The organism is Streptococcus sp. 29892 (assembly GCF_032594935.1).
Taxonomy (GTDB): Bacteria; Bacillota; Bacilli; order Lactobacillales; family Streptococcaceae; genus Streptococcus; species Streptococcus hyiners.
Map to the genome: position 1 here is coordinate 1,068,733 of NZ_CP118734.1, position 57,671 is coordinate 1,126,403.

Sequence of the window (57,671 nt, forward strand, 5' to 3'; positions counted from 1 at the left end):
GTTTTAATCTCATCCAACTTATCGGCCAACAGCAACAAGTGTTTGGAGCCTTCAAAGAGCTCATTTCGGAAATCATTTTTTAGACCAAAGGCCATAACTGGAACATCCAATTCATCTACCACTCGTGCCAAGTCATAGACATGGTGGCGACGAAGGAATTGGGCTTCATCAATCAAAACACAATAAGGACGAGGTTCCATTTTCTGAATGTAACCAAAGATGTCCATCTCATCATCAATTGCTACTGCTTCACGTCGCATACCAATACGACTTGAAACAACACCAAAGGCATCGCGGGTATCCAAGGCAGAAGTCATAATGACGACAGGCTTACCCTGCTCTTCATAGTTATGGGCAACTTTAAGAATTTCAATGGTTTTACCAGAATTCATCGTCCCATATTTATAGTATAATTGAGCCACTTTTCACTTTCCAATCTTAAAATTTCACTCTTTCCATTTTATCATAATTTGACCATTTAGGAAATAGAAAAACAAGCCCGATTTGAGCTTGTTTGATATTAGGACCAAGGTAATGATAAGAAATTTCCGACACACTCAAAAATAATTTTAGCAACTTTTGGTTTCCACTTGTATAGCATGACACATCCATAGATTAAGCTGAAGAAGGAGAATGTGATCAATAATGGGCCTTGCCATACACTTTTGGCAAAAACAGTTGCCACTAGATACAAAAACAGACCGGCAAGCAGGAATGAAAACACCATACGATAAACATAGTTCATAAGCCAACACCTCCTATGTACGTGTAGAATAGCACAAATTGTAAGCGATGTCAATTGTTTACTTATAGAAAGCAGGTGAAATTTATGCTATACTGAAACTAGCAAAATAAAGGAGAAACCATATGCCATTTGTACGTATTGATTTGTTTGAAGGACGCACAGAGGAACAAAAAATCGCTCTTGCCCGTGAAGTAACTGAGGTGGTATCACGCAATACCAATGCACCAAAAGAAGCCATTCATGTCTTTATCAACGATATGAAAGAAGGAACTTACTTCCCACACGGCGAAATGAAACGAAAATAAGCAGAAACCCACTCTTGCACAGTGATATACTCTCCCTATAGTGGACATTGAAATAATAAAAGATTAAACAATGGCCTTGTCCCTCGTTCAAAGAGGGGCAAGGCCATTGTTGTGTTCTTGAAAATGTTCATTATTGTAAAAATAGATGTAGCCATCAATATCTGAAACCAACTCCTCAAAGGTCCCTTTATAGTTTCTAGTGAAAATTTTTGTTTTTTCACTGTCCACTATAAGGGGAGTATATCAGGATAGTCGAGAGGTTTTTTGCATAAAAATAATGTTCATTTTCGAAAACTTTTTATATAGAATAGACAAATAACAGAAGACTAAAAAGAGTGGAAAGATTTTGCAAATCAAAAAAGGAAGCTCGTCCAAAATCAGTCGGTTGGAAGTGAGCGCTCCCTTCTCAAAACAGTTTATCTTTTCTTTAGCCGTCCAAATGCCAATTCATAGCTCAAATTTGATTTAGCTTCTTGATAAAGAAAGAGAAAACACGCTTCCTCACTATCAAAAGAACGAGTATGAGGATAACTGCTACGTTCTATGGTCTCATCAACTTTCCATACGCCTTCGTCTTGGTAAACACCCTTCATAAAATATCCGCAATCTCCACCTAATGGAGTTTGATGAATACTAAATCCTGGGCCCTCATATCGACGAAAACACTTCTCATAAATCCACCAAAACTCGTCTGCTTTCATTAGTTTCTACCTCCTAAGTGCAAGCTCATGATAAAAAGGTACACTGGACCTTTTTATTTCTTCTCATCTTCATCCATGCTGAGTACGCTGAGGAAGGCTTCCTGAGGGACTTCTACCGATCCGATAGCTTTCATACGTTTTTTACCGGCTTTTTGTTTTTCCAGGAGTTTGCGTTTACGAGAAACGTCACCACCATAACACTTGGCCAAAACGTTCTTACGAAGGGCCTTGATGTCGCTACGAGCCACGATTTTTTGACCGATAGCTGCCTGGATTGGCACTTCAAACTGCTGACGAGGGATAATTTTCTTGAGCTTATCAACGATAAGCTTCCCACGTTCGTAGGCAAATTCCTTGTGGACGATAAAGCTGAGAGCATCGACCTTGTCACCATTAAGGAGAATGTCCATTTTCACCAACTTGGATGAACGGTATTCAGAAATCTCATAGTCAAAGCTGGCGTAGCCACGAGTTGAGGACTTGAGTTTGTCAAAGAAATCAAAGACAATCTCAGCCAAGGGAATTTGATAAATAACATTGACACGGTTATCATCAATGTAATCCATGGTTACAAAGTCACCACGTTTGCGTTGAGCCAATTCCATAACTGCACCGACATACTCCTGTGGTACCATGATTTGTGCTTTAACGTAAGGTTCTTCAATGTTGGCAATCTTGGTTGGGTCTGGGAACTCTGACGGATTGGCTACATCAATCATTTCTCCGTCTGTCATATTTACATGGTAAACTACCGACGGAGCTGTCATGATCAGGTCAATGTTAAACTCACGCTCAATTCGTTCTTGGATAACATCCATGTGCAAGAGCCCCAAGAATCCACATCGGAAACCAAATCCAAGTGCCTGCGATGTTTCTGGTTCAAACTGCAAGCTGGCATCGTTGAGCTGAAGCTTTTCCAAGGCTTCCCGAAGGTCATTGTATTTGTTGGAATCAATCGGATAGATACCTGCAAAGACCATTGGGTTCATCTGCTTGTAGCCCGCTAGTGGCTCGCTGGCAGGATTTTCAGCCAAGGTCACCGTATCACCGACACGGGTATCTGCAACTGTCTTGATAGAGGCTGCAATGTAACCAACATCACCAGTCGCCAAATAATCACGACCAATTGCTTTTGGTGTGAAAATCCCCACTTCCGTCACATCGAAAGTCTTGCCATTGCTCATCATCTGGATGGTATCGCCTGGTTTTACCACACCATTAACGATACGAACTTGCAAGATAACGCCACGGTAAGGATCATAAACCGAGTCAAAAATCAAGGCTTGCAACGGTGCTGCAACATCACCAGTCGGTGCAGGGACTTTCTCTACGATTTGCTCCAAGATTTCCTCGATACCAATACCTGCCTTAGCCGATGTTGGTACAGCTTCTGAGGCGTCCAAACCAATCACATCTTCAATTTCCTGACGGACACGTTCTGGGTCTGCTGCTGGTAGGTCAATCTTGTTAATGATTGGTAGGATTTCCAAATCATTATCCAAGGCCAGATAAACGTTAGCCAAGGTCTGTGCTTCAATACCTTGAGCCGCATCCACCACCAAGATTGCTCCTTCACAAGCTGCAAGAGAACGAGATACTTCATAGGTAAAGTCCACGTGTCCTGGCGTGTCAATCAAGTGGAAAATGTAGGTTTCCCCATCTTTAGCCTTGTAATTGAGCTGAACAGCGTTCAATTTGATGGTAATCCCTCGCTCACGCTCCAAGTCCATGCTGTCGAGCAACTGAGCCTGCATTTCCCGGCTAGATACCGTTTCTGTCTTCTCAAGAATGCGGTCAGCCAGAGTTGATTTCCCATGGTCAATATGGGCAATAATGGAGAAATTACGGATTTTCTCCTGTCGTTTTTTCAATTCTTCTAAATTCATGTTTCTTCCTCTACAAGAGTATTACTCTTTATTATATCAAAAATCCTAAGAACTTGCCATAAGAAAAACACCTAGAAACTAGGTGTCCGCTCTGCTATTTCCCCAACCATAAGGCGATTTCACGGTGAGCAGCTTCTATGCTGTCAGATCCGTGAACAACATTTGCCACAATACCATCAATTGGTGCAGTGGCGAAATCTCCTCGAATGGTTCCAGGCAAGGCATTGACTGGATTGGTAGCCCCCATCATATCTCGCCAAGATTTGACGACTTCAGGTCCTTCTAAAATCCCAGCAATGACTGGTCCGCTGGTCATGTAGTCAACCAAGAGCGGAAAGAAAGGTTTGTCTGTTAAATGCTCATAATGTTTAGCGACCAAGTCCTCCGTCGCTGTCATCATATTTAGGTCGCGAATGACAAATCCACGACGTTCCACTCTGCTGAGAATTTGCCCAACCAGTCCACGTTTAATAGCGTCAGGTTTGATAATGAAAAATGTTTGTTCCATAAAAACCTCCTAAATCTCACTTAGGATAGCATCCCAAGCCTGGTCATAACCATGGCGGGTTTCGGATGAAAAGACGACAAACTGATCATTTTTATCGAAATCCAATTTCTTTTTGATAATGGATTCATGCTTGTTCCATTTACCACGTGGAATTTTATCTGCCTTGGTCGCAACGATGATGACTGGAATTTCATAGTATTTTAAAAACTCATACATTTGGACATCGTCAGCCGATGGCTCATGGCGCATATCAACCAAGCTAACTACCACACGTAAATTATCGCGACTAGTCAAGTATTCCTCAATCATCTTGCCCCATTTTGCTCGCTCAGCCTTGGAAACCTTGGCATAGCCATAGCCTGGCACATCGACGAAACGAATTTTGTCATCGATATTGTAAAAGTTTAACTGTTGGGTCTTACCTGGTTTTCCTGAAGTGCGGGCCAGATTTTTTCTTCCGAGCAAGGTATTGATGAAAGAAGATTTTCCTACATTTGAACGACCAGCCAGGGCGATTTCTGGAATATCGTCATCTGGGTATTGGGCCTTTGAAACTGCACTCAGCAGAATTTCAGCATTGTGTGTATTGATTTCCATTCTTTACCTCTCATAAATAAGGGGGAGAAAGCTAGTCGCTTATCACCCCTAATGATACTTTTTAGGCAGTTTCTAGCAATGGTTTTTCCTTACCATCAACTGCTGCTTTTGTCACTCGCACACGTTTGACTTCATCTTGACCTGGAACTTCAAACATGACATCCAACATGGTTTCTTCAATAATGGAACGAAGTCCACGCGCTCCTGTTTTCCGCTCAATCGCTTTCTCAGCAATGGCCAACAAGGCATCCTCGTCAAAATCCAACTCTACATCATCATAAGATAAGAGGGTTTGGTATTGTTTAACCAATGCATTCTTAGGCTCCGTCAAGATACGAACCAAATCCTCAGTTGTTAACTGGTCTAAAGCTGCAAATACAGGCAAGCGACCAATCAATTCTGGAATGATACCAAATTTTTGAATATCATCAGCAATGATGTGTTGCATGTAAGAATCTTTTTCATCAATGGCACGATTGTTTTGACCGAAACCGATGATTTTTTCACCTAGACGTTGCTTGACAATTTCCTCAATCCCGTCAAAAGCACCACCTACGATGAATAAAATGTTTTTGGTATCCACATGGATCATTTCTTGGTTAGGATGCTTGCGTCCGCCTTGCGGTGGAACACTGGCAACCGTTCCCTCGATAATTTTCAAAAGAGCCTGTTGGACACCTTCACCAGATACATCGCGGGTAATGGACACATTTTCACCTTTCTTGGCAATCTTATCAATTTCGTCCACATAGATAATTCCTCTCTCAGCACGATCAATGTTAAAATCCGCTGCCTGCAAGAGTTTAAGAAGGATATTTTCCACGTCTTCACCAACATAACCCGCCTCAGTAAGAGCGGTCGCATCAGCAATAGCAAACGGGACATTCAAACTTTTAGCCAAGGTCTGAGCTAGGAAGGTTTTTCCTGAACCAGTCGGACCAATCATCAGGATGTTTGATTTTTGCAGATCAACATCATTCTCATCACGGCTATCCTGGAAATTGATACGCTTGTAGTGATTGTAAACAGCTACTGCCAAGGCACGTTTAGCACGGTCTTGTCCGATAACATAATTGTTTAAAATATTGAGTAATTCCTGTGGTTTAGGAGTGTCAGCCAGGTCAGTTAATACTTCTTCTGCCAATTCCTCACGAATGATTTCCTGAGCTAATTCCACACATTCATTACAGATGAACACATTGTTTCCAGCGATAATTTTTTTAACTTCTTCTTGATTTTTCCCGCAAAATGAGCAATAAATTAACTCATGGTTATGCTTAACAGCCATTTATCTCCTCTTTCATATCTCTTATCTAAACAAAAATCCATATACAGCATGGATGCTATTGACTAAATTGGTAAAAGCGTTCAATAGAAACAAAATCGCTAAACCAAATCTTTTCTTTTTAAAGGCTTGAATTGCACAAAGAACACAGATTCCACATAGAAATGCTGTAAACAAACCGAATAAACTTCTCTCCATGCCTATTTCTCTCTTCTTTTATAGTTTTTAATGATGAAATCAACTGGATTGGCTTCATCTTTTGGACGAAATTGTTCACTTTGTAACTGGAAATCTCCCATTGGAAAAACTTCTGGAAAGAAAATATCACCGTCAAATTGCCCGTGAATATGTGTTACAATCAATTCTTCGATGTAGGGCGCAAAAGCAGTGAAAATTTGACCACCACCAATAACAAACAAGGTTCTTTCTTGCTGATTATACCAGTCTAGGACATCTTCTACACTGTGTAGGACTGTAACCCTATCACTCTCCACTTGATAGCTTTTATCGGTAGTCAGTACCAAGGAATGACGATTTGGAAGAGCACGTTTTCCCATGCCATCAAAAGTCACACGCCCCATCACCATTGCATGACCAGTAGTCGTTTCTTTAAAATGAGCTAGGTCAGCAGGCAAAGACCAGGGCAATTTATCCCCTTTTCCAATCAAACCATTTTCATCTTGAGCCCAAATTGCCACAATCTTTTTTGTCATTTTCTCTCACTTTCCGTCCTATCATTCTATCAAAAATTCATAAAAAATGCACTTACCAAGTAGGCCAAGCGCAAATTTTATAACTAGAACCAATTCCTCAATTTTATATATTCTTGATAGACGAAACTCTACTTACTACTGTTTATTAACTTAAATCGCTAAATCGAACTTCAATTGCTCCAACACCTTACCAAAGTGTTGGAGGTTGGAAAGTGAAACAGTTCGGGGAACTGTTTCAGCCCGAGCTTATAATTAAAGAAGCGAGGTAATGGAACGAAGTTCTTACTGCTAATCCAGTTAAATCGCCAAGTCAAACTTAAGTTGCGGTTTAACTGGATTGTAATCCACCAACTCAAAATCTTCTGCCTTAATATCAAAGAAATTGGTACCATCTGGAACATTGAGGACCAAACGTGGCTCAACTTCCGATGGGCTACGACGAAGCAATTCCTCAGCCTGTTCAAACTGATTATCATAGATATGAAGGTTGTTGATGAAATAGAAAAACTTCCCAACCTTCCAGCCAAAATGCTTGGCAATCATCATTTGAAGAGCGACATACTGCATGGCGTTGATATGGTGAGCCACTAACATATCATTGGAGCGCTGAGTGAGGGTTGCATCAAGATAAATCTCTCCGTCCACTCGGCGAACATCAAACATGGTCTGGAAGGCGCATGGCAAAAGACCTGCGGATTGGTCGAAGGCCTCGTAATCCCACAAAGAAATCACATTGCGACGGTTCCAGGGATTTTCTTCCAGTTGCTTGAGGATTGTTGAAATGATGTCATGTTTTTTCACAATTGCACCATAGCGTTCACCGATGGTCCCTGTTCCATCTACTTCCCAGTCATTCCAATATTGAACGCCGTATTTTTCCTGCAAGACAGACAGGTCATTGGTCTGGTCTTGGTAAATCCAGAGAATTTCCTTAATGGCTGATTTAATCGGAATTGGTCTTAGTGTGGTAATAGGAAACTCGCCCTTAGACAAATCATACTCAGCAAAGGAACCAGTAATATACTTAGAATTAGCAACGTTTCCATCCTTGTAACGTGGACGAGCATTTTCTGAAAAAACGCCCTCTTCCACAATCTTACGAATATTTTCTTTAAAAATAATATCTGCTTTAGTCATGGTCTTAGTATAGCAAATTCTAGCAAAAAACTCCAGTTTTGCACCGGAGTTCTCATTCGAAAAAAATTGAAAAGAAATCAAGTTGGAATAAACCAGATAGGGATGTTACTAGGCTGAACAGTATAAGATGGAAAGCAACCAAGGTGACGCTCAACAATATCTGACGAACATTTTTCGTATAAATAGCCGTTGGTAGAGTAGCTAGTCCTAAAAATGCAATGATATAAAATATCAGCTTAAAATTCACATTTAAAATACCAAACCACTGGCCTATTGGTAAAAATAGCATAGCAATGAGAAAAGCAGCAATGCTATAGAGGACAATATTTAGCCGTCTTAATAGGGTCATATTCATAAATAACTCCTTCTAGGGACCGAAGAGAACATAGCCCAAGCCAAAGAACAAGGGGAAAGAAATGATCAATAGAATACTGATGATACCCGTCCAAAGTTTTTTGTAATAGATTGACAAGATGAGAATGAGCGCCCCAAATATTGGCAAAATCAGCATAGTCGCTACAGAGCCCCAACTAGACGGGAAAAACCAGTCACGAATCCAGTAATCAAGGAAAAAGGCAGACAGTAAAATCAAAAGCCCGACTATAGTTAGATAGTCAATTAGTTTAGGCATACTTACTTGTTTCATACACCAACACTCCTTTCTCTTTTCAATATTATTGTACTCTTTTATCAACCGATTTTCAATATATGTATATAAAGAAAGTGTGACAGCGGAATTGAAAAAAGCAGGGGGATGCCCTGCTTTTTTCAATTTAGTTATAACCTAAAGCAAGCTTATACTGCTTTTGTACTTCCGCATAGCTGAATTTGTTGGCATAGTCAAGAATTTTATTAGACAATTGCTGCCGGTCTTCAAAAGGTAAACTTGCTAGATTTTTCAAGGCTTTAACAAGATCATCAATACTATCAAAACCACATTGTTGGTAGATTCCCAACTCTTCCAAGACTTGATTATGTCCAAAATCAACCCTGGAAAGTATTGGTATCAAGCCAAATCCAAGGCATTCTACCATAGCGTTAGCAAACATTTCACTGAGGGAGCAAGATAGATAAGCACAATAATCTGACCGTGGAATTTGTCCACTAGGGACAAAGCCTTTGAAAATCACGTTGTCAGGGATCATGTGCTGATTTTTAAAATCTTGAATTACTTCATCCCGTCCTCCATAAATATGAAGTTCTAAGTCAGGAACTTCTCTCATAGCCTGGACTGCCATAGCCACTCGTTTGTGATCATATATATTACCAACCAGAAGCAGTTTATTGCTTTTCAATCCTCTAGGCGGCTGCTGAGCTACTTGAATGGCAATAGGAGGAAGGAACTCTGCTTGAATGCCATCTTTAGCCAGTGGCTCGATAATGTAGGGACTAGCAACAAAAATTTCTTTTCCAAGTTTAATATTGTAGCCTTCGACATTTTTTTGTGAAAAGTAATGGTTGTAATGAAGGATAAAGCGATAGGTAATGCCTTGATCTTGACAAAATGTTTCTAACGTCTGGCTAATAAACTGGTCGTTTAAGACAATATCTTGATCAGGAACAATTCTGTCTGACAAAAAGTTCACAAATAGATCGATCATGGTCCATTTCTGACCTTGGAAAAAATAGTAACACTCTTTATCTTCAATTCTTCCTTGTAGGACAATATTGCCATTTTTATCGTAATAACAGAAGCTGTCATCCGAAAAATTGGTAAAAAACGGCTTTTCAAAAACTGAGGTTACTGCTTTTAATTCTAAATTTTTACTCCGTTCGATGATGGATAAAATATTTCCTTCAGCAGTTAAGTTCAGGTCAAAGTAACCCTCGTCAGTTGTGTACATAGCTGTCGTTGGAGAGAAAATTTGCTTATCCTTCCAAAGGATTTGCTTTTTAGTTAAATCGGCTTCAAAGTCATCTAGTTGATAGGAACGCAGGCAAGTGTCAATATCCGAATAAAGGTGAGGTAAGATAATGACATGATCCAGTTTATAGCCTTGTGCTTGAAGCTGTTCCTTCCAAAATGGCGTTGAATAAGGAGTTCCGAGCAAAAGGTAGTTGGCAATACCCAAGTCATTTAATACGTTTTGTCGAAAAACTTGTGTGGTTTCATAGCCAAACGTTTTGTCCGACATCCAACTTCTCAAGGTATATAGTGTCACATGTGTTCTCCCTTTTGGATATTCTAAGCTTTCACGGTTGTATGTGAAAAGTAGATATTTATCGAATTTGACCGCGGAGCTACAGAGAGACTAACTCGTTTGTAATAGTAAGTTACTACAGTTACGCCTTCCGCAACTGTACCAGTTTCAGCTGTATCAACCCTGGTGAATTCATACGGCACAGGGTTTTCTTCAAGATCAACTGGTTTGGTATAAACATAGTGCTGGACATAATAGACTTGACCATTAGCAATCTCTAGCTCAGGAGTAACAACACCTTCTTGCGTCACTATGTTAGGGATAAGAAGGGCTTGTTGCGCAGTTGAGCTTAAATCCATTGTGACAGCTTCGGATTCAACTAGTTGAGCAGTTGATCTATCAAAGCCTCTCTCACTTGCATAGCGGTCGCTCAAGAATTTACCATCCAACTGAGGATCGGTCAGAGGAATATACACATCCAAGGTTTCTGCCGCAACTTCTGCTTTTCCGTTTTCAATCGGACTTGTTTGACCTGTCAGGGTATTAAGAGCTTCTAACGGCGCAACCCTCATAGTAGCAATCCGTGAGTTGTTTAAATCCCTATCTGCAGTCGTATCGTATTGAAGATCTGTTGGTTCTGTGGTCACCTTGGTATCTATTATGTTGCCTTTGTAGTCCTTTGTTGTGGTGGTTGTTTCGATTGCTACAACCCCTTCAGCAACAGTTGAACCTGTCAAAATTTCTTGACCAGTACTTTCATCTACATAGCGTGTAATGACTTTACCAGTAATATCTCGCTTGCTCTCTTCTACGGTATTGGCAGGTTTGACGGATTCCACTGGTAGTACTTCTGGTTCAATTTTTTGGTTAATTGGTTTAACTTCTACAACTTTTGGCCTGTAATAATAGGTGATGGTCTGTACTTTTTGATTACTGCTTCCGATTTCTTGCCCTTCTACACGACTGAATTCATATTCAGCTTCAGGTACGATAGCTCTAGATGGTCTTGTATAGGAATAACTATAATCTGTATAATCCCTCGTACCATATATGGTAGTATCATTACCTCTTCCAATTTCTTCAATATTTTGAGAAGATTCATCAAATCCTTCCTTGCGAACATGATCCAATGTTTCAGCAATATTGTCAGGATCCCCTGGGTTACTTGGAGAATAGATACGAACTCGGCTAGTCAAACTATCTAATAGACCTTGGGCTGCATTATTTACAACAAGCCCAGTCTGCTTGGTCTCAGGGTTAATCCAATTTGTTGCAACAGTCCGCTTCTTAGCAATCGCTACCTCTTTGACAATCTTATCTGCTTCAGTACTGTAGTCAAAGCTAGCAGGAGTACTCGAAATTTGGGTGTCTACAGTATTGCCCAAGGCATCCTTAGTTACCGTCGTCTTCTCAAGGGCAATAACCCCTTCTTTTACAATGGTTTCAGGAAGAATTTCTTGACCTGTCACTTCATCGATATAGCGAGTAATAACTTTACCCTTGATTTCTTGTGTTGACTCTTCAGTCGTATTCGGTACTTTGCGATAGATGTAAGTTACATGGTTCTCACCCGGTAAGACCTTACCAGATACCGCTCCATTGACAGAAATATATTCGTACAATGCACCTTCAAACTCGATACGATCTGGTCTTAGATTGGTTGCATCGTAGCTTGCATTGGTTTCACGCTTGGTTTCTTCAATATTTGAGATTCCATCAGTAATCGTTTCGGTCCGTTCAGTGAAGCTTACAATCGTGTTTACTAGAATTTTTGATGGTGCCAGAACCTTACCGTCCTCATCAGAAAAGTGTACATTTACTGTACCAGTTTCAAGAAGGGGTTCGAGTTCTTTACGGGTTACGACAGGTTGAGTTACTTTGCGATAAACATAGGTAACTTTACTTTCACCAGCTACAACTTTTCCAGTTTCACTACCTTGAACAGTCACAAACTCATAGGTTGCGCCATTGTATTCCAAGCTAGTCGCCTTAACAGAGGTTGCATTATAAGTAGCGTCGCTAACTACTTTGTTTTCTTTAATTTCTTCAACACCGTCAGTGGTTACCTTGGTACGGAAGGTTGTTGAAATGATGGCATTTACCAATTCTTTCGAATCTGCAAGTTTATTGCCAGCCTCATCGACATAATGAACTGTGACCTTACCAGTTTCTTGGATTGGATCAAGCTCTTCACGAGTTACGACAGGTTGAGTCACTTTGCGGTAAACATAAGTAACTTCCGTCTCACCTGCCACAACTTTGCCTGTTTCACTACCTTGAACAGCCACAAACTCATAGGTTGCGCCATTGTATTCCAAGCTAGTTGCCTTAACTGAGGCCGCGTTGTAAGTAGCATTGCTAGCTACTGTATTTTCTTTAATTTCTTCCACACCGTCAGTGGTTACCTTGGTACGGAAAGTTGTCGAAATGATGGCATTTACCAATTCTTTAGAATCTGCTAGTTTATTGCCAGCCTCATCGACATAATGAACAGTAACCTTACCGGTTTCTTGGATTGGATCAAGCTCTTCACGAGTGACAACTGGTTGAGCAACCTTACGGTAAACATAAGTAACTTCTGTCTCGCCAGCTACTACTTTGCCAGTTTCATTTCCTTTAACAGCTACAAACTCATATGTGTCACCGTTGGATTCAATGGTATTTACTTTCAGGGCAGCAGCATTATAGTCAAGATCATTTGGTACAGTATTTTCTTTAATTTCCTCTACACCGTTTACAGTCACTTTAGTACGATAAGTAGTAGAAACAACAGCATTTACCAATTCTTTAGAAGCAGCTATTGTATTGCCCTCTTCGTCAACATAGTGAACTGTAACCTTGCCCTTATTCTCCTGTGTCTCAGTTGTCAAATCAGCTGAAGGTAGAGTGTTAGGGCTTGTAGGTGTTTCTGCAGGTACAGATGCGATTTCTGGATAATAGCCAACATATTCCCAACAAGTATCTGTTGCAGGTGTATGAGTAAAGCGAGCATTTAATTGCAGTTTGACATTTTCAACCAAATCAAGGAAGGTTGATGAATTGGCGAGAACCGGTGTAGAAACTCCGATACTTCCTGCAACCAATAGAGCAATAGCTACATGTTTGCCTGTTTTACGGTTCTTAAACAATAAGTAACCACCAAATGTCAACATACCCAACCCTGCAATAGCAATAGTTTTTGAGCTAGCAGAGCCTGTTTTTGGCAAAATAGACTGTACAGATTTCGCAGGAATACCAGTTATCCTCGATACTGTCTGAGCAACAGTTGAAGGTGTTTCCGCTTTTGGTGTGACTGTTACTACAGGAGCTACTGGAACTTGTGGTTCAACTTGAGGTGTACCAGGAACAACTGGGATTTGTGGAACTTGTGGCGTGCCAGGAACTACTGGGATTTGTGGAACTAATGATGGTGGGGTTGGTAGGATTGGTTGTATCGGCTCAGGATCCACTGGAACAACTTGGCAACTACCAGAAGGTTTATATACGGCAACAAAACCAGTAATCCACTCAAAATTCCCTGTCTCTGGATTGATCCAAGAAAGCTGTTCATCAATATTACCTGATTTAATTCGTGCCTTTTGCTCCACTGTTAAATCATTGAAATTTACTCTACTAATCGTGGCATCTACCGTGCGATTCGTTTGCACTACTGCAGAATTAGTAGTCTCATTCGCAGAAACCAATGATGAACCTGCAAGGACGCCAACTGTACCTAGTAGTGCCACTCCAAGTCCTTTGACAGCCTTATGTTTTCGAAATCCATACTTATGTTTTTTTTCCATAAATTTTTCTCCTAATATGATATCATGTCAGTTACTATAAATAGACAGTACTTACATAGTCATTTTATTACATATTTCAGATTTTTTCAAGTGATATTAAAAGATTTTTTTTGAATGTTCAGTTCTTACTGCTTATCGCATAACCTAACCAAAACCATCTACGTAGTTGATTTACAATGATAAAGAAAACGCTAAAAAAGCAGAGTTCCCCCTGCTTTAGATATTATTTCAAGACGAGTGATGCTGCACCCAATACACCTGCATCATTGCCTCGTGTTGCCAAGACAATCTGCGTGCTTTCCTTGATTTGTGGGAAACTATTTTCAGCAAAGACCTTGCGAACACCGTCTAACAAGAAGTCACCTGCTGCAGATACACCACCACCCAGGACAATGTAGGCTGGATTGAGCACAGCCGCAATATTGGCACAAGCCACACCTAAATACTCAGAGAAATGGCGGTAGACAATCAAAGCCAAATCATCGCCTTCTTTTGCCAAATCAAAGACATCCTTAGCCGTTACATCTTGCCCATCATCAATCATTTGTTTCAGTTTTGCATCGCCTGCGTATTGGTCTGCATAACGGCGGCTGAGGTTGACAATACCTGTCGCAGAAGCTACGGTTTCCAAACAACCCTTTTTACCACAGGTACAAGCAAACGGAGCTTCAAAGTCAACTGTGATGTGTCCTAACTCACCTCCTGCTCCCTTTACACCACGAATGAGGTTTCCAGCAGCGATAACACCGCCACCAACACCAGTTCCAAGGGTCATAAAGACAACGTTTGGATTGTTGTTACCAGCACCAACCCACTGCTCACCGAGGGCTGCTACGTTGGCATCATTATCGATAAAGAATGGCAAACCAAGGGCAGCCTCAAATTGTTCTTTGACCAACTGCAAGGTTTTCCAGTTAAGGTTATAGGCACCGATAACAGTACCAGCTTCGCTATCAACCACACCAGGCGAACCCATACCAACACCCAAGAAATCGTCCTTGGTTAAACCATGAGTTTCAAATCGCTGTTGAATACTGTCAATAATATCAGGAACAATGTGACTTCCCTCATCCAAAATATTGGTCTTGATAGACCATTTTTCTTGAATCTCACCTTCCGTTGTCAAAATCGCCAACTTAACTGATGTACCACCTAGGTCAATACCAATAATTTTTTTTGCCATAATGTTCTCCTTGCGTCTATATTTTCTTTATTATACCACAACGCAAAGGTTTGCGTAAAGCCTTTTCATGAACTTGTACGAACAAAAAAATTTTGCCCTATCTGAACAGATAGAGCAAAATCAAAAATTGAATATGTAAAATAAAACGACCAATGGAAAAGAGCATAACTGTCGTAAAATTGCTACCTTCCTTGGTTCCATTATAGAGAAAAAGAGTGGAGATGAAGGTAAAGCCCGTAGCAAAGCCCACCATTTGTACATCGTGATAGGCCTGACTGTAAAAATAGAGTGAAACAGCTAGCAAGAGCATGGATAAAACCGTCAAGATTAAGCGCAAAGCATTCATTTTTTTGGTCATAAAATAGCTATAGAGGGCTGCACCCAAGGTCACCAAGAGATAGATGACCATATAAGACATGACAAGAACTTTCATCTAGCCCTCCAGTTCGCTCAGATACTCATACCGCTCATATTTTTCCAAGAGCAGGTCGTTCTTCTCATCCAATTCCTTCTGCAAATCGGACAATTTTGTAAAGTCACTGCCACAGGTCAACATTTCCGCCTCGATTTCCGCAATCCGCTCCTCCAAGCCAGCAATATCCTCTTCGATGGTCGCCCATTCCTGCTTCTCAAAGTAAGACATCCGCTTCTTGGTTTCTTTTACTTTCTCGGATTTCTCCTTTGGTTTTTCCAAGGAAATGGCAGAGCTGGAAGTCAGAAAGGCCTTCTCATCCAGATAGTCTGTGTAGTTGCCAAAGAAGGTCTGAATGCCGTCGTCTTCAAAAGCCAAGATTTTGTTAGCCACCTTGTCCAAGAAATAACGGTCGTGACTGACGGTAATGACCGGACCAGCAAAGCCCTGTAAGAAATGTTCCAAGACTGTCAATGTCGCTATGTCCAAGTCGTTAGTCGGTTCGTCCAGCAAGAGAACATTGGGCCTTTGTAAAAGAATTTTCAGCAAGTAAAGTCGCTTCTTCTCCCCGCCTGATAACTTTTCAATCAAGGTCCCGTGGGTATTGCGAGGAAAGAGGAATTGCTCCAAGAGTTCTGCGATAGAAACCATACCAGAAGTCGTTTTTGCTTCTTCTGCCACTTCCTGCAAGAAATTGATGACCCGCTTGCTTTCATCTAAACCTTTAATGGTCTGAGAAAAATAACCGATACGGATGGTTTCCCCAATATCTACCTTACCGCTGTCTGCCTGTAAGTCGCCTGCAATCAGATTGAGTAAGGTTGATTTTCCTTTTCCATTATCACCAACAATACCGATGCGGTCTTTGTTTTGAATGAGCAGGTTAAAGTCTTTTAAAATGGGCTTGTCAGGATAGGAAAAGCTGACATTTTCAAAGTTAATGACCTTTTTACCGATACGAGAGGTTTCAAAATTGATTTCCAGTTCGCTATCGTCTATCTTGTTGGCTAAATCGCCCTTGAGGTCATGGAAACGATTGATACGGGCCTGCTGTTTGGTAGCACGAGCTTGAGGTTGTCTGCGCATCCAAGCCAGTTCTTGTTTGTATAGTTGTTCTTTCTTGTGACGAAGGGCAGCATCTCGCTCGTCCTGCTCTGCCTTTAAGCGAACATAGTCCTGGTAATTTCCCTGATATTCGGTCAAGCTAGCGCGGTCTAGTTCGAAAATCCGTGTCGCCACATTGTCCAAGAAATAGCGGTCGTGGGTAATAAAGAGAACAGATTTCTTGGTGTTTTTCAAGAAAGTTGTCAACCACTCAATAGTATCAATATCCAGGTGGTTTGTCGGTTCATCCAGCAAAAGCAAATCCGCATTGCCAAGGAGAACTTGGGCCAACTGCACCCGTCTGCGTAGACCACCTGACAACTCGGCAACTGTTTTGTTAAGCTCTGTTAAGCCAAGTTTGGACAGAACGGTCTTGACCTGGCTTTCAATCTCCCAAGCATTGAGAGAATCCATCTCTGCCATGACTTTCTCCAGTCTTGCTTGATTGGTTTCATCATAGTTAGACAAAAGCAATTCATATTCACGAATCAACTGGGTTTCACGAAGGTCAGAAGAAAGAACAGTGTCTAAAACTGTCTTACTTTCATCAAAATCAGGTTCCTGGGTCAGATAGGCGATTTTATAGGTATTTTTTGTATGAAAAGGTGATACATCTCCGTCAAAACCGATACGACCTGACAGAACATCCAGCAAAGTCGTCTTTCCTGTACCATTGACACCAATAATTCCGATACGGTCACCTTGGTGGATGATAAACGAAAGGTCTGCAAAAACCGTCTTATCACCAACAGACTTGGTCAAGTGTTCAACGATAAAATCACTCATTATCTAATCTCCCTTTTACAAACGCCATAATAGCTTTCTCTTCGTTTTCCAGCTGTCCTTCCACAATCTGGAATTCCACCTCTTTGAGCAAATTGCCTAAGACTGGACCTGGTTTGAGGTCAAATGCCTTCATCAGATGTCCTCCATTGACAACAATTTCATGCTTGTCATGGATAGTCAAGGCTTGGTCAATGCGGTCAATTCCCTCAAAATCTGTGACAAGACCTTGTGCCTGACGGAGTTCCTCTACCAAGTACAAGAATTCTTTGCCATACTTGAAACAGATTTGTTTGGTAACAGGTCCTGCTTGGCGAAGCTGATAAATCTCTACCAACTTGATTACAGTGCGTTGGAAATCATTACTGGTTTTCCATTTTTTCAGGAAGGACTTGATGTTATCAATACCTAGGCAGACAAAGAGCATGGCCCAGGCTTGTTCAGAAGTTGAAAATTGGAAATCTTCTGCCAGACTGGTCAACATGCTTTCAAGCTTTTCTCCCTTGTCTGCTAGGTCAGGCAAGAAATTGTAGGCCTTGGAATCAATCAGAGCACGCAAGCCTTTTCGCCAAAAATCCGCCATCAAGAGTTTATCAAACTCGATAAAGCTACGTTCCACCGAGATTTTTTCCAACAGTGGTGCCGTTTCCACCATAGCTGTGAAGGTCGTCGGCTCAATCTCAAAATCCAAGGTCGCCGCAAAGCGAAATCCACGCATGATACGGAGAGCATCTTCGTTGAAACGCTCAGCCGGGATGCCAACAGCACGCAAGGTGCGGTTATCTAAGTCAGTCATCCCATCAAAGAGATCAACGATTTGAGCCTCTTCATCAAGGGCAAAAGCATTAACCGTGAAGTCGCGACGTTTGAGATCCTCTTCCAAGGAACGCACAAAAGAAACCTGACTGGGACGACGATAATCTACATACTCTTCCTCTGTCCGAAAAGTGGTGATTTCATACTCTTTTCCGCCTTCCAAGACTAGGACAGTTCCATGCTCAATCCCCACATCAATAGTCCGCGGGAAGATTTGCTTGGTTTCTTGCGGATAGCTGGAAGTGGCAATGTCGACATCATGAATAGGTCTGCCCAGAATGGCATCCCGTACTGAACCGCCAACAAAATAAGCCTCGTAACCAGCTACTTTAATTTTCTCTAAAATCGGCAAAGCCTCCTGAAATTCAGAAGGCAGATTGGTTAATTTCATAGTAAGTGTTCCAAACCATATACGAGTTGTGAGCGTTTGACTACCTCTTTAATGCCGAGGTTGACACCGCCCATAAAGGAAATACGATCGTAAGAGTCATGACGAATGGTCAAGCCTTCACCTTGCGCACCAAAAATCACTTCCTGATGGGCAACAAGGCCTGGCAAGCGTACTGAGTGGATACGGAAGCCGTCAAATGCTGCACCGCGAGCACCAGCAATCAGTTCTTCTTCATCCGCTGCCCCTTGAACTTGTGACTGACGGACTTGGGAAATGAGTTCGGCCGTTTTGACAGCCGTACCACTCGGTGCATCCTTCTTCTTGTCATGGTGCAATTCGATGATTTCAAGATTTGGGAAATACTTGGCTGCCTGTGCTGCAAATTGCATAAGCAAGATGGCTCCAATCGCAAAGTTAGGAGCAATCAAGCCTCCCAAGCCCTTCTCAGCAGACAAGGTTGTCAATTCCTCAATTTCTTCAGGGGTAAATCCCGTTGTTCCAACCACAGGAGCAAAACCGTTTTCCAAGGCAAAACGAGTGTTTTCATAGGCAAATTTTGGCGTTGTAAAATCCACCCAGACATGAGCGTCTAGGCCAGCCACTTCTTCTTTTGTCTTGAAAACAGGAACACCATCTACTTCTGTTTCTATCGCAAATGGATCCACCAAGGCAGCCAGAGTCAGTTCTGCATCACCCTTGACCATCTCAACAGCCGTTGAGCCCATTTTCCCTTTAAAACCTGCGATAATTACCTTAATTGTCATGCAAACTCCTATTCAATGATGGGAGAAATACCAAAGGCCACTGCCCCTTCTCCCAAATGCGTACCAATGACTGAACCAAATGATACAATTGGCAAATCACTACCCACTCCGGCTTCTTCTAACTGTTGTTTAAAGTTTTCAGCTTTTTCAGGCGCATTGGCATGAATGATGGCAATTTGGTAGTGACCATTTTTCGTTTGTTCTTGAAGAATTTCTAACAAGCGCTTGATAGCCTTTTTCTCAGTCCGAACTTTTTCATAAACTTCAATCTTACCTTCATCTGTGAAGTATAAAATTGGCTTGATACTCAAGAGATTACCTAACAAGGCTGCACCATTAGACAGGCGACCACCTTTTACTAGGTGATTAAGGTCATCGACCATAATAAAGGCTGTGGTCTTGCCAATTTCTTGGTTCAATTTGCCAATAATTTCTTCAAAGCTCTGACCTTCATCGGCCCATTTGAGTACATTTTCAACCATCATACCTAAAGGTGCTGAAGTTATTTTTGTATCTGGGAAGGTAACCGTCAGGCCTTCATATTCTTCTGCCAGATACTGGATATTTTGGTAAAAACCGGAAATACCTGACGATAAGAACAAGCCTAGCGCGTGCGTATAGCCTTTTTCTTTCAAACTTGTCAAAATATCGTCTAACTCCATCAAACTTGGTTGGCTGGTCTTTGGTAAATCCTTTGATGAGGCCATTTTTTGATAAAATTCCTCAACGGTCAAATTTTGACCTTCGATATAATTGACACCATCAATGTTAACTGGAATATTTAAGACAAACAAGTCCTCGCGTTCTATCCCTAAAACAGCCGATGAGTCCGTAATAACTGCTAATTTCATATTAAAACTCCAAATTTACACCTGGTGCATCAAAAGCAATTTCTGTAACATCATAGGTCATGCGTTTCAACATATCCAATAGTGGCTCAACTAATGTCCGTTTTTCTTCCTCTGTAAATTCTGTCGGTTCATTGACGTAACGACCCTGAAGATGAACGGCTTGGCTCATAGCACCAGAAATAACAAAATGGTTCAAAACAATGATGAAACGCAAAATAGTAATCATTGATGTTTTATTTTCTTCTTCATTGCGTTCAAGTAGTTGGAAATCAACATTTAATTTCGTTTCTGGAACCCCATTTTCCTTTTCCCAAGCATGATTGCGGGCATCAAAGTGATACTGATTGACAAATTCTTTTTCGCGAATGATTTCCATGTCTAATTTCTCCTATAAACAATACTATGCTTATTATATCACAGTTCAAGGGAGAATTGGGAAAAAATAAAAGGAAGAAGGCGAAAATACTATCTTTCAACTTCTTCCCAAAAGGTAATGAGAATTGACCTCGGTCAATCTGTAAATATGGAGGAGGTAAAACTATCCGTTAATCCGACATAGGCTTTCAAAATAGCATCTTTCAAACCTTGGCGATTAAATCCTGCTTGCTTATTCTTAGCGGCCTGATAATCTTTATCAACTGCCTCCGCCATCAGCCTACTCAGCGTTTCAATATTATCTATTGTTTCAGTCTGACCATTGAAGCTAATCGTGATGGCTTTCAGTCTATCCTTCTTATCCCAGCGTTCTTTATACATAGCTTTTTTGAAGCTTGCATAATCCGTAAATTGTCCAGCAAATATTTTTTCAAAAATAAACTGATCAGATAGTAGACGACCTGCCGCCTCTGCTTCCGCTTTTAGCTTGTCTGTTGCATAAGGAATAAAGCCTTCTTCCCAACCTTTTGCTGCTAATAGCTCCAAGGCCGTCTTACGGAATTGTAAACCACCAACAGTACCACTATTATTTTGCAAGCCTGCATAAATTGGATAATAGAGCGGTACGAAATAATAGTTCTTCAAATTTTCGCGTAAATAGTCTTGTTCCAGCAAAAGTGAGGATTTAGCAACTAGTGCATGGTCAATCGCATCGTTGATAGTGGTAATGTTCAAGTTAGCCAGTTCCTCATTACTCAATTTCCTAATACGATCATGAGTATTTTGATAGCTAGGAAGCTGATTGGTAGGTGCTTCAGTGGCTGGGACCAACTCTATCTTGTTAAAGAAGTAAGGATAAGCCTCTTTCCCCTTAGTGGCAATGGCTTGGATTTCGACTGCATCCAAGAGGTAGGTCACATCAAAGACTCCTTTTAGATAGGTTTGTAAATCCTCTTTTGTTTTGAAGCGACTACTTGAAACATTGTGTGGGGTATTTGGACTATGTTCATTCATGAAATTAAAGCCATAGTAATAAATACCTCCACCAGCTGATGACTGCAACAAGCCCATAGCATAGGATTCTGCATCTTGACCAGGACGACGCTTATGACCATCTAACATGATGGTTTCATCATAGTTATGGACCAATTCATGACTCATAGTTGAATCCCCTAGATCAGATAACATGTCCCGATTTGAAAATTTCACAAAGGTTACTGTATCTGAAAAGGCACTATCTCTTGATTGTCTATGCCATTCATTCAAGGCACCTGCCAACTCCTGAACATAGCGGTATTCCTGATCATATTTACCAGCCCACCGCCGTTTATCAGCGTGGTCTTCAAATGCATTTGAATCTTTGATCCAGTAACCATCCCAAATTTCAGTTGAGCGTTGGATAAACTTATCTCTCAGATTAGAATCTGCCATTTGATACCACATATCCAAAAAGTCACCTAATCGTTTCCCGTGTTTCGGTATCCGACTTGTCTGTACTGTCTTAACTGTTTGGTAATATTGTTCTGGATTGGTCTTTTTCAAAGCCGTATCCACATATCTTCCGTAACCACCGAAGGCTACTGTTGCCATTGAGCTCATTACGAAAATATCATCCTTCTCCTTGATATTAAGCAATGGCAAGTAGTATTTTTCATAACGTGGAATACGTCCCAGATGACTATATAGACTGGTGTCAATGCTCGAGTTTGCATTGGATGGAATTTCATAAACAAAGGCATTGGTCGCTTCTTTAAACCACTTCCTTGAATCAGTTTCTCCCAAGAACAATTTCTTATTGTATTCCAAGAAATCACGAACTGTTCCAAGCTGACTAGAGAGTGCTCCAAAACGTTCCTTATGAATGGCTGCATTATTGGCAAGTGTTAATCTGTCAAAATACATATCTTCGTAGCCATTTTGTGAAACATAGAACTGATCATCATCCTTGGTGAGTTTATCCGTAAATGACCTCAACCAGCCTAGAGTATCTAATTGACGCTTATAGAAATCCGCATGATGGAGCACAATATTCTTGATATTGGTATCTCCATATTTAATGCCATATAGCCTATTGAGGTAGGCAAGAGCGAACATAATTTTTTCTTTATCTGCCAAGAATTCTTTTTTAATGACATCCCTGACAGCCTTGCTTGTGGTATCAACTACCTGTCTATTGGCCAGCAAACCTTTGATATGGACTTCGAGATTGTCTTTGACTTCTGCAAAGGATTCATCTAAGTACAAGTCTTTTAGTTTGGCGTTCTTGTCTGCAGTTTGGATATGTAAGATGTCAGCCATCTCTTGGCTGTCAAGATCAACCTGAGAAAATGCTGTCACTAGTTCATCGATGAGACTGGTTTCCAGAGATAGTAATTGTTCTGGTGTATAGAGAAGTTGTTCACCTAAGCCATATTCCACAACCTTGGTCTTACCGTACTCTCCCTTAAATACCAAAGGTAGAACTTCCGAAGTTCCATCTTCATAATGGATCAGTAATTTGGTCAAGGAAGCGTGTTGGTCATAGATATTTGTTGCTACTCCATCCTCATTCAAGGTCAGAACTGACTGGATAGGCTTGCTATAGAGATTACTTGCTTCATCAATCAAGTTACCATATTTAACAATCGTATTCCGGTCATAGAATGGCAACAACTTAGACGTGTTTTCATAGGCAGTTCTTCGTTTAGCCTGAGCATTTTGAACCTGGTTATAATCGATGGTCTGCACGGAATTCGACTGACTATTAGTATTTGCCTGCTCGGTCTTGGTAGGAGCTGTTGGAATTCCCCATGCCTTGATTTTATCTAGCACGGCTTCTTGAGAAAGGCTTGTAGACTGAATGGTAGGATTTGGTTGGCCTGTTGCATGACCTTCAACACTATAAATATTGGTTGGCATTGACCCGTGTGTAGTATATAGATTTTGTGCCGAAGCAATGATACCTCCATTGGTAACAGATACACCTGTTGCAATATTATTCAAGACAGACATCCTAGCTGTACCTACAAAACCTCCAGTATCAGCAGGTGCTGTAGCCTGGATATTTCCTTTAACATAGGCATTGGTAATCGTAGATAAAATCATATCCGAAGTGACACCACCAATTTTTTGTCCGCGGCCACTTGCTGTCTTAGCATCAATTGCCACATTAACCCTTACCTTGTCAATGGTTGAACTATTTAGTATTCCTGTAACACCACCCATATAGTAGATTTCATAGCTTGCTGTATTATTTAATCTGACATCGATGATGGAATTGCTAATGCTTGTACCATTTGTTGCTTCGTAAACCAAACCAGCAATATTTTGTTTGGCCGTAATATTTCCTGAAACAGTGACCTTATCAATGGTAGCCTTATCTGCTTTTTTTGCTAAGGCAGCTACTGCTGTTTGATCATTTACAATGGCCACATCTTTTAAGGAGATATTTTCGACCCTAGCATTCTTAAGAGTGCTGAAAAGCGGTCTATCTAACTGTAAAATCGAGTAGGCCTTTTGCCCACCTAGGCTCTTCAGACTTCCAGTAAATTCTTTGGTAACGTAGGTGTCAGTCGAAACCTCCTTATCAACAACCATATCAGCAGCTAGATAATAAGTGCCACTAGGATTGTTATTGATAGCATCTACTAATTCACTAAATTTACTGTAGGCCCCCTCTTGCAAGACAAGTTTATCAATCATAAAGGTATGATTTTTATCAAAACCATTATTATTCTGGTTAAACTTAACCAATTTCGGATGAATAATATTTACCATAATCCCCTTGTCAGCATTCTCAAAGCTATCAACTGGAAGATAAATATCTTTGTTGTTTACAGTAGAAATCTTAACAAGGTAGTTTTCTGAAGAAATTGGAGCGCTAGTCAAGGCTGTAATCCTTGTTTTCTCGCCAAATTCATCAACTTGATACAGCTCAATACTATTGTAAGATCGAAATTCCAGCAACTTATTCTCTAGTTCAAATTTTTCTGTTCTGAGCTCTTCTTCCACATCATCACTACCTAAATTATAGGTAAATCGTGTTTTTACTTCATAGTCAGTGTTCAGCAGCAAATCGGCAAATGGAACCTTGTATAGCTCTTCTTGTGTTAGAATTTCTTTTTCTGTGACTAATTCATCCCCTTTGTATAGAGATACCATAGCCCTGACAAATGTAGAATCATTGTCTATCAAAGTATAGCTTACTTCTACACTCCTATCATCTACATTTTCTTTAAGAATTGATAAAACTAACTCCGGTTTGGTTTTAATAGGTTCTTCTGGTTCTTCCGTTACTGGAAAACTTGGGACAACGGGATCTGTTGGGTCCTCGGGTAGAACCTCGTCCTCTGTTGATGGTGGAACGGGAGCTTCTGGCTGTTCAGTAACTGGGTCACTCGGAGCAATTGGGACAACGGGACCTGTTGGGTCCTCGGGTAGAACTTCATCTTCTGTTGATGGTGGGACGGGAGCTTCTGGATCTTCAGTAACTGGAGAACTTGGGACAACTGGCTCTGTTGGGTCCTCAGGTAGAACTTCATCTTCTGTTGATGGTGGGACGGGAGTTTCTGGTTCTTCCGTTACTGGGTCACTTGGAGCGACGGGATCCGTTGGAGTTTCTGGAAGAACTTCGGCCTCTGTTGATGGTGGGACGGGAGCTTCTGGCTCTTCCGTAACTGGGGCAATTGGGACAACGGGATCTGCTGGTTCCTCGGGTAGAACCTCATCTTCTGTTGATGGTGGGACGGGAGTTTCTGGAGCTTCTGGCTGTTCAGTAACTGGGTCACTCGGAGCAACTGGGACTACAGGATCTGTTGGTTCCTCGGGTAGAACTTCGTCCTCTGTTGATGGTGGAACGGGAGTGACGGGGACTTCTGGTTGTTCCGTTATTGGTTCACTTGGAACACTTGGGACTACAGGATCTGTTGGTGCCTCAGGTAGAACTTCATCTTCTGTTGATGGTGGAACGGGAGTTTTCGGTTCTTCTGGTTGTTCCGTTATTGGTTCACTTGGAACACTTGGGACTACAGGCTCTGTTGGTGCCTCGGGTAGAACTTCATCTTCTGTTGATGGTGGGATGGGAGCTTCTGGTTGTTCCGTTATTGGTTCACTTGGGGCAACAGGCTCTGTTGGTTCCTCGGGTAGAACTTCGCCCTCTGTTGATGGTGGAACGGGAGTGACGGGGACTTCTGGTTGTTCAATAACTGGAGAACTTGGGACTACGGGCGCTGTTGGTTCCTCAGGTAGAACGTCGGCTTCTGTTGATGGTGGTGCCGGAGTGACGGGAGCTTCTGGCTCGTCCGTAACTGGGGCAATTGGGACAACGGGATCTGTAGCTTCCTCATGTAGAACGTCGTCCTCTGTAACTGGTGGTGCCGGAGTGACGGGAGCTTCTGGCTGTTCAGTAACTGGAGAACTTGGGACAACGGGATCTGTTGAGTCCTCGGGTAGAACTTCGGCTTCTGTTGATGGTGGAACGGGAGCTTCTGAATGCTTAGATATTCCCTCAACCAATGTATTTGGCAATATCAATTCGCTTGGCGACTTCTGTTCACCAGCATTTGCTTCTGTTACTGTGATTGTCTCATAATTGACATCCCCTTCTAAAATAAAACCTACAAATTCATGTTGATCTATAGAAATCACTGCTTGTGGCAAAGCTTCACCTATGGCAAGGGTAAATTGTTTATCAAAACCTGAGAGGCTACCTGTAGAAATTGCAGCCACTGAAAGACTACCTGTAGCAGTTAAAATAATCAGACTTCTAACAATTCGTTTTTTCCTATCTTTTGTAAGAGATAGACCGATAATCAATAGTCCTAAACCAACCAGACTACTTGTAAAAGTCGGGATATCTCCTGTTTGAGGCAAATTTGTCTTTGGACGATAGACCATATAGTAAGTATGGGTATCCCCAACCTGCCTTGCTGGAATGGTCGCTTGAATTCGTGCCTTCTCATCTGATGTCAGTTCCGAATAAAGGACATACTTATAGGAAATCTGTTCTCTTGCTACATTTGTATGGGCGAGAGCAGTCAATTCTGCTTTCATAGCCAAATTTGGTACAAAAAATAAGGCGGCAGTCATACCAATAATGACTGATGCAACGCCTCTATTAAATGTACGAATAGAAAACTTATTTTGCTTTTCCTTCCAAAACATATGAAGCTCCTTCGTTTGTTTCTTCTTACTTAAAAGTATAGCATATTTTTCTAATAATATACTGTTGAAAAACGAATAAAATATTTCAATATACTATATGCGACGTTCTTTACATAATTATTTATATTTTAATCTAAATACAGCATTTTCCAGATAAAAAACCTTGCCCGAAGACAAGGTTTTAATCTTATTTAGCTTGACGAAGAGCTCCGTAGAGAATACCTGAAACTACTGCACCAATCAATACATAAAGGATGTAAAGCAATGGATTTGAAGTCAAAGCGATAACGAAGATTCCACCGTGTGGAGCCATCAATTGGATACCTGACAAACCTACCAAGGCACCTGCAAGGGCAGAACCTGCGATAAAGCTTGGGATTGCACGAGCTGGGTCAGCAGCACCAAATGGAATGGCACCTTCAGTGATGAATGACAGACCCATAACAATGTTTGTCAAACCTGAGTTACGCTCTTCTTGCGTGAACTTGTTCTTGAACAAGAGAGTTGCGACAAAGACTGCCAATGGTGGAACCATACCACCTGCCATAACTGCCGCCATCGCTACAGAACCACCGTCTGCAACAGTTGCTGCAAGCGTACCTGTACCGAAGACATAAGCCGCCTTGTTGACTGGACCACCCATATCGACTGCCATCATTCCACCGAGGACAAGTCCAAGGAGAATAGCAGAGCTACCTTCAAGACCTGCAAGGAAGTTGTTCATACCAGTGTTGATAGCTGCCATTGGGATGTTTACGAAGAACATCAAGAAACCAGTGATAGCTGTACCCAAAAGTGGCAAGAGCAAGATTGCATTCAAACCTTGGAGTGATTTTGGCATGTTACGCAAAGCGTTGCGAAGAACAAGAACTACACCACCAGCTAGAAAACCACCAACGAGGGCACCCAAGAAACCAGATGATACACCTGCAAGAGCAAGGGTTTCTTCACCACCAGCTGCGTAAGGGATTTTACCAAAAGCAAGACCGCTACTAGCAATTGCACCAGCTACGAAACCAGCAACCAAACCTGGTTTTTCAGCGATTGAGTAAGCAATGTAACCTGCAAGAAGTGGCAACATGAAGCCAAAGGCTGCTCCACCAATCTTCATGAACATAGCTGCGATTTCGTTGTATGAACCTAGGCTACCAAGGCTGTCGCTTGGTACACCGAGCAAATTATCAAACAAGAAAGCAAGGGCAATCAAGATACCGCCACCAATAACGAATGGCAACATTTGAGAAACACCACTCATCAAGTGTTTATAGAATGCTTTACCAAGGCTAAGTTTTTCTGAAGATTCCACAGTAGCTGCTCCTTCTGTCGCTGTATAAGTTGACGCTTTACCGTCCAAGATGATGTTAATCAATTCTTCTGCTTGTTTGATACCAGCAGCAACTGGACGAGATACCAATGGTTTCCCATTGAAACGAGGCATATCAACAGCCTTATCTGCTGCGATGATTACACCTGCTGCATTCTTAATGTCTTCAGCGGTTAGTTTGTTACCAACCCCAGACGCACCGTTTGTTTCAACCTTGATGTCAACACCCATCTCAGCAGCTTGCTTCTTAAGAGCTTCTTCTGCCATGTAGGTGTGGGCAATACCTGTTGTACATGCTGTAACTGCAACGATAAATGGACGGTCGCCACTTGGAGCGGCAACCACTTCTTCAGCCGCTTTATCTGCTGCTTCTGCTGTATCGAAGACTGCAATCACTTCTTCAGGATTTGTTGCCGCACGAAGTCTATCAGCAAAACCAGCTTTCATCAAGTATTTAGACAATTCCGCAAGGGCAGCCAAGTGGGTGTCGTTAGCACCTTCTGGAGCCGCAATCATGAAGAACAAGTCAGTTGGTTGACCGTCAAGACTTGCATAGTCAACGCCCTTGTTTGATTTAGCAAAGAGAACAGTTGCTTCTTTGACAGCCGCATTCTTAGCGTGTGGCATTGCAATACCGTCGCCAAGACCTGTTGTTGTCTGTGCTTCACGGTTCATAATACCTGTTTTGAATACATCAAAATCAGTTACGTATCCTTTTTCTACCAAGCTAGCAATCATTTCATCGATGACTGCTTCCTTGCTTGTCGCTTGCAAATCAAGCAACATGACATCTTTTTTCAAAACGTCTTGAATTTTCATAGTGTTTCTACCTCAACTTTTTCATAAGTTTCCTTAATAAATTCGATACTTGCCAAATCATCTGAAAAGGCTGTTGCCGTACCGCAAGCAACTCCCCATTTAAGGGCTTCGATTGGATCTTGTGAGCGAACGTATTCGCCAGTAAACCCTGCCACCATGGAATCTCCAGCACCGACAGAATTTTTCACCATTCCCTTGATTGGTTTGGCAAAGTAGGTTGCTGTCGGAGTAACCAACAAAGCCCCATCCCCTGCCATAGAAATGATAACGTTCTGAGCTCCCATATCTAAGATTTTCTTAGCGTAGGTTTCAATGTCAGCTATCCCCTTCAATTCAACATTGAAAATAGCTTCCAACTCGTGGTTATTTGGTTTAACCAAAAGCGGTTGGTAAGCAAGTGAATCCAGAAGAGTTTGCCCTTCAAAGTCACAAACTACTTGAGCCCCTGCTTTTTTAGCCACTGGAATTAGCTTATTATACACTTCATTTCCAAGGCTAGCTGGTGCTGAACCAGCAAAGACAACTGTGTCATCTTTAGTCAAGCCAGCCAAAACCATTTCTAGTTCTGCCAACTGTGTATCTGTCACAATCGGACCCAAACCGTTGATTTCTGTTTCTTGGTCGGCTTTGATTTTCACGTTAATCCGCGTATCTTGGTCCACCTGAACAAAATCGGTATCAATGCCTTCAGCAACCAATCCATCTTTGATGAACTGACCAGTGAATCCGCCAAGGAAACCCGTTGCTGTATTCGGATAGCCCAATCGCTTCAAAACACGACTAACGTTAATTCCCTTACCGCCGGCATACTTATCGTCGCTCTCCATACGATTGACACTGCCTGTTTCAACTCTATCAAGTCGAACAATGTAGTCAATAGCTGGATTGAGCGTAACAGTATAAATCATACCTCGATTACCCTCGTTTTCTCTTTTATGATGTCCAACAAACTGCTCTCCGAAGATTGACAGATAATATTGGCTTTTTCGATGGCTGCAACCTTGGCAAAGGAGAATTGACCAATCTTCGACGCATCTGCTAGAACATAGCTTTCTTTTGCATTGTCTATGATAGTACGTTTGATGGTCGCTTCTTCAATGTCTGGCGTTGTAAAGTAGTTTTTATCAATACCATTCATTCCCAGAAAGGCCTTATCAAAATTGAGCTGTCGAATTTGTTCCAAAGCCAAGGCACCTACTGAAGCATCGGTTGATTGTTTAACAAAACCACCTATAATAATGGTCTTTATCTTGCGTTCAACCAACTTGACAGCATGGTGAATGGAATTGGTCACGACTGTTAGATTTTCCTGTTGGAGATAGTCAATCAAGACACCGGTTGTCGTCCCTGCGTCTACAAAAATCACATCGCCGTCCATGATTAACTGTGCTGCTCTTTCAGCAATCATCCGTTTTTCTTGAACGTTTTTGACAGATTTTTCCAGAATGGATTCTTCCAGTTGCAAATTAGCTGGTGCTTCCGCACCGCCATGTACTCTTCGAAGTTTTCCTTCATTTTCTAACTCGTCCAAATCCCTACGAACAGTGGATTCAGATGTTGCTAGAATGTCAACCAATTCTTCCAAGCGGACAAATTGTTGTGCTTGAATGCGTTCTAATATGACTTGCTTGCGTTCTGATTTGAGAATGTCCAACACCTCCTGCAATCGTTTACAAAAACCATTATACACTAAAAACCATCATTGTCAATCATTTTCTGGCAAAATCTTTCAAAAAATGTCAATTTTCTTCAAAAAAGAACAATCTCTTACGAAATTGTTCCCCTCTCTATCATTGATTTGACCATCTCTTTAAGCATAGCCATCTCTTCTGGCCGGCCAATGGACAGTCGAATGTAACCTGCTAATTTCCCTGTTGGATAGTACTTGAAATTCCAATCTTTTGCCAAAGCTTGCCGGTGAAACACTTCTGCCCACAGTGCCTTAAAGGTCACAAAACTGGTCTGACTTGGCAGGACATGACAATCTTCTAATTGTTCTAAAAAAGCAATCATTTCTTGACGCAGTTTGACAATTGTTTCAACCGTTTCTGTTACTTTATCTTTGTAATCCAAGGCAACTGTAGCCATATGAGCCGTTAAATTGGATAGACTAAAAGGTGGAATGACCTTGTCCAATTCATAAATAAGCTCTTCACTTCCAACCGCAAAACCAACTCGCAAACCTGCTAGACCAAAGGCCTTGGAAAGTGTACGCAAGACCAAAACATTCTCATATCCTTCAAGGCGACTGAGAAAGCTCTCAACTTCTGCAAATTCAATATAGGCCTCGTCAATAACCAGCAATCCCTTGAAAGAAGTCGCTAACCTTTCCAAATCTTCCATGGAATAGGCAACCGATGATGGATTGTTTGGGTTGGAAAGCATGAGAATTTTCGCATTGGTTTCTTGAGCACGCGCCAACAAGTTGTCAACTGGCAAAACCAAGGTCCCATCTTTCTCTTCCAATTCAATGGCTTCAAACCGGCTACCATGCATCTGGTTATAGGTTTCATACATGAAGAAATCAGGATTGACCGTCAAGAATGTATCATCCTTCTCCATAAAGGTGGAAACAATCATATGAATGAGGTGGTCGGAGCCAACTCCCACCGTCACCTGTCTGGGATTTACTCCAAGATAGGTCGCATATTTCTCAATCAACTCTGAGTAAGTATTGTCACCGTAAAAGCTCAATTGACCAACTTCTAAGCTCTCTAAGGTCTTTTGCGGTAAAAAGGACCAATCAATAATGCGATTTTCATTATTTCCCAAGTCAAATCTAGCCTTATGTTTTATTTTATAAGGTTGGTAGTCTTCAAATACCTGACGTTTCATAATTTTCTCCTTTGAACATGAAAACACAGTCTAATCAACTGTGTCTTCTGCTTTGATTTTTTCAAAAATAGCTAACTCTTCAGCTGTAAAGTTATAATTTTCCAACAAGTCTGGACGACGTTGATAGGTTTTTCGTAGGCTTTCTTCCAGACGCCATTTTCGAATATTTTCATGGTGGCCACTCATGAGAACATCTGGCACTACCATCCCTCGATATTCGTAGGGACGAGTGTACTGAGGATATTCCAATAGCCCTGATGAAAAACTATCATCCGTATGGCTGACTTCCTTGCCAATGACCTCTGGAATTAAACGAACAGTAGCATCAATCATAGTCATGGCTGCCAATTCGCCCCCAGTCAGAACATAATCTCCAAGAGAAATCTCGTCTGTCACCAAGGTCTTAATCCGCTCATCATAGCCCTCGTAATGACCACAGATAAAAATCAACTGCTCTTCCTGTGCCAATTCTTCTGCATAGGCCTGATTAAAAGTTCTACCAGCAGGATCTAACAAGATAACACGGGGCTTGGTTTGTTCAATGCTATCCATGGTATCAAAAATCGGTTGAGCTCGGAGTAACATCCCTTGACCACCACCATAAGGCTCATCATCCACATGGCGAGCCTTTTCAGCTTTCTCACGAAAATTATGGTAGTTGATTTCCAGCAAGCCCTTGTCACGCGCCTTGCCCACAATAGAATGTTCCAGCGGAGCAAACATTTCTGGGAAGAGGGTCAAAATATCAATTCTCATCGTCCAAGCCCTCGAGCAGTTCCACATCTACGCGATTGTTTGGAATATCAATGTTTAAGACAACGGGCGGAATGTAAGGCAAAAGCAGGTCTTTCTTCCCTTTGCGTTTGACCACCCAAACATCATTAGCACCAGGTTGCAAGATTTCCTTGATTTGTCCAATCAGTTGGTCATTTTCATAAACATCCAAACCAATAATTTCATGATAATAAAACTCACCATCTTCAAGGTCGGACAAATTTTCTTCCGCAATTTTCAAACTAAAGCCCTTGTACTTCTCAATATCATTGATGTGGTACATACCCTTGAACTTGATAATATCAAAGTTCTTAGCCTTACGGTGACTAGCAATTTCAACTTCCATGACAAACTGGTCCTTGTCATTAAACAAGGCCAATTTCGCCCCTTTTTTAAAACGTTCTTCTGCAAAATCCGTTACAGATAAAACACGCATTTCTCCTTGTAAGCCTTGGGTGTTAACAATCTTACCTACGTTAAAATAATTCATAATTTCTCCATCTGATTTTCTATCCTTTTATTTTAACATGATGAGGTTATTTTCTCAATAATAAGGCAAAAAAAGAAGGAGATAGGATTGTTAACCTACCTCACTTCCATAAATACTTAATCTTGTTTATAGAAAACCTCGTTTGCAACCTCTTCTGCAGAAAGTAGTCCTTGACTGATAAATAATCTATTTTTAGTCGTATCGCTTAAATCTGTTTCCCCAGTGTATGTAAACTCAATGGCAACGCCTGCGGGAATAACTCTAAGTCCTGCACCGTACATACCAAAACTATAGCCCCCAACTGCTATACCGTTTGAATCGATTTCACGAATGGTTAGGTCGCTATCCTCCTCATTAGTAACCTTCCCTGATGAATCAATAACCAAGACAGTCCCTTTGGCATTTGCCCAAGTTCCAGCAATAGTTGAGAAATCACCAGCTAACAGCCCCTGCATATCAATAGTAGGTGCAGATGTATTTTCTTGCACTGCTACAACTTTTTCCAATTTAGTCCATGAAAGCGTGCTTAAATCGACAACTGTGGCAGATGAAGGATTGGTCGCCCCTTCTGCCTGTAGGGTCAGTTGACCTGCAGTAGAGTCATATTTATAGTTTCTAAAACTACCAGCCGTTTCTAAAGAGTAACTTCCATCTTCAAGTGGCCACAGGGTTACTTTTTCACCAATCTCTGGACCTTGCTGACGGAACTGATCAACCAGTCTTATCAACTGTCCGTCATTCCCTACAGTATATAGGTCGATGAGGACAAATTGAGAACTCGTCGATAAGGCAAGAGCTAATTCATCTACACCATCTTTATCAAAATCGTTTTGGACATAATATGCTCCAGTATAAACAGTTGGATATTGTTTAATCCCATAAAGAAGACTACTCACCTCATCACGATTTAGGGCTGAAAGCTCCAATCCCAAACTTGCCTGATAACGGTCAATAACCTTTTGATAGCTAGAATAATCCACCTCTACCGTCTTCGTTTCCGACTGACTTGAAGTTGTTGAACTCGATGTTGCTTGTGAACTTGATTGACTGGTTACAGCCTTCTCTTGCTTCACTTCACCCGATTTACACGCAGTCAAAAGCACTACAGAAAAAAGTAATAGAAATTTCTTCATTTTCATATAACCTCCAAATATAGTAGCAAATTTCCAAAGCTTGAAAAGCTACTTATCTTAAGTTTAATATTTTGGGAATATTTGTCAAGGTAAATGTTTGACTACATGCGACCTGATTTCTAACAAATTTTTTCGACAGGATTTGAACCTGCGAGTATTAGGATACTTATATTTTCATTCCTTGCCATAGAATGTGCATATTTACTTGCAGCTTCTTGGCTAGAAAAAACATGGGCTTGATTATAGTCATAAACTATGTTGTAGATATCATTAAAACTATCAATAGTACCAACAAAACTCTGTCTCTCATTTATCAAGTCAATAATTGTAATCCTATATTTTGATTGCTCTTCTGCCCATCTCTTTTCTTCATTTGCCTTTTTCATCTTAGGGTAAATGAAATATCTAAAAATAATGACGGAAGCAAATAATAAAATAGTTACAAAATCGCCCATAAATAACTCCTATAGATTGTTGAGTTGTTCACTCTGAACACGTACAGCCTCTTTATATTCTCTCATTGTTTTAGGATGTCTGATAACAGAAAAAAGTACTTGATTAGCAATTAGCAGGTATCGGACAAAAAATGTAATAATAAATGCAAAAGCAACGGTTTTTACATTCTCGGTGTAATCCCTAGAAATTTTATTTTCGTTGATTGTATAGTGGTGTTCCCTAGCTAAACTCTCTGCAGTAACATTTTTTATACCATCCTTACTAAAAATCGAGCGACGATATCTAAAAATCTTCTTGGGATCATATGGAAATTTGAAGAGTTGATAGTCCGAATACCAGAAGAATGTATACACTGATAACATCAAATAAGCAAAAAATAAAATTGTTCCTACGTTGATTTCTCCAAATAAAAATGGTAGCAAACCCCAAAAAAGATTAAAATAGAAAACATCACCTAAATAGTATTTCAAAGGTACCTTAGGTGTATCAAAATAATTTTTAAAAAATGTTGTAATTTTTTCCATAAAAAGTCTCCAAAATTAGTAGTAGATAGATTAGCATTTCCTTATGAAGCTCCTCCTTTAGCACATTTTTTTCATACAGTTCTATCTATCTCTTATATTGTACCCCCCCCCCGAACATATTTGTAAAGGTAAATGTTAAAAAATTTAAATTTAAAAAGCCGGATTGCTCCGACTTCTTCTAGTCTATTAACTCAGACAAGGACTTTTTGGTCCTGACTGTCAACTCATAAGGAAACTCCAGATAGGTTTTGCCACTTTTCTCATAGAGATAGGCAATTTTATTATAAGGTTGAAAGATTAGTTGATAATATTCCTTTACTCCGACTGGCTGGTCATGGTTGCTAGCATTTTTGAAAAGATAAGGATGAATTTGGGAAAGCTCTGACAGAAAATCGCTCATTTCACTACCTTCCAGAGTTCTTAGCTCTCCACCATCCTGATTACTAATTACAATCTGGTCAGCTTGAGGTAAACTAATTTCAGTTTTCTTCACAACTTGATAGCCAAGTAAGATGCAGATACAAGATAAAACAACAAAAATCAACCATCTCTTTTTCATATTAGCACCCAACCTTTTTTAGTAAATTATATCAAGCTCAGAAAATCTGTCAAGAGAAAACATAGAAATCTATTGAAGGCTAGCAATTTTCTGCATCCGTAATCTTAGGGCAATCCCGCAAACAAAAATACCGCTAATCAGACCAATCCAATAGGCTTCTGGTCCCAGGTGGAAAAATCTTTCCAGGAAAAAGGCAACCGGAAAGGTCATGGACCAATAAGCAACTAGGCCAAGTACAAATGGAACAGTCGTATCCTTGTACCCCCTCAAAATTCCTTGAATTGGTGCTGTATAGGCATCTGCCAATTGGAACATGAGGGCAAAGCTTAGAAAATGTGAGGTCAGTCGGACAAAGTCTGTATCATTTCCGTAGAGAAAGGCAACTTTGGAACGGAAAAAATAAAGGAAGGTTAAGGTCAGACCTGCAAAGCCTAACGCTACCAAGCGTCCCAAACGGCTGTAGGCTTTTACATCTATAGGTCGTTTTGCACCCACTTCATAGGCAACCACAATAGCCAAGGCTGAGGATACCGATGATGGAAAGGCATATAATAAGGTTGCAAAGTTCATGGCCGCCTGATGAGCCGCGATAATCTGAGCAGAAAATTTTGCCATGTAAAGGCCAACTACTGCAAAAATAGCCACTTCTGCAAAGACTTGCAAACCAATTGGCAAACCAATTTTCAAGCCTTCCTTCAATAAAGAAAGGTCAATCGGACTCCACCGCCAAATCTGATAAGAAGAAATGGTCTTATTTTTGCACATGACAAGGACAATGACTAGCAACACAGCCCAGTAAGCTAAAGCAGTGCCCAATCCAGCACCTGCTCCGCCCAGGGCTGGTAGGCCCATTTTCCCGTAAATCAAGAGATAGTTGAAGAGGCTGTTAAAGGGAACCAAGAGCAACATGAGGTACATGGAGAGTCGGGTCAAGCCCAAGGCGTCGAAAAAGGATCGACAGACACTGAACAGTAAGAGGGGCAAGATACCGATGGAGATATAGTAGAGGTACTGCCGACCGACCTGAAAGACAGCTTCGTCCAAGTCGAAACGTGCGAGGGATGGAATAGCTATAAAAATGACCGAGCACAAGAGTAAAACGGTTAATCCAATAGATAGATAGACAAACTGATGAAACTCTTGTCGAATCTTTGACTTCTCTCCTTGTCCCAAATATTGGGCAATAATCGGGACAAGTGCCGACACAATTCCTGTCAAAAATGAGAACAAGGGATTCCATAGGCTAGTTGCCATAGAAACTCCTGCCAAATCCATGGTACTGTACTGACCAGTCATCATGGTATCAATGAAGGATGCCGAGTAATTAGCAAATTGATAAATTAAAATAGGCAAAAATATTTTGATAAAGAGCCAGAGCTTCTCTTTGTTATTTCTTGTTTGGTACATACTTATTCTCTTTCAATTTTATATAAATATTGTAACAAGAAAAGGACCTGCATTGCAAGTCCTCTTTGACTAGATAGAATCCCCATTCCAGATTGAATTTTTTACAATTACATAATCAACGTGCTTCAAGCTGGTCATGTCACGACCGCCAGCATAAGAAATGGATGATTGCAAATCTTGCTCCATTTCAATCAGCGTATCTTTCAAGTGGCCTTTGGCTGGCAGGAGAATTTTTTTACCTTCTACGTTCTTATAGGCTCCTTTTTGGTATTCAGATGCAGAGCCGTAGTATTCCTTAAACTGTTTGCCGTCTACTTCTACTGTCTTTCCTGGGCTTTCGATGTGACCAGCAAAGAGCGAACCAATCATAACCATGCTAGCACCGAAACGGATGGATTTGGCAATATCTCCGTGGGTACGGATACCACCGTCCGCAATAATCGGCTTACGAGCAGCTTTTGAACACCAACGAAGGGCAGCCAGCTGCCAACCCCCTGTACCAAAACCAGTTTTGACCTTGGTGATGCAGACCTTACCTGGACCAATTCCAACTTTTGTTGCATCCGCACCGGCATTTTCCAACTCACGAACAGCCTCAGGCGTTCCCACATTTCCAGCAATGACAAAGGTATCAGGCAATTCTTTCTTGATATGCTTGATCATTTTAATCACGCTATCCGCATGACCATGCGCAATATCAATAGTAATAAACTCAGGCGCGTCAGCTTTTAAACTAGAAACAAAGTCGTATTCATAGTCTTTCACACCAACCGATATAGAAGCAATCAAGCCTTGGTCATGCATGCGTTTCACGAAGGGAATTCGCCCCTCTTCATCAAAACGGTGCATGATGTAAAAATAACCATCTTTAGCCAACATTTCCGCCACATCTTCATCCAAGATTGTCTGCATATTGGCTGGAACAACTGGCAGTTTAAAAGTGTATTTTCCGAGTGTTACAGATGTATCTGCCTCTGAACGGCTATTGATGATACATTTGTTTGGAATGAGCTGAATATCTTCGTAGTCAAAAACTGGTGTTTCATTAAACATGAGCTTCTCCTCTGTTCGTTTTTAAATGATTTTTGTATTAGGAAATACTAGTTTGTTCGTTTTTCCTTAACCGACATCTATAATTATAGTCTATCGTTTGTTTTTTGTCAATATGCTTTGCATATCATGCGTAAACGTTCGTTTATTATCGTTTTATAGAAGTAAAACGGGATTGAATATTCGTCAAATTCCGTTTTAGAAGACATTCTATTGAATATTTCAAAAAACGTTCTGATTTTACTGGTTAATTTAAAAAAGAAAACGAAAAAAATCTTCAAAAACTGAAGATTTTTAATCAAATTCATATAATTGTGGAAATTTTTCACACTCAGGATTTTTAGGATGGCAGACTTCTCGTCCAAAATAAATCATAGCCTGGTGGGCTGGCAGCCAGAGTTCTGGTGGTAAGACCTCCATGACCCGCTTTTCCGTTTCCTGAGGAGTAGCCGATTTTTTGACAATGTCGTGGTGTTTGCAGATCCGACCCACATGGGTATCGACTGCGAATGCAGGAATGCCAAAACCGACACTCAATACCACATTGGCCGTTTTTCTCCCCACACCGGCTAAGGCTTCTAATTCCTCCCGTGTCTGTGGGACAATGCCATCATGTCGGTCCAACAACTGCTGGGCACATTCTTTCAAAAACTTGGCCTTATTACGATACAAGCCCAAGCGAGAAATGTAGGGCTCGATGTCCTTCACCTCTGCTGCTGCCATGGCTTGAGGTGTTGGAAAGGCTGCAAATAGACCTGGGGTAGCCTTGTTAACAGCAGCATCCGTTGTCTGAGCTGACAAAAGTACTGCGCAGACCAATTCAAAATGGTTGCGGAAATCCAAACTAGGTTGAGCATCAGGGTAAAGGGCGATGATTTCTTCAATAACTTTTCTTGCACGTTTCTTTGATAATACCATATGTCCATTATAGCATGAAAAAGAAGAATTTTCTAAAAAGTAACTTGCGAATGTGTCCCGTTCTCATGCTATAATAATCTATAGAAAGGAGTTGACTATCATGGATTTACAAGAACTTTGTAGGCAGGTCATTCAGGAACGACCTAGGAACAGCCACAAGGGAACCTTCGGCCGTGCCTTACTGATTGGTGGACTTTACCCTTACGGTGGCGCCATCATCATGACTGCCCTAGCCACTGTCAATAGCGGAGCTGGCTTGGTTACTGTCGCTACTGAAAAAGAAAATATTCCAGCACTGCATAGTCACCTACCTGAAGCCATGGCCTTTTCAGTTGATGACAAAGACTTACTCCTAGCAAATATAAAACATGCTGACCTGGTATTGATTGGTCCGGGTTTGGGGGACAATAGCCGAGCAGAAAACCTAGTTGACCTTGTACTTGAAAATGTGTCAGAAAAACAAATTCTTGTCCTGGATGGATCTGCCTTGACCTTGATAGCCAAACAGAACAGGAAAATTTTTCCCTGCAAACAAGTTATCCTAACACCCCACCAAAAAGAATGGGAAAGATTGTCTGCCATCCCCATTGACCGACAAACAAGCCAGACCAACCTAACCGCCTTAAGAGAGTTTCAAGAACATACCATTTTAGTCGCTAAGAGTTTTATGACACAAGTACTTCAAGCAGACCCCGAACAGATTACTCCCATCAAAGCAGGTGGTCCCTATCAAGCAACTGGAGGGATGGGCGACACACTTGCTGGTATGGTAGCAGGCTTTGCCCTACAATTTCCTCATGTAGGACTATATGATAGAGTTGTGACTGCCACCTACCTTCATTCCTACATCGCTGACCAACTAGCCCAGCAATTCTATCTTGTAAAACCTACAGACATTTCGAAAGAAATTCAGAAAATGATGAAAAATTTTCAAACCAACTAGAGATGATAATAAAAGTCCTTCCCAGCAGGTATCCCATTTGCAGCATATAGATAATCAATAGAAAACAGTAAAACCACTAGTTCAGAATTGTCCTAGTGGTTTTTTGTCTTATTTCCGATACATCTTGAACTGGAGATAAAGGTCATTGTACATTCCCAGCATCTCTTGTCCGAGGTTATCATAGACTTCCATCTTCTTCATGGTTTCTTCTGAAGGATAGAAGGATTCATCGTTCTGAGTTTCTTCATCCAACATGGCTTTTGCTGCAGGAATTGGTGTTGAGTAACCAACATATTCAGCATTGCGAAGCGCATTTTCGGGACGGAGCATGAAACTCATAAAGGCATAGGCACCGTCCAAATTCTTGGCAGTTTTTGGAATGACCATGTTATCAAACCACAGGTTAGAACCTTTTGACGGCACAACATAACGCAGGTTCTCATTGCCATCCAACATTTCACTAGCTTCACCAGAGAAGGATACTGCGATAGCTGCCGCATCCTGTATCATGTAACCCTTGATTTCATCAGCAACAATGGCCTTGACATTTGGAGTTAGATTATAGAGATGTTCCGCAGCTTTTTCGATTTCAGCTGGATTTTTGGAATTTAGACTATGCCCCAGCGATTGCAAGCCAAATCCCATGACCTCACGGACACCATCAATCAACATGATATTGTCACGGTATTCTTCAGACCATAAATCTTCCCATTCCTGAGGAGTATTTTCGACCATGGTTTCATTATAAACAATTCCTAAGGTACCCCAGAAATAGGGGATGGAATAATCATTGTTCTTATCAAAACTCAAGCCCATGAATTGTGGATCAATATTTTCCAAACCTTCAATTTTCGACTTGTCCAATTTGATGAGCATATTCTCTTCGGTCATCTTGGAAATCATATACTCAGATGGAATAGTCAAATCATAGGTTGTACCACCCTGCTTTATCTTAGTGTACATGGATTCATTGGAATCAAAAGTTTGGTAATCCACCTGAATACCTGTTTCAGCAGTAAATTCTTCCAGTAATTCTGGGTCAATATAATCTCCCCAGTTATAGATAACCAACTTATCCGTCGTTCCTTGAGTTGAATCAGCTTCTAATTTACTGGAAATTCCCCAAAGAATGAGAATAATAGCAATAATTCCTAGGAAAAATGAATATAAACGTTTCATTAGTTGGCCTCCTTTTCACGCGAGATGAAATAATAACCCACTACCAATAAGATTGAGAAAAGGAAGACAAGGGTTGACAGGGCATTGATTTCCAAAGAAATCCCTTGACGAGCCCGTGAGTAAATCTCTACAGATAGGTTTGAGTAACCATTTCCCGTTACAAAGAAGGTCACGGCAAAGTCATCCAAGGAATAGGTAAAGGCCATGAAATAGCCTGCAATAATGGCTGGTGTCAAATATGGCAACATGATTTCTTTCAGCATTTGTGGCTGGGTTGCACCCAAGTCATAAGCTGCTGAAATCATATCTGCATTCATTTCCTTCAATCGAGGCAAGACCATCAAGACGACAATCGGAATGGAGAAGGCAATGTGACTCAGCAAGACAGAAACAAAGCCTAATTGAAAACCAATCATAGTAAAGAGAATCAGGAAACTTGCCCCAATCATAACGTCTGGTGCTACCATCAAGATATTATTGACAGACAGCAAGGCATTTTGGAAACGAGGTTTTGCCTGATAAATATAGATGGCACCAAATGTTCCGATAATGGTCGCAATCAATGAACTCAAAAAAGCCAAGAAAAAAGTTTGTGCCAAAATCAGCATCAGACGGCTGTCACCCAACATGGACGAAAAATGCTCCAAGGTAAAGCCTGTAAAGCCGTTCATATCTCCACCTTCATTGAAAGCGTAGAAAATCAGATAGAAAATCGGCAAATAAAGAAGAAGAAAGGCAACTGTTAAGTAGATATTTGCAAATTTCTTCATTATTTCTTCCTCTCTTTCGTCATCCACATAATCAAGAGCATGGCCAAAATCAAGACCACACCAATGGTTGAACCCATTCCCCAGTTTTGTGTAGTAAGGAAATGTTGCTCGATAGCTGTACCCAAGGTAATCACTCGGTTACCGCCAATCAAACGGGTCAACATAAAGAGGCTTAAACTCGGAATAAAAACTGCTTGAACACCTGAACGAACGCCGTTCATGGAAAGAGGAAAAATAACTTTTGTAAAGGTCTGCCAGGATGTCGCCCCTAAATCACGACTGGCATTGATGAGATTTTTATCCAAATCATCCAGGGCATTAAAAATCGGCAAAATCATAAATGGAATTTCAATATAGGCTGCAACAGCAATAAAAGAGAAATCCGTAAAAAGAATTTGCTGGGCACCCAAGCCAATAAACTCTAAGAACTGGTTGATAGAGCCATGCTGTCCAAAAATACCGATAAAGGCATAGGCTTTTAGCAAGAGATTGACCCAGGTCGGCAAGATAATCAACATGAGCCAAAGCTGTCTATGCTTGAGCTTGGTCAAGAAGTAGGCAGTTGGATAAGACACCAACAAAGTGACCAGAGTAATAATACCTGCGTAAAAAATGGAGTTAAAACTCATACGCAGATAGGTCATATTTGGCGAGTTAAAATAGGTCTGGTAATTGGCCAAAGTGAAATTGCCGTGAATATCAAAGAAAGACTTGAAGATAATCAAGGCAACGGGTGCGAGTACAAAGAGAAAGACCCATAGGGCATAAGGAATTGCAAAGAGCCTAGAGGTTTTCTTCATTACGTTCCTCCTCGATGGCGTTAATCAAACCATCTTCCACTTCTTCCACTTCCACATACTCTTCGATACGGGCATCAAATTCCTCTTCCGTTTCATTGAGGCGCATGATATGGATGTCTTCTGGCTCAAAGTCCAGACCGATGACCTCTCCCACAATAGCCTTACGGGTTGAGTGAATCATCCATTCATTGCCCAAATCATCGTAGGCAATGATTTCATAGTGAACCCCACGGAAGAGCTGGGTATCTACTTTTACTTGCAATTTGCCCTCTTCAGGAAGTGTAATCTGCAAGTCTTCTGGACGGATAACGATTTGAACTTCTTCATTTGGTCGCATACCGCCATCCACAGCTTCGAAGCGTTTGCCGTTAAATTCAACTAGGTAGTCCTTAATCATGCGACCAGACAGGATATTGGACTCGCCGATGAAGGTGGCAACAAAATGATTGATTGGCTCATCATAAATATCCACTGGTGTCCCTGACTGTACAATCTCACCTTCATTCATGACAAAAATCCAATCACTCATGGCCAGTGCTTCTTCTTGGTCATGGGTAACAAAGACAAAGGTAATCCCTAGGCGTTGTTGCAATTCACGCAGTTCATACTGCATTTCTGTCCGCAGTTTCAAGTCTAGGGCTGATAAAGGCTCGTCTAGTAAGACAACGCGGGGCTGATTGATGATGGCGCGAGCAATAGCGACACGTTGCCGTTGACCACCTGACAATTTCTGAATGGAGCGTTTCTCGTAACCAGAAAGTCGGACCATTTGAAGAGCCTCTGTCACACGGCGTTCGATTTCAGCCTTGTCAACCTTACGCAATTTAAGAGGAAAAGCCACATTCTCAAAGACAGTCATGTGCGGGAATAGGGCATAGGATTGGAAAACGGTATGGACATCCCGCTTGTTGGTCGGAACATCGTTAATCCGTTGACCATCCAGATAAATATCACCTGAACTTGCATCCAATAAACCAGCGATAATGTTCAAAATCGTTGATTTACCTGAACCAGAAGCTCCTAATAGGGTATAAAATTTACCCTCTTCCAATTCAAAACTAATATCCTTTAATACAGTTGTTCCACTGTCTTCAAAAACTTTTGAAACATGTTTAAATTCAATAATTGGCTTTTTCAATTCTCATAAATTCCTTCTTTTTAACAGAGCCAGATGGCTAGAGTTTATCAGCTGGGTCGCCGATAATACGCACTTCTCTCTCCAGCGTAACGCCTGAAGATTTTTCAACAACTTCAATCACATGGGCAATCAAATGTTCGTAGTCCATCGCTGTACCATCAGCAACATTGACCATAAAACCAGCATGTTTTTCAGATACTTCAACACCGCCAATACGGTAGCCTTTCAAGCCAGCCTCCATGATTAACTGACCTGCAAAATGACCAGGAGGGCGTTTAAAGACTGAGCCACATGATGGATATTCCAAAGGCTGTTTCAACTCACGCAAATGGGTCAAACGAGCCATTTCGTTTTGAATAACAGGGTGATTACCAGGTTTTAGGGCAAATTTAGCAGATAAAACAATGGCACCATTCTCTTGTAAAATTGACGAGCGATAGCCAAAACGCAACTCACGGTTATCCAAGGTTTCTACATAACCTGCAGGTGTCAAAATCTGAGCAGAAACCAGAATATGAGCGATTTCTCCACCGTAGGCACCGGCGTTCATATAAACCGCTCCACCTACACTACCGGGAATACCACAGGCAAATTCAAATCCTGTCAAGGAATGGAAGAGGGCAACCTTAGTTGTTTCAATCAAATTAGCCCCTGCTTCTGCTTCAATCGTGTAGCCTGAAACAGTGACAGAATTGAGTTTATCCATACGGATTACAAACCCACGAATGCCACCGTCGCGAACGATAATATTACTGGAATTGCCCAGTACCTGCCAGGGAATATTTTCTCGCTTAGCAAACTCAACAATTCGAACAATTTCATAGCGGTTACGAGGAAATGCTAGGTAATCAACAGCACCTCCTACTTTTGTATAGGTATATTCTTTTAAGGGCTCATCGAAGCGAATGTCAATCCCATCCAACTCAAGCCTAATTTTATCTTTCATCATCTTCTCATTTCAATTTAAAATATACAGGTCATATTATACCAAAAAACAGCTCAAAAAACGAATATAAATCCAGTTTCTAGGCAGAAATTTTTACAGAAAAAATCAGCTCCCGTGGAGCTGAATATTATATCACTTGAATACCCTTTGTATCCACCTGAAGAGGATGCACCGTTCCATCCAAGTCTAATTGCTCAAGGGCTGTTACAAGGGCAGCTTCCTTATCCTTTGAAGTCAAAACCATGACAGTTGGACCTGCACCTGATAGATAGGTTGCGTAGGCTCCCAGTTCTTGCGCTGTTTGCTTGATTGGACAAAATTCCTTAACTAACAATTGGCGGAAGGGTTCGTGGAACATATCTGACTGAATGGCTTTCCCAGCCTTCTCCAAATCACCAGCCATCAAACTAGCAACAGCCACATTGGAAATGGCGCTGGCAGCTACCGCTTTTTTGTAGCCCATTTGTGAAGGTAGAACTCCACGACTTTCAACTGTGCGCAATGGGTAGTTTGGAATGAAGGCTACAAAACTTGCCTCAGGGAAATTAGTTACGACTGCCTGTACCTTTTTGTTGACATAGCTAGCAATAACCAAATTACCGTAAATAGCAGGTGCTACATTATCAGGATGACCTTCAATTTCAGTTGCTTTGAGCAATTTTTCATCTGCAGTCATATTCAAACCAGCCAGTTGGTTGGCCAACTCAATACCTGCTACAATAACTGAACTTGAGGAGCCTAACCCACGCGCTAAAGGAATATCACTAAACATTTTAATCCGATGAGGCTGGAGGTTTTTAGCTACCTTCAAAGCAGTTTTGATAAGAAGATTGTTCTTATCTGACGGCACATGGTCAAGATTGTGTTCGATGACCCACTCATCCGTCTGCTCTAAAACTTCAATGGTCAAGTATTTTGAAAGGGCAACACCAACTGAATCAAATCCTGGTCCGATATTAGCAGATGTTGCAGGGATAATAATTTTCATACCTTATTCTCCCAATACCTTAAATGTATTTAAGACTGTAAAGTCTGATTCTTGAGCCAATTTAGCAGTCACATTTTCTAATTGTGTCTTGCTCATTTCATGAGTTACAATGACCAAGCGAGCAGTTTCACCATTGGCAGCTTGTTGCAGAATTTGCTTAAAGGAAATCTCCTCAGAATTGAAAATCTCTGCCAAACGAAGCATTTTTCCATTCTTATCTGGTGCAACAATTGAAAAGTAGTATTCGCTCTTAACATCGCTTGGAGCAGCTAATTGAAGCGGACGGCTGTATTCGTTAAAGGCTTTGCCGATGGTCTTATCTTTCAAACGACGAACGATACGAATAATATCTGCTGTAACACTTGTTGCGGTCGGCTTTTGACCTGCACCTGGTCCATAGTACATAGATTGGCCGATACCGATTGATTCCACAAAAACAGCGTTCATCACACCATTTACGCTAGCCAGTGGATGATTTTTCGGTAGGAATGTTGGGGATACCTCGGCAGAAATACCTGTGGTGGTTTCTTGAATATCTCCCACTAGTTTGATGACATAGCCCAATTCTTGCGCCACTGCCACATCTTCTGGCGTAATGTTGGAAATCCCTTTGTGAGCTACATGGTCAAAATCAACTGTCATACCAAAGGCAAATTGACTGAGGATAACTGCCTTGTAGGCTGCATCAATACCCTCAACGTCATTGGTTGGATCTGATTCTGCATAACCAAGTTCCTGAGCTGTTTGAAGGGCTTTTTCATAGGTCCAGCCTTCATCCACCATCTTGGTCAACATGAAGTTTGATGTACCATTCAAAACACCAAGGATACGTGTGACCTTGTCAGCTGCCAAAGAGTTGACCAAGGTACGCAAGATTGGAATACCGCCCGCTACAGCAGCCTCATAATAAAGTGCCAAGCCCTTTTCTTCAGCCAAGGCACGCAATTCGCTCCCATGAACCGCCAACAAATCCTTATTGGCTGTAACGATATGTTTGCCAGCTTCCAAGGCACGGGTAATAAAGGTTTTAGCTGGCTCGATACGCCCCATCAATTCAACGACAATGGCAATGTCCTCATCCGCTAAAATCTCATCAATATTTGTAACAAAATTGTAGTCATGACCTGCAGCCAACAAGCGTTCTTTTTCTGCATCATCTTTTACTAGAACCTTTGCTACTTCAATGCTGTCCTGGGCAGCCTTTTCAATCTTTTCTGCATTCTCTGCTAACAAAAATGGTACGCCACTTGCAACTGTACCAAATCCTAATAATCCAATCTTAACTACCATGTGATCTCCTTTAGAAAGTATTTCTCCCATTATATCAAATAGACTAACTTTTTGGCAAAAAATTTGGTATAATCATTCTAAGCATATTTATGAGGAGAATGGTTTATGAAACATTCCAGATTGATCACTCTGAATAGAAAACAAAAACGTAAAAGACGGACAAGAATTGAACGATTCTTAGACCTAGTTCCCCTAGCTATTCTGTCCCTTATTCTATTTCTCCTCTTGTCTAACATCACTCAATCAAGTAAGCAATCAGATGGACAGAATGGGGCAGCAATTTCTCAAACCAGCAAGGAGTTTACACAGGCAAGTACATCATCCCCCCTTCAGACCGACATCACTTGGGAAGTACAGGCTGAACCTGTCAAACTACCTATCCTCATGTACCATGCCATTCATGTCATGGCGCCTGAGGAAGCTGCAAATGCAAATTTGATTGTAGATCCAGCAACCTTTGAAAGTCATTTAAAAGCCTTACAGGACGCGGGTTATTACACGCTTTCACCTGAAGAGGCCTATAAGGTGCTCACTGAAAACGTCCTACCAGCTGGGAAAAAGGTAGTCTGGCTAACCTTTGATGATAGCCTCTGGGATTTCTATAGCCACGCCTACCCCCTGCTCAAGCAGTATCAGATGAAGGGCACCAATAATGTCATCACAGGTTTTACAGAATATGAACAAGCTGGTCATCTGACCATCGAGCAAATCAAGGAAATGCAGGCCGCTGGTCTTTCTTTCCAAGGTCATACTGTCAACCATCCAGACTTGGAATACAGTACCATTGAAACACAAACCGAAGAACTGACTACATCTAAGGCCTATCTAGATAGTCAGCTACAGCAAAACACCATCGCCATTGCCTATCCTGGTGGTCGCTATTCAGCTGATACAGTTGCCTTGACTGAACAAGCAGGCTACAAACTAGGTGTCACAACCAACAACGGTTTGGCTTCTGCTAGTGACGGCCTGCTCACTCTCAACCGAGTTCGCATCCTCCCAACCACTACGGCTGAAAATCTTCTTTCAGAAATTGCCTATTAAATGTTACAAACATGTATATGAGAAAACTCCCCTGTCTTCACTGACAAGGGAGTTTTCTCATATACTAGTATAGAAAATCTACCTAAAATTTCACTTTGTTATTTACCATACCAAGCAATACCTTCATATTTCCAACCACGTCCTTGAAGAATTTTCACCTCGTTCTCATCGGTAGTATAATGATGTGAGCCCGATGTAAGACTGCTATGGAATAATCGGTGAACATGCGTATCACCACCTGAATACCAAGCAATACCCTCATTTATCCAATTATACTGACTAGTTAAAATATCCACCTCATGTGTGTCTATTGTATAGTGGTGATCCTTCAATATTGGATTATAAAGGCGATATACAGCTTGACCTGATGCAGGTGACAACCAAGAGATTCCCTCATAAGAACCCCAACCTATTTTGATTAGGAAATCTCGCTCATCAACTGACCCTGTGTAAAAATGCTCTTTATTATTGGGATTGTAAAAACGATACATTGGTCTGCCATCAAAAAAATCTGCTTCTACAACCTTAACTTCCCAACCAACCTTCACCTCATTAACTATTAATTTTAACGGTGACTTGGCCAATTCTTCTTGAAACTTTTTAGCCTGTATACTATCACCACTCGGAAAATTTGGAATGACTTCTGTTTTTCCAACTTTTAGCGCCTCCCAATTCCCCTGCTCATCAAATGAGATGATAGATGGATCCCTTACCGTCATTTCAAATGAATAACGAAAATCTTTCAATGGGGAATTCTGAGGACGAAGAATTTGTCCTTTTTCACCCACTTTTAATGTCATTCTAAAGGTTCCTGGTTCATATTCTGAAGCACCATGACTGATAAATTCAACTAAATGTTCATCAGTTGAACTTATTTTTTCAACGACTGTACTATCATTTTCTAAAGCAGAAACACCTAGATTTCCAGATGGTTCTAATAATAAAACTGAAATAAGCAAAATAAATAGACCAATTATTTTTTTCATTGCTATCCTCCACAGTACCGTATCTTGCGACAACCCTTTTAAATTAAAACGTAAATCATTTTATTTATGTTAATAGGTACAACTCCATCGCCTTCCTTCACGCTAATACTTAGTTTAATGGTAATATGGTTAGCCGAATCAAGTATCGTTCCGACACTTTATGCTTCATATATTGATACATTTATTATAGAACTAATTATTGATACTGTCAATCAAAACAAAAATTCATTATAGGGACTCCCTGCCTTCTACTGAAGAGAAAAACCTTCAAGTAGAAATTACCAATAAATTTTTACAAAAAATTATATGAAAAAACTCCCTGTCACTGACAAGGGAGTTCATTTTTTATTTGGATTCACTAAACTGGCTTTGATAGAGATTATAATAGAAACCTTTGTCCGCCAAAAGACTGTCGTGGTTGCCTTGTTCGATAATCTGTCCATCTTTCAAGACCAAAATCTTATCAGCTTCCTGAATGGTTGATAAGCGATGGGCAATGACGAAACTTGTCCGTCCTTTCATCAATCGCTTCATGGCCTTTTGAATCAAGAGTTCCAAACGGGTATCAACTGAAGAAGTCGCTTCGTCAAGAATCAGAATAGCAGGATCTGCCAACAAAGCACGCGCAATGGTCAAGAGCTGTTTTTGACCTTGGGAAATATTGCTGGATTCCTGGTTCATTTCCATATTATAACCGCCAGGCAGTGTGCGGATAAAGTGGTCAACGTTGGCAGCTTTGGCAGCCTCAACAATTTCTTCATCCGTCGCATCCAGACGACCAAAACGTAAGTTTTCTTTGATAGTCCCTTCATAGAGCCAAGCATCCTGCAAGACCATACCAAATTGACTACGGTAGGATTGACGGGAAATCTTTCGAATGTCCTGACCATCCACCTTGATAGCACCGGATGTGACATCATAGAAACGCATGAGCAGGTTGATGAGGGTTGTCTTACCAGCCCCTGTTGGTCCTACGATAGCCACCATTTCACCTGGCTTAACATCAAGATTAAAGTTACGGATAAGCGGCTTGTCTTCTGAATAGCCAAATTCGACTTGTTCAAAGCTGACTTGTCCGGTCAGACTAGCTGTCAACTCTAGCGCATTGGCGTCTTCTTCGTCAAGCTCATCTAGGACTGAAAAAATGCGTTCAAGGGAGGATTTGGCAGACTGCAACTGGGGTGCCAACTGGGTCAAGGTTTGGACAGGCTGAGAAATCTGCCAGACGTATTGGACGAAGGCCTGCATATTACCCACCGTCAATGTACCTGCAAGGACTTTCAGACCAGATAGCAGAGCCACGACGACGTAGGCAATGTTTGACAAGCCGTGTACCAGGGGCATGAGCAAGCCAGACATGAAACTAGCCTTGAAACCAACTTCCTGTAAGTCAGCAGTTATCTGGCGAAATTCTTGCGTGGACAATTCTTCACGACCGTAGAGCTTGAGGACGTTAAAACCAGTGAGGTTTTCTTGGACAAAGCCATTCAAACGACCAAGCGCATCAGCTTGTTGCTTGAAATAAGGCTGGGATTTGCCCATGACAAACTTGGAACCAAAATAGGTCACTGGAACCAAGGTTACGACTACAAGTGCTAGGGATACATCCAACCAGAAACACATGAAAATGGCTAGAGAGAGAGTCAGAACAGCATTGACTAACTGAAGGAAACTTTGTTGCAGGGCGTTTGAAACAGTCTCCACATCGCTTGTAAAACGTCCAAGTAAATCACCATACTGGTGCTTGTCAAAATAAGAAACAGGAATTTTGTTAATCTTATGGCTCAAGTCCTGACGCAGCTCCTTGGTCGCCCCCTGCACTGCCTTGGTCATAAAATAGGTAGAACCATAGGCACCGATTTCATACATCAGGGCACGCAGGGCGTAGATGGCAAGCATGATGGCAATATAGGAATAGTTTAGTTGAGCTCCTGCTACTCCATTTGCCATGTCCAGCAAATTCTTGGTCAATTCTGTGATGATAAGCCCCAACACAAAGGGTTCCAAGGCATTCATGACTGCACTGATGGTCTTCAGAAAAACAGCTAAATAGACAGAAGATTGGTAACGACGTAGGTAGCCCCAAACACGGGTAAATACTGATGAATTCTTCATACATTCCTCCTATTCTTCTGTCAAGGATTGACGGTTAAGCTGGGAGTTGGCAATTTCACGGTAAATCTCATTGCTTTCCATCAATTCATTGTGGGTGCCACGACCAACGATTTCACCCTCATTTAGCACGATAATCTGGTCGGCATCCATAATAGTTCCGACCCGTTGGGCAACAATCAGCACCGTCGCATGTTCCGTTACTTCCTTCAAACGAGCTCTCAAAATGGCATCCGTCTTATAGTCCAAGGCTGAGAAGGAATCATCAAAAATATAAATGTCTGGCTGTTTGACAATAGCACGTGCAATAGACAGACGCTGTTTCTGACCACCAGACAAGTTACTTCCCCCTTCTGCTAGATGGGTGTCGAATTTTTCTTCCTTACTCTCAATAAAGTCCTTGGCCTGAGCAACATCCGTCGCTTCCTGCAACTCCGCCAAACTCGCATCTAGCTTCCCGTACTTGAGGTTTTCTGCGATGGTTCCGGTAAATAGCAGAGCTTTCTGCGGAATAAATCCAATCTTACTACGGAGTGCCTTTAGATTGTAGCGTCTGACATCCACGCCATCCACCAAGATACGACCAAGGGTCACATCATAGAAACGTGGAATTAACTGCACCAAAGAAGACTTACCAGAACCAGTCGAACCAATAAAGGCAATGGTTTCCCCAGGCTTAGCCTGAAATGAAATATTGTGAAGAACAGGAGATTCCGTTTCACCTGGGTAGGCAAAGGTTACATTTTCAAATTCCAAATAACCACGAGTATCTGTTTCAGTAATCCCATCTTCATTCTTAGAAATGGAAATGGGCATGTCCAAGACTTCCTGAATCCGTTGGCTCGATACCGACATCCGTGGATACATGTTAAACAAGTTGGCAAAGAGCAAGAATGAGAAAAGCGCGTGGAAACTATATTCTATAAAGGCTACCAAATCACCAATTTGTAGACTGCCTGTTTTCAAGGGTTCCAAAGCGAACCAGACAATGGCCACAATCATAGCAATGATAATCTGGACAAAGAGCGGTTCTGTCAAACCAGTCAGATTAAAGAGTTTTTTGGATGTTTCTGTGTAATCTTCATTGACTGCCGCAAAACGCTCCTCTTGAAATTCTTCCCGCGTAAATGCCCGAATAACCCGTAAGCCCATGAGATTTTCACGAACATACTGGTTGATAGTATCCAAGCGTTTTTGCTGTGTTTCTGATAGAGGGCGGGTTTTGGTTGCTACATAGAAAATAACGATAACAAGAAACGGCATGGCTACTGCGACTGTCCAAGCTAGACTCGGACTGGTTACCAAGGTCATAATGACAGAAGCAATCATCATCAAGGGAGTGATAATTCCCAGCTTCAATACCATCTCCGCAAACTGCATCAAGACAAAAGCATCATTAGTCATACGAGCAACCAGAGAAGAAACACCAATCTGCTCATACTCGTGATGAGAATAGTCCTGAATTTTCTCGTACAAATCATTTCGAATATCTTTTACGATGTTGGTTGTCAACTGCCCAGCCGCATAGGCAAGCGTTATTCGTCCAACAATTCCAAGCAAGACGATTAAGCCCATCATTCCCGCCCAATAATAGAGCTGACCAACATCATTTTTTGTAATTCCTTGGTCAATCATTCTAGCCAAAAAAGTCGGCAAGCCCAAGTTTACCACTACAAACAAGAAGGCACCCAACAAGTCCAAGGCAATCCACTTAGGGTATTTTTTCAAATAGGTCCAAATCAGATTCATCTTTTCACCCTTTCTATATGTTACAGTCTTTTAGTTTACTTTTAGTACTCGCTTCAAAGGTTTGGGGAACCTTTGAAGGCTGAAGATAGTGCGAACCAAGTTCGCCTCAAAAAATGCAGGCATAACTCAATGCTTTCTTGTTTCTAGGCATTGACTTGAAACAGTCCCCCAGACTGTTTCAATCAGGCAAGGCGAGTTCAAATAATGATGAAATTATTTGAAGTTGGAGATAAGGAAACGAAGTTTCATCATTCGTCGACGTAATAAAAGATAAACTAAATGACGATAAAAAGGGGCACAGCCCCTTTGTCTAAGTTAAAAGCCACCAAATGGTGACTTTCTATTCTTTCTCGTCAATCACTAAACGAACTTTTTTATCACTTGTTGGAACAGAGTAGACAATCGTTCTGATTGCAGAAATTGTGCGTCCTTTTTTCCCAATGATACGGCCAATATCAGATTTATCCAAATCCAAATGATATTCTAAAAATTCAGGTGTATCAACAATTTTAATTGTCAAGCTATCAGGCTGTGAAATCAAAGGTTTCACAATCGCAATAATGAGATTTTCAATCATGTCCATAAGTGTTCTCGCTTACTGTTCTTATTTAGAGAATTTTTGCTCGTGGAATTTCTTCAATACGCCAGCGTTTGAAAGAAGTGCACGAACTGTATCAGATGGTTGTGCACCTTTTGCCAACCACTCAAGTACACGCTCTTCTTTAAGAGTTACTGAGTTTTCAGCCAAAAGTGGGTTGTAAGTACCAACTGTTTCGATGAAACGACCATCGCGTGGTGCGCGTGAGTCTGCAACGTTAATACGGTAGAAAGGTTTCTTTTTAGAACCCATACGAGTCAAACGGATTTTTACTGCCATTTTAAAATGTTCTCTTTTCTTTATTTTTTATTTCGGTGAAATAGCAGAGCTATTTAGCACATGTTCTATTATAACACACTTTGACCAGCTGTCAAGAAAAAAACTTGACAGGATTTAAAAAAATTCAATTCAACTTAAAATTGATGAGAACATAGTATCACTCTTTACTAGTATGGCGCTTTCCTAGACTAAGTGCTTGCTCCTCTGACATCTCAACCACCTTAGAGAAATGAGTGTTTGCTGGCATGTTTTCCTTCTAGTACCAATAAACATCCGCATTCCCATTTCTAGCAATATATACTACTGGCGCAAGTTGTCTAGCAGGTTGAGGGACTTGAGAGCTATTGCTTGGTTGCGTTCCAGTAGCCGAGCTAGAAGATAGAACTGGACTACTTTCGTCAGTCGGCACCAAAGAAAAAACCACTACTCCGAAGAATAGCAGTTTTTCCGAATGTTTAGGCTACTTGAGTAGTCGCTCTATTATTTAAGAGTAACTGAAGCTCCAGCTTCTTCCAATTTAGCTTTGATTTCTTCAGCTTGAGCTGTTGGAACACCTTCTTTAACAAGTGCTGGTGCACCGTCAACAAGTTCTTTAGCTTCTTTAAGACCAAGACCTGTGATTTCACGTACAACTTTGATAACGCCAACTTTTTTGTCGCCAGCAGATGTCAATTCAACGTCAAATGAGTCTTTAGCTTCTTCAGCAGCAGCACCAGCTGCAGCAACAGCTACAGGAGCAGCTGCAGTTACACCAAATTCTTCTTCGATAGCTTTAACAAGGTCGTTAAGCTCAAGGATAGTAGCTTCTTTAATTTCAGCAATAATGTTTTCAATGTTCAATGCCATTGTGATATTCCTCCAATTTAGGTTTTTAAATAGTTTGTAGCACTAAGCAGCTACGCTCTGACGCATTAAGCAGCGTCTTCTTTTTCTGCAACAGCTTTGACAGCGTATGCAACGTTGCGAACTGGCGCTTGAAGTACAGAAAGCAACATAGAAAGCATGCCTTCGCGGTTTGGCAATGTAGCAAGTGCTTCGATTTCTTCTTTTGAAGAAACTTTGCCTTCTACAGCTCCACCTTTGATTTCAAGAGCATTTGCTGTTTTCGCGAAATCGTAAATTGTTTTAGCTGGGGCAACTGCATCGTTTGAGAATGCAACTGCTGATGGACCTACAAACAATTCTGCAAGACCTTCAAGACCAGCTTGCTCAGCAGCACGACGCAAGATTGAGTTTTTGATAACTTTGTACTCAACTTCTGCACCACGCAAGTTACGACGAAGAACTGTATCTTGTTCTACTGTCAAACCACGAGCGTCTACAACAACGATAGATGTTGCAGCTTTCATTTGCTCAGCAACGGCATTTACTAATTCCGCTTTTTTAGCGATAATAGCTTCACTCATTTTTTTACCTCCGTTTTTATTTTGGGCTAGGCACAAAAAAATCGCACCTAAACCTAGACACGAAAGTACAAATACGTTTATCTCAATAATCGTTTTGTGCCTCGGTAGGATGTTTATGAGTCCAGCTCCCCTACTGTCTTAGGTCAGTTTTTTCAAACCTTAATCATCATAACACAGTATTTTATAGAATGCAAGACTTTTTTATTATTTTTTTAACTTTTTTTCCAGATTTTTCCTGCTAGGCTAAAAACAACTGCCATTCCCTTGAGAATAGCAGTCTTATCTTATTTAATTTTATCTTCCTCATAGTCACCATTTGGACAGACAACTTGTTTACCACCACCACGAACTTTTTTCTCAACGAGATAGTGGTCACATTTTGGACAGGCACGACCAACAGGTTTGTCCCATGAGGTAAATTCACACTCTGGATAACGGTCACAACCATAGAAAAGCCGATTGCGTTTGCTCTTGCGCTCAATGACCTGGCCTTGTTGACAAACTGGACAAGTCACGCCGATTTCCTTGGTAATTTGCTTGGTATTGCGGCAATCAGGGAAATTGCTACATGCGTAGAATTTTCCAAAACGACCAAGTTTAATAACCATTTCATGTCCACAAACTTCACAATCAAAACCAGCTGGTTCATCTTTGATTTGGATTTTTTCCATCTGGTCTTCTGCTTTAGACAGTTCTACCTTAAATGGTTGGTAAAATCCATCGATGACCTTCTGCCACTGCTCCTTACCGATTTCAACATCATCTAGTTTTTGCTCCATTTCAGCCGTAAAGGTGACATTGACGATATCAGGGAAAAATTCGACAATGAGTTTGTTGACAATCTCGCCCAACTCTGTCGGCTCAAATCGTTTGGCAGCAAGCTTGACATAATAGCGTTTCTGAATAGTTTCAATAGTGGGTGCATAGGTTGATGGACGACCAACACCATTCTCTTCCAAGGTCTTAATCAAGGTTGCTTCCGAATAGCGAGCAGGTGGTTGAGTGAAATGTTGTTCAGGATTGGTTGAACTACGGATAACGATATCCCCTTGCTCCATGTCTGGTAACATCTTATTCTTATCAGAGTCGTTGTAAACCGCCATGTAACCATCAAACTTGACTTGGCTACCATTGGCTGCGAAAATCACCCCATTCTGACCTAGGCGGACACTCATGGTATCAAAGATTGCCGCAGTCATCTGACTGGCTACAAAACGATTCCAAATCAAGGTATAGAGACGAAGTTGGTCCTTATCCAAATACTTGGCAATGGACTCTGGTGTCAAATGAACATTTGACGGACGAATAGCCTCGTGGGCATCTTGGGCACCGGTCGCATTCTTGACCTTGCTAGAATGTTTGGAATACTTTTCTCCAAAACGTTCTGTGATAAACTCCGCTGCCTGAGCCTGAGCAACTGGACTGATACGGGTAGAATCCGTACGCATATAAGTAATCAAACCTTGCGTCCCACCAGTCCCCAAACTCACCCCTTCATAGAGCTGCTGGGCAACCATCATAGTTTTACGGGTACGGAAGTTGATTTTATTGGCCGCATCCATCTGCATGGTTGAGGTTGTGTAAGGAAGTGGTGCATTGCGCTTGCGTTCTTTACGCTCCACCTGGTCAACCAAGAAATCATCGCTATTTAAACGAGCCAGAATTTCCTTGACCTGTTCATTGTTTTCAACCTTGACTTTTTTTCCATCTAAGCCATAAAAGCTGGCTTGGAATTTCTTAGTACCCTTTTTAAAGCTGGCATCAATTGTCCAATATTCCTCTGGCTTGAAATTATTAATTTCATTTTCACGGTCAATAATGAGCTTGAGGGCAACGGATTGTACTCGCCCTGCTGACAGTCCTTTTTTGACTTTCTTCCAAAGAATGGGTGAAATCGAATAGCCAACGATACGGTCTAAAACACGACGAGCCTGTTGGGCATCAACCAAATCGTGATTAATAGCACGTGGTTCCTTGAAGGCATTTTTAACAGCATCTTTGGTGATTTCATTGAAAACAACCCGGTTTTTATCCTTTTCGTCTAGTCCCAAAATATGAGCCAGATGCCAAGAAATTGCTTCTCCTTCACGGTCCGGGTCACTTGCCAAAAAGACTTGTTTGGCATTTTTCGCCTCTTTCTTCAAAGAATTGATAAGCGGACCTTTACCACGGATATTGATATACTCTGGCGCATAGTTATTATCAAAGTCAATAGACATACTTGATTTTTTCAAATCACGAATGTGTCCGACTGAGGCAACAACCTTATAATTTTTACCAAGATACTTCTCGATGGTCTTTGCCTTTGCAGGCGATTCTACAATGACAAGATTTTTCTTGGTTGTCGTTTTTTTCTTACTAACTGATTTTGTAGCCATTCTCATACCTTACAATTATTTTTAACCTCACAAAGAATAAACTATTTTTCAGTCAGTGTCAAGATTTTTATTTTCCTATAGGAGAACTTAATTTAAAATTGATAGTCTGAAAGGATGTCAATGCCTGATGTAATGCACTTTGCCCCTTCTTGAATC

Annotated in this window: 53 protein-coding genes, 1 pseudogene and 1 other annotated feature (2 of these 55 only partly in view); of the genes and pseudogenes, 3 read left to right on the forward strand and 51 right to left on the reverse strand. The window is 41.3% G+C overall.

Translation table 11 applies throughout. From position 1 onward, the window contains the following. A protein-coding gene (locus PW220_RS05380) for a thymidine kinase (protein ID WP_172050828.1) crosses the window boundary here: on the reverse strand, positions 1-422 show its 5' portion. The gene continues 154 nt to the left of window position 1, outside the view; 422 of the gene's 576 nt are visible here — the first part of the coding sequence; the start codon lies at positions 420-422; its stop codon lies beyond the left edge, outside the window. A gap of 98 nt (positions 423-520) precedes the next feature. Then, positions 521-745: a hypothetical protein gene (locus tag PW220_RS05385; RefSeq protein WP_248054144.1), complete on the reverse strand. Its 225-nt coding sequence runs from the start codon at positions 743-745 to the stop codon at positions 521-523. A gap of 122 nt (positions 746-867) precedes the next feature. Between PW220_RS05385 and PW220_RS05390 the strand changes: the two genes are divergently transcribed. Beyond that, positions 868-1,050 (forward strand): 4-oxalocrotonate tautomerase, encoded by a 183-nt coding sequence (locus PW220_RS05390; RefSeq protein WP_024413156.1) that lies wholly within the window; start codon positions 868-870, stop codon positions 1,048-1,050. Between the two features lie 87 nt (positions 1,051-1,137). Here PW220_RS05390 and PW220_RS10360 read toward each other — a convergent pair. From PW220_RS10360 to nth, 33 genes and pseudogenes are all read right to left on the reverse strand, one after another. Beyond that, positions 1,138-1,236: pseudogene (locus PW220_RS10360) on the reverse strand (IS3 family transposase); the annotation flags it as partial. Positions 1,237-1,466: 230 nt separating this feature from the next. Next, the gene (locus PW220_RS05395; RefSeq protein WP_172050830.1) at positions 1,467-1,751 is read right to left on the reverse strand and encodes a hypothetical protein; all 285 of its coding nucleotides are present in this window, start codon (positions 1,749-1,751) and stop codon (positions 1,467-1,469) included. 53 nt (positions 1,752-1,804) lie between these two features. After that, a complete protein-coding gene (gene lepA, locus PW220_RS05400) occupies positions 1,805-3,637 on the reverse strand; it encodes a translation elongation factor 4 (protein ID WP_248054142.1) in 1,833 nt (610 codons plus the stop codon). Between the two features lie 94 nt (positions 3,638-3,731). Next, on the reverse strand, positions 3,732-4,145 hold the full coding sequence (ndk, locus tag PW220_RS05405) for a nucleoside-diphosphate kinase (RefSeq protein WP_248054134.1): 414 nt from the start codon (positions 4,143-4,145) through the stop codon (positions 3,732-3,734). Between the two features lie 9 nt (positions 4,146-4,154). Further along, a complete protein-coding gene (gene yihA, locus PW220_RS05410) occupies positions 4,155-4,742 on the reverse strand; it encodes a ribosome biogenesis GTP-binding protein YihA/YsxC (RefSeq protein ID WP_100881361.1) in 588 nt (195 codons plus the stop codon). Between the two features lie 61 nt (positions 4,743-4,803). Beyond that, positions 4,804-6,030 carry an ATP-dependent Clp protease ATP-binding subunit ClpX gene (gene clpX, locus PW220_RS05415; protein WP_248054132.1) on the reverse strand — a complete coding sequence of 409 codons (1,227 nt, stop codon included), beginning with the start codon at positions 6,028-6,030 and terminating at the stop codon, positions 4,804-4,806. Positions 6,031-6,227: 197 nt separating this feature from the next. Further along, positions 6,228-6,740, reverse strand: coding sequence for a dihydrofolate reductase (locus PW220_RS05420; protein ID WP_248054130.1), 513 nt, complete (start codon positions 6,738-6,740; stop codon positions 6,228-6,230). 297 nt (positions 6,741-7,037) lie between these two features. Beyond that, entirely contained in the window at positions 7,038-7,877 is an 840-nt protein-coding gene (locus tag PW220_RS05425) for a thymidylate synthase (protein ID WP_248054128.1), read from the reverse strand. Between the two features lie 52 nt (positions 7,878-7,929). Continuing rightward, on the reverse strand, positions 7,930-8,232 hold the full coding sequence (locus tag PW220_RS05430) for a hypothetical protein (RefSeq protein ID WP_248054127.1): 303 nt from the start codon (positions 8,230-8,232) through the stop codon (positions 7,930-7,932). Between the two features lie 12 nt (positions 8,233-8,244). Then, positions 8,245-8,523, reverse strand: a complete 279-nt coding sequence (locus PW220_RS05435) for a hypothetical protein (protein ID WP_248054121.1) — start codon at positions 8,521-8,523, stop codon at positions 8,245-8,247. A gap of 127 nt (positions 8,524-8,650) precedes the next feature. After that, the gene (locus tag PW220_RS05440; RefSeq protein WP_248054119.1) at positions 8,651-10,039 is read right to left on the reverse strand and encodes a glycosyltransferase; all 1,389 of its coding nucleotides are present in this window, start codon (positions 10,037-10,039) and stop codon (positions 8,651-8,653) included. Between the two features lie 23 nt (positions 10,040-10,062). Further along, entirely contained in the window at positions 10,063-13,800 is a 3,738-nt protein-coding gene (locus PW220_RS05445; protein ID WP_248054117.1) for a MucBP domain-containing protein, read from the reverse strand. A gap of 223 nt (positions 13,801-14,023) precedes the next feature. Then, complete coding sequence (locus PW220_RS05450) at positions 14,024-14,983, reverse strand: ROK family glucokinase (protein ID WP_248054115.1); 960 nt, start codon at positions 14,981-14,983, stop codon at positions 14,024-14,026. A gap of 97 nt (positions 14,984-15,080) precedes the next feature. Next, positions 15,081-15,416: a hypothetical protein gene (locus PW220_RS05455; protein WP_248051575.1), complete on the reverse strand. Its 336-nt coding sequence runs from the start codon at positions 15,414-15,416 to the stop codon at positions 15,081-15,083. Beyond that, positions 15,417-17,285 carry an ABC-F family ATP-binding cassette domain-containing protein gene (locus PW220_RS05460; RefSeq protein WP_248054114.1) on the reverse strand — a complete coding sequence of 623 codons (1,869 nt, stop codon included), beginning with the start codon at positions 17,283-17,285 and terminating at the stop codon, positions 15,417-15,419. After that, the gene (locus tag PW220_RS05465) at positions 17,278-18,489 is read right to left on the reverse strand and encodes a CCA tRNA nucleotidyltransferase (RefSeq protein WP_248054112.1); all 1,212 of its coding nucleotides are present in this window, start codon (positions 18,487-18,489) and stop codon (positions 17,278-17,280) included. The genes PW220_RS05460 and PW220_RS05465 overlap by 8 nt, the downstream gene beginning before the upstream one ends. Next, on the reverse strand, positions 18,486-19,253 hold the full coding sequence (dapB, locus tag PW220_RS05470; protein WP_248054110.1) for a 4-hydroxy-tetrahydrodipicolinate reductase: 768 nt from the start codon (positions 19,251-19,253) through the stop codon (positions 18,486-18,488). The genes PW220_RS05465 and dapB overlap by 4 nt, the downstream gene beginning before the upstream one ends. Before the next feature lie 8 nt (positions 19,254-19,261). After that, positions 19,262-20,104 (reverse strand): DegV family protein, encoded by an 843-nt coding sequence (locus PW220_RS05475; protein ID WP_105124565.1) that lies wholly within the window; start codon positions 20,102-20,104, stop codon positions 19,262-19,264. 1 nt (position 20,105) lies between these two features. Next, a complete protein-coding gene (locus tag PW220_RS05480) occupies positions 20,106-20,480 on the reverse strand; it encodes a DUF1149 family protein (protein WP_105117059.1) in 375 nt (124 codons plus the stop codon). Positions 20,481-20,614: 134 nt separating this feature from the next. Further along, positions 20,615-26,620: a ZmpA/ZmpB/ZmpC family metallo-endopeptidase gene (locus PW220_RS05485; protein WP_248054108.1), complete on the reverse strand. Its 6,006-nt coding sequence runs from the start codon at positions 26,618-26,620 to the stop codon at positions 20,615-20,617. Positions 26,621-26,807: 187 nt separating this feature from the next. After that, complete coding sequence (locus tag PW220_RS05490; RefSeq protein WP_248054102.1) at positions 26,808-28,763, reverse strand: PTS fructose transporter subunit IIABC; 1,956 nt, start codon at positions 28,761-28,763, stop codon at positions 26,808-26,810. Further along, a complete protein-coding gene (gene pfkB / locus PW220_RS05495; RefSeq protein WP_105117879.1) occupies positions 28,760-29,671 on the reverse strand; it encodes a 1-phosphofructokinase in 912 nt (303 codons plus the stop codon). Before pfkB ends, PW220_RS05490 begins: the two co-directional genes overlap by 4 nt. Continuing rightward, positions 29,668-30,417: a DeoR/GlpR family DNA-binding transcription regulator gene (locus tag PW220_RS05500; RefSeq protein WP_105117880.1), complete on the reverse strand. Its 750-nt coding sequence runs from the start codon at positions 30,415-30,417 to the stop codon at positions 29,668-29,670. The genes pfkB and PW220_RS05500 overlap by 4 nt, the downstream gene beginning before the upstream one ends. Positions 30,418-30,530: 113 nt before the next feature. Beyond that, positions 30,531-31,598: a pyridoxal phosphate-dependent aminotransferase gene (locus PW220_RS05505; RefSeq protein WP_248054100.1), complete on the reverse strand. Its 1,068-nt coding sequence runs from the start codon at positions 31,596-31,598 to the stop codon at positions 30,531-30,533. 30 nt (positions 31,599-31,628) lie between these two features. Continuing rightward, on the reverse strand, positions 31,629-32,354 hold the full coding sequence (gene trmD, locus PW220_RS05510) for a tRNA (guanosine(37)-N1)-methyltransferase TrmD (RefSeq protein WP_014637967.1): 726 nt from the start codon (positions 32,352-32,354) through the stop codon (positions 31,629-31,631). Beyond that, positions 32,344-32,862 (reverse strand): ribosome maturation factor RimM, encoded by a 519-nt coding sequence (gene rimM / locus PW220_RS05515; RefSeq protein ID WP_023370422.1) that lies wholly within the window; start codon positions 32,860-32,862, stop codon positions 32,344-32,346. The genes trmD and rimM overlap by 11 nt, the downstream gene beginning before the upstream one ends. Positions 32,863-32,978: 116 nt before the next feature. Then, complete coding sequence (locus PW220_RS05520) at positions 32,979-34,001, reverse strand: DUF6287 domain-containing protein (RefSeq protein WP_248054099.1); 1,023 nt, start codon at positions 33,999-34,001, stop codon at positions 32,979-32,981. A gap of 113 nt (positions 34,002-34,114) precedes the next feature. Further along, positions 34,115-34,450 carry a hypothetical protein gene (locus PW220_RS05525; RefSeq protein WP_248054098.1) on the reverse strand — a complete coding sequence of 112 codons (336 nt, stop codon included), beginning with the start codon at positions 34,448-34,450 and terminating at the stop codon, positions 34,115-34,117. A 9-nt stretch (positions 34,451-34,459) separates the two neighbouring features. Then, on the reverse strand, positions 34,460-34,975 hold the full coding sequence (locus PW220_RS05530) for a hypothetical protein (protein WP_248054097.1): 516 nt from the start codon (positions 34,973-34,975) through the stop codon (positions 34,460-34,462). Positions 34,976-35,153: 178 nt separating this feature from the next. After that, entirely contained in the window at positions 35,154-35,534 is a 381-nt protein-coding gene (locus PW220_RS05535; RefSeq protein ID WP_248054096.1) for a DUF5301 domain-containing protein, read from the reverse strand. A gap of 69 nt (positions 35,535-35,603) precedes the next feature. Beyond that, positions 35,604-36,941: an MATE family efflux transporter gene (locus PW220_RS05540; RefSeq protein ID WP_248054095.1), complete on the reverse strand. Its 1,338-nt coding sequence runs from the start codon at positions 36,939-36,941 to the stop codon at positions 35,604-35,606. 69 nt (positions 36,942-37,010) lie between these two features. Further along, positions 37,011-37,994 carry a GMP reductase gene (gene guaC / locus PW220_RS05545; protein WP_248054094.1) on the reverse strand — a complete coding sequence of 328 codons (984 nt, stop codon included), beginning with the start codon at positions 37,992-37,994 and terminating at the stop codon, positions 37,011-37,013. Between the two features lie 291 nt (positions 37,995-38,285). Next, the gene (gene nth, locus PW220_RS05550; protein WP_105117887.1) at positions 38,286-38,909 is read right to left on the reverse strand and encodes an endonuclease III; all 624 of its coding nucleotides are present in this window, start codon (positions 38,907-38,909) and stop codon (positions 38,286-38,288) included. 100 nt (positions 38,910-39,009) lie between these two features. Between nth and PW220_RS05555 the strand changes: the two genes are divergently transcribed. Next, positions 39,010-39,852, forward strand: coding sequence for an NAD(P)H-hydrate dehydratase (locus PW220_RS05555; RefSeq protein WP_248054093.1), 843 nt, complete (start codon positions 39,010-39,012; stop codon positions 39,850-39,852). 108 nt (positions 39,853-39,960) lie between these two features. On the opposite strand, the gene PW220_RS05560 is transcribed toward PW220_RS05555, so the two are convergent. The 7 genes from PW220_RS05560 to PW220_RS05590 all read right to left on the reverse strand — a co-directional run bounded on the left by PW220_RS05560 (position 39,961) and on the right by PW220_RS05590 (position 46,963). Further along, positions 39,961-41,031: an ABC transporter substrate-binding protein gene (locus PW220_RS05560; RefSeq protein WP_105117889.1), complete on the reverse strand. Its 1,071-nt coding sequence runs from the start codon at positions 41,029-41,031 to the stop codon at positions 39,961-39,963. Then, positions 41,031-41,801 carry an ABC transporter permease gene (locus PW220_RS05565; RefSeq protein WP_024379919.1) on the reverse strand — a complete coding sequence of 257 codons (771 nt, stop codon included), beginning with the start codon at positions 41,799-41,801 and terminating at the stop codon, positions 41,031-41,033. The genes PW220_RS05560 and PW220_RS05565 overlap by 1 nt, the downstream gene beginning before the upstream one ends. Beyond that, positions 41,801-42,601: an ABC transporter permease gene (locus PW220_RS05570; RefSeq protein WP_024400543.1), complete on the reverse strand. Its 801-nt coding sequence runs from the start codon at positions 42,599-42,601 to the stop codon at positions 41,801-41,803. Before PW220_RS05570 ends, PW220_RS05565 begins: the two co-directional genes overlap by 1 nt. Beyond that, positions 42,585-43,739, reverse strand: a complete 1,155-nt coding sequence (locus PW220_RS05575; protein ID WP_105117890.1) for an ABC transporter ATP-binding protein — start codon at positions 43,737-43,739, stop codon at positions 42,585-42,587. The genes PW220_RS05570 and PW220_RS05575 overlap by 17 nt, the downstream gene beginning before the upstream one ends. 37 nt (positions 43,740-43,776) lie before the next feature. Continuing rightward, on the reverse strand, positions 43,777-44,685 hold the full coding sequence (gene murB, locus PW220_RS05580; protein ID WP_105117891.1) for a UDP-N-acetylmuramate dehydrogenase: 909 nt from the start codon (positions 44,683-44,685) through the stop codon (positions 43,777-43,779). Between the two features lie 127 nt (positions 44,686-44,812). After that, the gene (gene thrB, locus PW220_RS05585; protein WP_248054092.1) at positions 44,813-45,673 is read right to left on the reverse strand and encodes a homoserine kinase; all 861 of its coding nucleotides are present in this window, start codon (positions 45,671-45,673) and stop codon (positions 44,813-44,815) included. A 3-nt stretch (positions 45,674-45,676) separates the two neighbouring features. Then, on the reverse strand, positions 45,677-46,963 hold the full coding sequence (locus PW220_RS05590) for a homoserine dehydrogenase (protein WP_248054091.1): 1,287 nt from the start codon (positions 46,961-46,963) through the stop codon (positions 45,677-45,679). A 105-nt stretch (positions 46,964-47,068) separates the two neighbouring features. Here PW220_RS05590 and PW220_RS05595 point away from each other — a divergent pair, with 105 nt between their 5' ends. Further along, positions 47,069-48,007: a polysaccharide deacetylase family protein gene (locus tag PW220_RS05595; RefSeq protein ID WP_248054090.1), complete on the forward strand. Its 939-nt coding sequence runs from the start codon at positions 47,069-47,071 to the stop codon at positions 48,005-48,007. A 98-nt stretch (positions 48,008-48,105) separates the two neighbouring features. On the opposite strand, the gene PW220_RS05600 is transcribed toward PW220_RS05595, so the two are convergent. From PW220_RS05600 to dprA, 9 genes are all read right to left on the reverse strand, one after another. Next, entirely contained in the window at positions 48,106-48,993 is an 888-nt protein-coding gene (locus PW220_RS05600; protein WP_248054089.1) for a hypothetical protein, read from the reverse strand. Positions 48,994-49,338: 345 nt separating this feature from the next. Then, positions 49,339-51,108, reverse strand: coding sequence for an ABC transporter ATP-binding protein (locus PW220_RS05605; RefSeq protein WP_248054088.1), 1,770 nt, complete (start codon positions 51,106-51,108; stop codon positions 49,339-49,341). Positions 51,109-51,117: 9 nt separating this feature from the next. Continuing rightward, positions 51,118-52,854, reverse strand: coding sequence for an ABC transporter ATP-binding protein (locus PW220_RS05610; protein WP_248054087.1), 1,737 nt, complete (start codon positions 52,852-52,854; stop codon positions 51,118-51,120). A 340-nt stretch (positions 52,855-53,194) separates the two neighbouring features. Further along, on the reverse strand, positions 53,195-53,437 hold the full coding sequence (locus PW220_RS05615; protein WP_002940680.1) for a KH domain-containing protein: 243 nt from the start codon (positions 53,435-53,437) through the stop codon (positions 53,195-53,197). A gap of 21 nt (positions 53,438-53,458) precedes the next feature. After that, positions 53,459-53,731, reverse strand: coding sequence for a 30S ribosomal protein S16 (gene rpsP / locus PW220_RS05620; protein ID WP_024392238.1), 273 nt, complete (start codon positions 53,729-53,731; stop codon positions 53,459-53,461). 480 nt (positions 53,732-54,211) lie between these two features. Further along, entirely contained in the window at positions 54,212-54,577 is a 366-nt protein-coding gene (gene rplL / locus PW220_RS05625) for a 50S ribosomal protein L7/L12 (protein ID WP_105117900.1), read from the reverse strand. Positions 54,578-54,642: 65 nt separating this feature from the next. After that, on the reverse strand, positions 54,643-55,137 hold the full coding sequence (gene rplJ / locus PW220_RS05630; protein WP_105117901.1) for a 50S ribosomal protein L10: 495 nt from the start codon (positions 55,135-55,137) through the stop codon (positions 54,643-54,645). 26 nt (positions 55,138-55,163) lie between these two features. Then, positions 55,164-55,298: a sequence feature (ribosomal protein L10 leader region), on the reverse strand. Between the two features lie 123 nt (positions 55,299-55,421). Continuing rightward, on the reverse strand, positions 55,422-57,515 hold the full coding sequence (gene topA / locus PW220_RS05635) for a type I DNA topoisomerase (protein WP_248054086.1): 2,094 nt from the start codon (positions 57,513-57,515) through the stop codon (positions 55,422-55,424). Positions 57,516-57,607: 92 nt separating this feature from the next. After that, a protein-coding gene (gene dprA, locus PW220_RS05640) for a DNA-processing protein DprA (RefSeq protein WP_248054085.1) crosses the window boundary here: on the reverse strand, positions 57,608-57,671 show its 3' end. 779 nt of this gene lie beyond the right edge of the window; only the last 64 of its 843 coding nucleotides appear in the window; its start codon lies off the right edge, out of view; it ends in the stop codon at positions 57,608-57,610.

What these genes read in the sequence shown, in the direction of transcription:
- PW220_RS05385 (WP_248054144.1), bottom strand. Translation starts at nt 745, where the DNA reads ATGAACTATGTTTATCGTATGGTGTTTTCATTCCTGCTTGCCGGTCTG.
- PW220_RS05390 (WP_024413156.1), top strand. Translation starts at nt 868, where the DNA reads ATGCCATTTGTACGTATTGATTTGTTTGAAGGACGCACAGAGGAACAA.
- PW220_RS05395 (WP_172050830.1), bottom strand. Translation starts at nt 1,751, where the DNA reads ATGAAAGCAGACGAGTTTTGGTGGATTTATGAGAAGTGTTTTCGTCGA.
- lepA (WP_248054142.1), bottom strand. Translation starts at nt 3,637, where the DNA reads ATGAATTTAGAAGAATTGAAAAAACGACAGGAGAAAATCCGTAATTTC.
- ndk (WP_248054134.1), bottom strand. Translation starts at nt 4,145, where the DNA reads ATGGAACAAACATTTTTCATTATCAAACCTGACGCTATTAAACGTGGA.
- yihA (WP_100881361.1), bottom strand. Translation starts at nt 4,742, where the DNA reads ATGGAAATCAATACACACAATGCTGAAATTCTGCTGAGTGCAGTTTCA.
- clpX (WP_248054132.1), bottom strand. Translation starts at nt 6,030, where the DNA reads ATGGCTGTTAAGCATAACCATGAGTTAATTTATTGCTCATTTTGCGGG.
- PW220_RS05420 (WP_248054130.1), bottom strand. Translation starts at nt 6,740, where the DNA reads ATGACAAAAAAGATTGTGGCAATTTGGGCTCAAGATGAAAATGGTTTG.
- PW220_RS05425 (WP_248054128.1), bottom strand. Translation starts at nt 7,877, where the DNA reads ATGACTAAAGCAGATATTATTTTTAAAGAAAATATTCGTAAGATTGTG.
- PW220_RS05430 (WP_248054127.1), bottom strand. Translation starts at nt 8,232, where the DNA reads ATGAATATGACCCTATTAAGACGGCTAAATATTGTCCTCTATAGCATT.
- PW220_RS05435 (WP_248054121.1), bottom strand. Translation starts at nt 8,523, where the DNA reads ATGAAACAAGTAAGTATGCCTAAACTAATTGACTATCTAACTATAGTC.
- PW220_RS05445 (WP_248054117.1), bottom strand. Translation starts at nt 13,800, where the DNA reads ATGGAAAAAAAACATAAGTATGGATTTCGAAAACATAAGGCTGTCAAA.
- PW220_RS05450 (WP_248054115.1), bottom strand. Translation starts at nt 14,983, where the DNA reads ATGGCAAAAAAAATTATTGGTATTGACCTAGGTGGTACATCAGTTAAG.
- PW220_RS05455 (WP_248051575.1), bottom strand. Translation starts at nt 15,416, where the DNA reads ATGAAAGTTCTTGTCATGTCTTATATGGTCATCTATCTCTTGGTGACC.
- PW220_RS05460 (WP_248054114.1), bottom strand. Translation starts at nt 17,285, where the DNA reads ATGAGTGATTTTATCGTTGAACACTTGACCAAGTCTGTTGGTGATAAG.
- PW220_RS05465 (WP_248054112.1), bottom strand. Translation starts at nt 18,489, where the DNA reads ATGAAATTAACCAATCTGCCTTCTGAATTTCAGGAGGCTTTGCCGATT.
- dapB (WP_248054110.1), bottom strand. Translation starts at nt 19,253, where the DNA reads ATGACAATTAAGGTAATTATCGCAGGTTTTAAAGGGAAAATGGGCTCA.
- PW220_RS05475 (WP_105124565.1), bottom strand. Translation starts at nt 20,104, where the DNA reads ATGAAATTAGCAGTTATTACGGACTCATCGGCTGTTTTAGGGATAGAA.
- PW220_RS05480 (WP_105117059.1), bottom strand. Translation starts at nt 20,480, where the DNA reads ATGGAAATCATTCGCGAAAAAGAATTTGTCAATCAGTATCACTTTGAT.
- PW220_RS05485 (WP_248054108.1), bottom strand. Translation starts at nt 26,620, where the DNA reads ATGTTTTGGAAGGAAAAGCAAAATAAGTTTTCTATTCGTACATTTAAT.
- PW220_RS05490 (WP_248054102.1), bottom strand. Translation starts at nt 28,763, where the DNA reads ATGAAAATTCAAGACGTTTTGAAAAAAGATGTCATGTTGCTTGATTTG.
- pfkB (WP_105117879.1), bottom strand. Translation starts at nt 29,671, where the DNA reads ATGATTTATACTGTTACGCTCAATCCAGCTATTGACTACATTGTTCGA.
- PW220_RS05505 (WP_248054100.1), bottom strand. Translation starts at nt 31,598, where the DNA reads ATGAAACGTCAGGTATTTGAAGACTACCAACCTTATAAAATAAAACAT.
- trmD (WP_014637967.1), bottom strand. Translation starts at nt 32,354, where the DNA reads ATGAGAATTGATATTTTGACCCTCTTCCCAGAAATGTTTGCTCCGCTG.
- rimM (WP_023370422.1), bottom strand. Translation starts at nt 32,862, where the DNA reads ATGAATTATTTTAACGTAGGTAAGATTGTTAACACCCAAGGCTTACAA.
- PW220_RS05520 (WP_248054099.1), bottom strand. Translation starts at nt 34,001, where the DNA reads ATGAAAATGAAGAAATTTCTATTACTTTTTTCTGTAGTGCTTTTGACT.
- PW220_RS05525 (WP_248054098.1), bottom strand. Translation starts at nt 34,450, where the DNA reads ATGGGCGATTTTGTAACTATTTTATTATTTGCTTCCGTCATTATTTTT.
- PW220_RS05530 (WP_248054097.1), bottom strand. Translation starts at nt 34,975, where the DNA reads ATGGAAAAAATTACAACATTTTTTAAAAATTATTTTGATACACCTAAG.
- PW220_RS05535 (WP_248054096.1), bottom strand. Translation starts at nt 35,534, where the DNA reads ATGAAAAAGAGATGGTTGATTTTTGTTGTTTTATCTTGTATCTGCATC.
- PW220_RS05540 (WP_248054095.1), bottom strand. Translation starts at nt 36,941, where the DNA reads ATGTACCAAACAAGAAATAACAAAGAGAAGCTCTGGCTCTTTATCAAA.
- guaC (WP_248054094.1), bottom strand. Translation starts at nt 37,994, where the DNA reads ATGTTTAATGAAACACCAGTTTTTGACTACGAAGATATTCAGCTCATT.
- nth (WP_105117887.1), bottom strand. Translation starts at nt 38,909, where the DNA reads ATGGTATTATCAAAGAAACGTGCAAGAAAAGTTATTGAAGAAATCATC.
- PW220_RS05555 (WP_248054093.1), top strand. Translation starts at nt 39,010, where the DNA reads ATGGATTTACAAGAACTTTGTAGGCAGGTCATTCAGGAACGACCTAGG.
- PW220_RS05560 (WP_105117889.1), bottom strand. Translation starts at nt 41,031, where the DNA reads ATGAAACGTTTATATTCATTTTTCCTAGGAATTATTGCTATTATTCTC.
- PW220_RS05565 (WP_024379919.1), bottom strand. Translation starts at nt 41,801, where the DNA reads ATGAAGAAATTTGCAAATATCTACTTAACAGTTGCCTTTCTTCTTCTT.
- PW220_RS05570 (WP_024400543.1), bottom strand. Translation starts at nt 42,601, where the DNA reads ATGAAGAAAACCTCTAGGCTCTTTGCAATTCCTTATGCCCTATGGGTC.
- murB (WP_105117891.1), bottom strand. Translation starts at nt 44,685, where the DNA reads ATGAAAGATAAAATTAGGCTTGAGTTGGATGGGATTGACATTCGCTTC.
- thrB (WP_248054092.1), bottom strand. Translation starts at nt 45,673, where the DNA reads ATGAAAATTATTATCCCTGCAACATCTGCTAATATCGGACCAGGATTT.
- PW220_RS05590 (WP_248054091.1), bottom strand. Translation starts at nt 46,963, where the DNA reads ATGGTAGTTAAGATTGGATTATTAGGATTTGGTACAGTTGCAAGTGGC.
- PW220_RS05595 (WP_248054090.1), top strand. Translation starts at nt 47,069, where the DNA reads ATGAAACATTCCAGATTGATCACTCTGAATAGAAAACAAAAACGTAAA.
- PW220_RS05600 (WP_248054089.1), bottom strand. Translation starts at nt 48,993, where the DNA reads ATGAAAAAAATAATTGGTCTATTTATTTTGCTTATTTCAGTTTTATTA.
- PW220_RS05605 (WP_248054088.1), bottom strand. Translation starts at nt 51,108, where the DNA reads ATGAAGAATTCATCAGTATTTACCCGTGTTTGGGGCTACCTACGTCGT.
- PW220_RS05610 (WP_248054087.1), bottom strand. Translation starts at nt 52,854, where the DNA reads ATGAATCTGATTTGGACCTATTTGAAAAAATACCCTAAGTGGATTGCC.
- PW220_RS05615 (WP_002940680.1), bottom strand. Translation starts at nt 53,437, where the DNA reads ATGGACATGATTGAAAATCTCATTATTGCGATTGTGAAACCTTTGATT.
- rpsP (WP_024392238.1), bottom strand. Translation starts at nt 53,731, where the DNA reads ATGGCAGTAAAAATCCGTTTGACTCGTATGGGTTCTAAAAAGAAACCT.
- rplL (WP_105117900.1), bottom strand. Translation starts at nt 54,577, where the DNA reads ATGGCATTGAACATTGAAAACATTATTGCTGAAATTAAAGAAGCTACT.
- rplJ (WP_105117901.1), bottom strand. Translation starts at nt 55,137, where the DNA reads ATGAGTGAAGCTATTATCGCTAAAAAAGCGGAATTAGTAAATGCCGTT.
- topA (WP_248054086.1), bottom strand. Translation starts at nt 57,515, where the DNA reads ATGGCTACAAAATCAGTTAGTAAGAAAAAAACGACAACCAAGAAAAAT.